Annotated in this window: 59 protein-coding genes and 2 pseudogenes (1 of these 61 cut by a window edge); 35 read left to right on the top strand and 26 right to left on the bottom strand. The window is 64.9% G+C overall.

All coding sequences use genetic code 11. The features are described 5' to 3' along the window. The 4 genes in view from M1248_RS12595 to M1248_RS12580 are tightly spaced (at most 12 nt apart) and all read left to right on the top strand, a layout consistent with a single transcriptional unit that may run on beyond the window. Positions 1–570, top strand: the final stretch of a protein-coding gene (locus M1248_RS12595) for a thiolase C-terminal domain-containing protein (protein ID WP_317148662.1). 594 nt of this gene lie to the left of the window's left edge; the window shows 570 of its 1,164 coding nt (coding positions 595–1,164); its start codon lies beyond the left edge, outside the window; it ends in the stop codon at positions 568–570. Further along, positions 567–1,010, top strand: a complete 444-nt coding sequence (locus M1248_RS12590; RefSeq protein ID WP_317148535.1) for a Zn-ribbon domain-containing OB-fold protein — start codon at positions 567–569, stop codon at positions 1,008–1,010. The genes M1248_RS12595 and M1248_RS12590 overlap by 4 nt, the downstream gene beginning before the upstream one ends. 12 nt (positions 1,011–1,022) lie before the next feature. Further along, positions 1,023–1,232, top strand: a complete 210-nt coding sequence (locus M1248_RS12585; RefSeq protein ID WP_317148534.1) for a hypothetical protein — start codon at positions 1,023–1,025, stop codon at positions 1,230–1,232. An 8-nt stretch (positions 1,233–1,240) separates the two neighbouring features. Further along, on the top strand, positions 1,241–2,059 hold the full coding sequence (locus M1248_RS12580) for an NAD(P)-dependent oxidoreductase (RefSeq protein WP_317148533.1): 819 nt from the start codon (positions 1,241–1,243) through the stop codon (positions 2,057–2,059). Between the two features lie 98 nt (positions 2,060–2,157). On the opposite strand, the gene M1248_RS12575 is transcribed toward M1248_RS12580, so the two are convergent. After that, on the bottom strand, positions 2,158–3,243 hold the full coding sequence (locus tag M1248_RS12575; protein WP_317148532.1) for a phosphotransferase family protein: 1,086 nt from the start codon (positions 3,241–3,243) through the stop codon (positions 2,158–2,160). Between the two features lie 48 nt (positions 3,244–3,291). Between M1248_RS12575 and M1248_RS12570 the strand changes: the two genes are divergently transcribed. Beyond that, the gene (locus M1248_RS12570; protein ID WP_317148531.1) at positions 3,292–4,326 is read left to right on the top strand and encodes a TIGR03857 family LLM class F420-dependent oxidoreductase; all 1,035 of its coding nucleotides are present in this window, start codon (positions 3,292–3,294) and stop codon (positions 4,324–4,326) included. 3 nt (positions 4,327–4,329) lie between these two features. Here M1248_RS12570 and M1248_RS12565 read toward each other — a convergent pair whose 3' ends face one another. Genes M1248_RS12565 through M1248_RS12545 form a run of 5 tightly spaced genes read right to left on the bottom strand, consistent with a single transcriptional unit; the run spans position 4,330 to position 8,342 of the window. Next, the gene (locus M1248_RS12565; RefSeq protein ID WP_317148530.1) at positions 4,330–4,911 is read right to left on the bottom strand and encodes a nuclear transport factor 2 family protein; all 582 of its coding nucleotides are present in this window, start codon (positions 4,909–4,911) and stop codon (positions 4,330–4,332) included. 5 nt (positions 4,912–4,916) lie between these two features. Beyond that, entirely contained in the window at positions 4,917–5,840 is a 924-nt protein-coding gene (locus M1248_RS12560; RefSeq protein WP_317148529.1) for an SDR family NAD(P)-dependent oxidoreductase, read from the bottom strand. Beyond that, complete coding sequence (locus M1248_RS12555) at positions 5,837–6,262, bottom strand: Zn-ribbon domain-containing OB-fold protein (protein WP_317148528.1); 426 nt, start codon at positions 6,260–6,262, stop codon at positions 5,837–5,839. Before M1248_RS12555 ends, M1248_RS12560 begins: the two co-directional genes overlap by 4 nt. 5 nt (positions 6,263–6,267) lie before the next feature. After that, positions 6,268–7,053: an enoyl-CoA hydratase/isomerase family protein gene (locus tag M1248_RS12550; RefSeq protein ID WP_410506655.1), complete on the bottom strand. Its 786-nt coding sequence runs from the start codon at positions 7,051–7,053 to the stop codon at positions 6,268–6,270. Between the two features lie 14 nt (positions 7,054–7,067). After that, positions 7,068–8,342, bottom strand: coding sequence for a cytochrome P450 (locus M1248_RS12545; RefSeq protein ID WP_317148526.1), 1,275 nt, complete (start codon positions 8,340–8,342; stop codon positions 7,068–7,070). 155 nt (positions 8,343–8,497) lie between these two features. Between M1248_RS12545 and M1248_RS12540 the strand changes: the two genes are divergently transcribed. Together M1248_RS12540 and M1248_RS12535 are read left to right on the top strand one after the other, a co-directional pair. Further along, complete coding sequence (locus M1248_RS12540) at positions 8,498–9,580, top strand: Gfo/Idh/MocA family oxidoreductase (RefSeq protein ID WP_317148525.1); 1,083 nt, start codon at positions 8,498–8,500, stop codon at positions 9,578–9,580. After that, on the top strand, positions 9,577–10,092 hold the full coding sequence (locus tag M1248_RS12535; RefSeq protein ID WP_317148524.1) for a hypothetical protein: 516 nt from the start codon (positions 9,577–9,579) through the stop codon (positions 10,090–10,092). Before M1248_RS12540 ends, M1248_RS12535 begins: the two co-directional genes overlap by 4 nt. Here M1248_RS12535 and M1248_RS12530 read toward each other — a convergent pair. After that, positions 10,059–11,195 (bottom strand): Zn-dependent alcohol dehydrogenase, encoded by a 1,137-nt coding sequence (locus M1248_RS12530; protein WP_317148523.1) that lies wholly within the window; start codon positions 11,193–11,195, stop codon positions 10,059–10,061. The two genes, M1248_RS12535 and M1248_RS12530, sit on opposite strands and share 34 nt — an antisense overlap. Positions 11,196–11,212: 17 nt before the next feature. Continuing rightward, on the bottom strand, positions 11,213–12,676 hold the full coding sequence (locus M1248_RS12525; RefSeq protein WP_317148522.1) for an aldehyde dehydrogenase: 1,464 nt from the start codon (positions 12,674–12,676) through the stop codon (positions 11,213–11,215). A gap of 79 nt (positions 12,677–12,755) precedes the next feature. On the opposite strand from M1248_RS12525, the gene M1248_RS12520 reads away from it, so the two are divergent. From M1248_RS12520 to M1248_RS12510, 3 genes are read left to right on the top strand one after another with little or no spacing between them, the layout of a single operon-like run. Then, positions 12,756–13,193, top strand: a complete 438-nt coding sequence (locus M1248_RS12520) for a MaoC family dehydratase N-terminal domain-containing protein (protein WP_317148521.1) — start codon at positions 12,756–12,758, stop codon at positions 13,191–13,193. Between the two features lie 5 nt (positions 13,194–13,198). After that, positions 13,199–13,645, top strand: coding sequence for a MaoC/PaaZ C-terminal domain-containing protein (locus tag M1248_RS12515; protein ID WP_317148520.1), 447 nt, complete (start codon positions 13,199–13,201; stop codon positions 13,643–13,645). A gap of 12 nt (positions 13,646–13,657) precedes the next feature. Beyond that, positions 13,658–14,998 carry a TetR/AcrR family transcriptional regulator gene (locus tag M1248_RS12510; protein WP_317148519.1) on the top strand — a complete coding sequence of 447 codons (1,341 nt, stop codon included), beginning with the start codon at positions 13,658–13,660 and terminating at the stop codon, positions 14,996–14,998. Here M1248_RS12510 and M1248_RS12505 read toward each other — a convergent pair. The 3 genes from M1248_RS12505 to M1248_RS12495 all read right to left on the bottom strand — a co-directional run bounded on the left by M1248_RS12505 (position 14,995) and on the right by M1248_RS12495 (position 17,420). Further along, on the bottom strand, positions 14,995–15,861 hold the full coding sequence (locus M1248_RS12505) for a 3-carboxyethylcatechol 2,3-dioxygenase (protein ID WP_317148518.1): 867 nt from the start codon (positions 15,859–15,861) through the stop codon (positions 14,995–14,997). The genes M1248_RS12510 and M1248_RS12505 overlap by 4 nt on opposite strands. Before the next feature lie 174 nt (positions 15,862–16,035). Further along, entirely contained in the window at positions 16,036–16,230 is a 195-nt protein-coding gene (locus M1248_RS12500; RefSeq protein WP_317148517.1) for a ferredoxin, read from the bottom strand. After that, positions 16,227–17,420, bottom strand: coding sequence for a cytochrome P450 (locus M1248_RS12495; protein WP_317148516.1), 1,194 nt, complete (start codon positions 17,418–17,420; stop codon positions 16,227–16,229). Before M1248_RS12495 ends, M1248_RS12500 begins: the two co-directional genes overlap by 4 nt. 273 nt (positions 17,421–17,693) lie before the next feature. Between M1248_RS12495 and M1248_RS12490 the strand changes: the two genes are divergently transcribed. Further along, positions 17,694–18,743, top strand: coding sequence for a spirocyclase AveC family protein (locus M1248_RS12490; protein WP_317148515.1), 1,050 nt, complete (start codon positions 17,694–17,696; stop codon positions 18,741–18,743). A 150-nt stretch (positions 18,744–18,893) separates the two neighbouring features. Here the strand turns inward: M1248_RS12490 and M1248_RS12485 are convergent, their stop codons facing one another. After that, a complete protein-coding gene (locus M1248_RS12485; RefSeq protein WP_317148514.1) occupies positions 18,894–19,484 on the bottom strand; it encodes a TetR family transcriptional regulator in 591 nt (196 codons plus the stop codon). A gap of 137 nt (positions 19,485–19,621) precedes the next feature. On the opposite strand from M1248_RS12485, the gene M1248_RS12480 reads away from it, so the two are divergent. After that, positions 19,622–20,800: a cytochrome P450 gene (locus tag M1248_RS12480; protein WP_317148513.1), complete on the top strand. Its 1,179-nt coding sequence runs from the start codon at positions 19,622–19,624 to the stop codon at positions 20,798–20,800. 91 nt (positions 20,801–20,891) lie between these two features. Here the strand turns inward: M1248_RS12480 and M1248_RS12475 are convergent, their stop codons facing one another. Beyond that, entirely contained in the window at positions 20,892–21,812 is a 921-nt protein-coding gene (locus M1248_RS12475) for a TIGR03619 family F420-dependent LLM class oxidoreductase (protein WP_317148512.1), read from the bottom strand. 182 nt (positions 21,813–21,994) lie between these two features. Between M1248_RS12475 and M1248_RS12470 the strand changes: the two genes are divergently transcribed. Continuing rightward, complete coding sequence (locus M1248_RS12470) at positions 21,995–22,807, top strand: SDR family oxidoreductase (RefSeq protein WP_317148511.1); 813 nt, start codon at positions 21,995–21,997, stop codon at positions 22,805–22,807. Here the strand turns inward: M1248_RS12470 and M1248_RS12465 are convergent. Next, positions 22,804–23,925: a phosphotransferase gene (locus M1248_RS12465; protein ID WP_317148510.1), complete on the bottom strand. Its 1,122-nt coding sequence runs from the start codon at positions 23,923–23,925 to the stop codon at positions 22,804–22,806. The two genes, M1248_RS12470 and M1248_RS12465, sit on opposite strands and share 4 nt — an antisense overlap. 367 nt (positions 23,926–24,292) lie before the next feature. Continuing rightward, positions 24,293–24,976 (bottom strand): annotated as a pseudogene (locus M1248_RS12460) (Crp/Fnr family transcriptional regulator); the annotation flags it as partial. Positions 24,977–25,143: 167 nt separating this feature from the next. On the opposite strand from M1248_RS12460, the gene M1248_RS12455 reads away from it, so the two are divergent. Genes M1248_RS12455 through M1248_RS12435 form a run of 5 tightly spaced genes read left to right on the top strand, consistent with a single transcriptional unit; the run spans position 25,144 to position 29,865 of the window. After that, positions 25,144–25,509: a DUF4286 family protein gene (locus tag M1248_RS12455; protein ID WP_317148509.1), complete on the top strand. Its 366-nt coding sequence runs from the start codon at positions 25,144–25,146 to the stop codon at positions 25,507–25,509. Beyond that, on the top strand, positions 25,509–26,117 hold the full coding sequence (locus M1248_RS12450; RefSeq protein WP_317148508.1) for a nitroreductase family protein: 609 nt from the start codon (positions 25,509–25,511) through the stop codon (positions 26,115–26,117). The genes M1248_RS12455 and M1248_RS12450 overlap by 1 nt, the downstream gene beginning before the upstream one ends. A gap of 28 nt (positions 26,118–26,145) precedes the next feature. Next, entirely contained in the window at positions 26,146–28,296 is a 2,151-nt protein-coding gene (locus M1248_RS12445; protein ID WP_317148507.1) for an acyl-CoA dehydrogenase, read from the top strand. A gap of 16 nt (positions 28,297–28,312) precedes the next feature. Beyond that, positions 28,313–29,449 carry a thiolase C-terminal domain-containing protein gene (locus M1248_RS12440; protein ID WP_317148506.1) on the top strand — a complete coding sequence of 379 codons (1,137 nt, stop codon included), beginning with the start codon at positions 28,313–28,315 and terminating at the stop codon, positions 29,447–29,449. Next, complete coding sequence (locus M1248_RS12435; RefSeq protein WP_317148505.1) at positions 29,446–29,865, top strand: Zn-ribbon domain-containing OB-fold protein; 420 nt, start codon at positions 29,446–29,448, stop codon at positions 29,863–29,865. Before M1248_RS12440 ends, M1248_RS12435 begins: the two co-directional genes overlap by 4 nt. On the opposite strand, the gene M1248_RS12430 is transcribed toward M1248_RS12435, so the two are convergent. The 3 genes from M1248_RS12430 to M1248_RS12420 are packed head-to-tail and all read right to left on the bottom strand — an operon-like array spanning position 29,862 to position 32,313. Continuing rightward, positions 29,862–30,983, bottom strand: coding sequence for a phosphotransferase (locus M1248_RS12430; RefSeq protein ID WP_317148504.1), 1,122 nt, complete (start codon positions 30,981–30,983; stop codon positions 29,862–29,864). The genes M1248_RS12435 and M1248_RS12430 overlap by 4 nt on opposite strands. 56 nt (positions 30,984–31,039) lie before the next feature. Continuing rightward, complete coding sequence (locus tag M1248_RS12425) at positions 31,040–31,495, bottom strand: Zn-ribbon domain-containing OB-fold protein (RefSeq protein WP_317148503.1); 456 nt, start codon at positions 31,493–31,495, stop codon at positions 31,040–31,042. Then, positions 31,492–32,313, bottom strand: coding sequence for an SDR family NAD(P)-dependent oxidoreductase (locus M1248_RS12420; protein ID WP_317148502.1), 822 nt, complete (start codon positions 32,311–32,313; stop codon positions 31,492–31,494). The genes M1248_RS12425 and M1248_RS12420 overlap by 4 nt, the downstream gene beginning before the upstream one ends. Before the next feature lie 206 nt (positions 32,314–32,519). Here M1248_RS12420 and M1248_RS12415 point away from each other — a divergent pair, with 206 nt between their 5' ends. From M1248_RS12415 to M1248_RS12370, 10 genes and pseudogenes are all read left to right on the top strand, one after another. Beyond that, positions 32,520–33,266, top strand: a complete 747-nt coding sequence (locus M1248_RS12415) for an Mce protein (RefSeq protein WP_317148501.1) — start codon at positions 32,520–32,522, stop codon at positions 33,264–33,266. Then, complete coding sequence (locus tag M1248_RS12410; RefSeq protein ID WP_317148500.1) at positions 33,263–34,057, top strand: hypothetical protein; 795 nt, start codon at positions 33,263–33,265, stop codon at positions 34,055–34,057. Before M1248_RS12415 ends, M1248_RS12410 begins: the two co-directional genes overlap by 4 nt. Continuing rightward, positions 34,057–34,965: an alpha/beta fold hydrolase gene (locus M1248_RS12405; RefSeq protein WP_317148661.1), complete on the top strand. Its 909-nt coding sequence runs from the start codon at positions 34,057–34,059 to the stop codon at positions 34,963–34,965. The genes M1248_RS12410 and M1248_RS12405 overlap by 1 nt, the downstream gene beginning before the upstream one ends. 10 nt (positions 34,966–34,975) lie before the next feature. Further along, positions 34,976–36,235 carry a WS/DGAT domain-containing protein gene (locus M1248_RS12400; protein ID WP_317148499.1) on the top strand — a complete coding sequence of 420 codons (1,260 nt, stop codon included), beginning with the start codon at positions 34,976–34,978 and terminating at the stop codon, positions 36,233–36,235. Beyond that, a pseudogene (locus tag M1248_RS12395) lies at positions 36,205–36,429 on the top strand (short-chain dehydrogenase); the annotation flags it as partial. The gene M1248_RS12400 and the pseudogene M1248_RS12395, both read left to right, overlap by 31 nt. Positions 36,430–36,452: 23 nt before the next feature. Then, entirely contained in the window at positions 36,453–36,989 is a 537-nt protein-coding gene (locus tag M1248_RS12390) for a DoxX family protein (RefSeq protein WP_317148498.1), read from the top strand. A gap of 59 nt (positions 36,990–37,048) precedes the next feature. Continuing rightward, on the top strand, positions 37,049–38,797 hold the full coding sequence (locus tag M1248_RS12385) for a DUF3556 domain-containing protein (RefSeq protein WP_317148497.1): 1,749 nt from the start codon (positions 37,049–37,051) through the stop codon (positions 38,795–38,797). A 241-nt stretch (positions 38,798–39,038) separates the two neighbouring features. After that, positions 39,039–40,193 carry a thiolase family protein gene (locus tag M1248_RS12380; RefSeq protein WP_317148496.1) on the top strand — a complete coding sequence of 385 codons (1,155 nt, stop codon included), beginning with the start codon at positions 39,039–39,041 and terminating at the stop codon, positions 40,191–40,193. Next, positions 40,190–40,987 carry a crotonase/enoyl-CoA hydratase family protein gene (locus tag M1248_RS12375; RefSeq protein ID WP_317148495.1) on the top strand — a complete coding sequence of 266 codons (798 nt, stop codon included), beginning with the start codon at positions 40,190–40,192 and terminating at the stop codon, positions 40,985–40,987. The genes M1248_RS12380 and M1248_RS12375 overlap by 4 nt, the downstream gene beginning before the upstream one ends. Positions 40,988–41,006: 19 nt before the next feature. After that, complete coding sequence (locus M1248_RS12370) at positions 41,007–42,149, top strand: acyl-CoA dehydrogenase family protein (protein WP_163730252.1); 1,143 nt, start codon at positions 41,007–41,009, stop codon at positions 42,147–42,149. A 53-nt stretch (positions 42,150–42,202) separates the two neighbouring features. Here the strand turns inward: M1248_RS12370 and M1248_RS12365 are convergent, their stop codons facing one another. Both M1248_RS12365 and M1248_RS12360 read right to left on the bottom strand, forming a co-directional pair. After that, the gene (locus tag M1248_RS12365) at positions 42,203–42,955 is read right to left on the bottom strand and encodes a fasciclin domain-containing protein (RefSeq protein WP_317148494.1); all 753 of its coding nucleotides are present in this window, start codon (positions 42,953–42,955) and stop codon (positions 42,203–42,205) included. Positions 42,956–43,035: 80 nt separating this feature from the next. Further along, the gene (locus M1248_RS12360) at positions 43,036–44,310 is read right to left on the bottom strand and encodes an MFS transporter (protein ID WP_163730250.1); all 1,275 of its coding nucleotides are present in this window, start codon (positions 44,308–44,310) and stop codon (positions 43,036–43,038) included. An 82-nt stretch (positions 44,311–44,392) separates the two neighbouring features. Here M1248_RS12360 and M1248_RS12355 point away from each other — a divergent pair, with 82 nt between their 5' ends. After that, on the top strand, positions 44,393–45,349 hold the full coding sequence (locus tag M1248_RS12355) for a GlxA family transcriptional regulator (RefSeq protein ID WP_163730249.1): 957 nt from the start codon (positions 44,393–44,395) through the stop codon (positions 45,347–45,349). On the opposite strand, the gene M1248_RS12350 is transcribed toward M1248_RS12355, so the two are convergent. Both M1248_RS12350 and M1248_RS12345 read right to left on the bottom strand, forming a co-directional pair. Further along, positions 45,346–45,921, bottom strand: coding sequence for a TetR/AcrR family transcriptional regulator (locus M1248_RS12350; RefSeq protein ID WP_317148493.1), 576 nt, complete (start codon positions 45,919–45,921; stop codon positions 45,346–45,348). The genes M1248_RS12355 and M1248_RS12350 overlap by 4 nt on opposite strands. A 3-nt stretch (positions 45,922–45,924) precedes the next feature. Continuing rightward, the gene (locus M1248_RS12345; protein ID WP_317148492.1) at positions 45,925–46,866 is read right to left on the bottom strand and encodes an SDR family NAD(P)-dependent oxidoreductase; all 942 of its coding nucleotides are present in this window, start codon (positions 46,864–46,866) and stop codon (positions 45,925–45,927) included. 31 nt (positions 46,867–46,897) lie between these two features. On the opposite strand from M1248_RS12345, the gene M1248_RS12340 reads away from it, so the two are divergent. From M1248_RS12340 to M1248_RS12330, 3 genes are read left to right on the top strand one after another with little or no spacing between them, the layout of a single operon-like run. Then, positions 46,898–47,434, top strand: coding sequence for a gamma carbonic anhydrase family protein (locus tag M1248_RS12340; protein WP_174262081.1), 537 nt, complete (start codon positions 46,898–46,900; stop codon positions 47,432–47,434). A gap of 45 nt (positions 47,435–47,479) precedes the next feature. Next, positions 47,480–48,625, top strand: coding sequence for an NAD(P)H-binding protein (locus tag M1248_RS12335; protein ID WP_317148491.1), 1,146 nt, complete (start codon positions 47,480–47,482; stop codon positions 48,623–48,625). Beyond that, the gene (locus tag M1248_RS12330; protein ID WP_410506654.1) at positions 48,622–49,344 is read left to right on the top strand and encodes a CPBP family intramembrane glutamic endopeptidase; all 723 of its coding nucleotides are present in this window, start codon (positions 48,622–48,624) and stop codon (positions 49,342–49,344) included. The genes M1248_RS12335 and M1248_RS12330 overlap by 4 nt, the downstream gene beginning before the upstream one ends. Here M1248_RS12330 and tet(V) read toward each other — a convergent pair. After that, positions 49,341–50,627: a tetracycline efflux MFS transporter Tet(V) gene (tet(V), locus tag M1248_RS12325; protein WP_317148490.1), complete on the bottom strand. Its 1,287-nt coding sequence runs from the start codon at positions 50,625–50,627 to the stop codon at positions 49,341–49,343. The two genes, M1248_RS12330 and tet(V), sit on opposite strands and share 4 nt — an antisense overlap. 50 nt (positions 50,628–50,677) lie before the next feature. Further along, entirely contained in the window at positions 50,678–51,496 is an 819-nt protein-coding gene (locus M1248_RS12320; RefSeq protein ID WP_163730242.1) for an enoyl-CoA hydratase, read from the bottom strand. 89 nt (positions 51,497–51,585) lie between these two features. On the opposite strand from M1248_RS12320, the gene M1248_RS12315 reads away from it, so the two are divergent. From M1248_RS12315 to M1248_RS12305, 3 genes are read left to right on the top strand one after another with little or no spacing between them, the layout of a single operon-like run. After that, positions 51,586–52,689 (top strand): CaiB/BaiF CoA transferase family protein, encoded by a 1,104-nt coding sequence (locus M1248_RS12315; RefSeq protein ID WP_163730241.1) that lies wholly within the window; start codon positions 51,586–51,588, stop codon positions 52,687–52,689. A 35-nt stretch (positions 52,690–52,724) separates the two neighbouring features. Further along, positions 52,725–53,477 carry a 3-hydroxyacyl-CoA dehydrogenase gene (locus M1248_RS12310; protein WP_163730240.1) on the top strand — a complete coding sequence of 251 codons (753 nt, stop codon included), beginning with the start codon at positions 52,725–52,727 and terminating at the stop codon, positions 53,475–53,477. Between the two features lie 28 nt (positions 53,478–53,505). Next, on the top strand, positions 53,506–54,504 hold the full coding sequence (locus M1248_RS12305) for an NAD(P)H-dependent flavin oxidoreductase (RefSeq protein ID WP_163730239.1): 999 nt from the start codon (positions 53,506–53,508) through the stop codon (positions 54,502–54,504). Between the two features lie 95 nt (positions 54,505–54,599). Here the strand turns inward: M1248_RS12305 and M1248_RS12300 are convergent, their stop codons facing one another. Together M1248_RS12300 and M1248_RS12295 are read right to left on the bottom strand one after the other, a co-directional pair. Further along, the gene (locus tag M1248_RS12300) at positions 54,600–54,749 is read right to left on the bottom strand and encodes a hypothetical protein (RefSeq protein WP_163724406.1); all 150 of its coding nucleotides are present in this window, start codon (positions 54,747–54,749) and stop codon (positions 54,600–54,602) included. A gap of 88 nt (positions 54,750–54,837) precedes the next feature. After that, positions 54,838–55,380: a DoxX family protein gene (locus M1248_RS12295; RefSeq protein WP_163730238.1), complete on the bottom strand. Its 543-nt coding sequence runs from the start codon at positions 55,378–55,380 to the stop codon at positions 54,838–54,840. Positions 55,381–55,455 lie beyond the last annotated feature (75 nt).

Raw genomic sequence — 55,455 nt, 5'->3', positions numbered from 1 at the left:
GAACCGTTGTGTCTGTACGACTTCTGTCAGGAGACCGACGGCGCCGTCGCGGTGATCACCACCAGCATGGATCGCGCCAAGGACCTCAGGCAACCACCGGTACCGGTGGTCGCGGCCGCGCACGGCGGCGTCCGCGACTGGGGCCGGGCCTTCGCCTGGATGGGCATGCCCGACGAATATTTCGCCTCCTCGGGCAACGCGCCCATCGCCAAGCGGCTCTACGAGCAGGCTGGCATCGGCGCCGCCGACATCGACGTGGCGCTGCTCTACGACCACTTTTCGCCGATGGTACTGATGCAACTCGAGGACTACGGGTTCTGCAGCAAGGGTGAGGGCGGCGCGTTCGTCGAGAGCGGCGCCATCCGGTTCGACGGCGGGACCATCCCGGTCAACACCCACGGCGGACAGCTGTCCGAGGCCTACATCATCGGAATGACTCACATCGTGGAGGGTGTCGAACAGATGCGCGGCACGGCCATAAATCAGGTGAAGGATGCCGAATTGGCCCTTATCACCGGCGGTCCCGCGAGTTTGCCGGTCAGCGGCCTGATCCTGGGGGCGGCCGCATGAGCACCACCGCGGTAGCGCTGGCCACCACCATCCCGGGAGAGTACGTCCGAATCGCGGTCAACAAGGACACCGAGCCCTTCTGGCACGCCGCCAAGCAACGTCGCCTCGTCGCGCCGCAATGTGCGGACTGTAAGAAGTTCCGTCTGCCACCCACACCGTTCTGCCCCAGTTGCCGGTCAAAGGCGGTGAACTGGGTCGAACTCAGCGGTGTGGCAACGGTATACAGCTTCGCGGTGGTGCACGGGTTCCCCGGTATGCCGGACCTGCTGCTGGTGCCCGCCGTCCTCGACCTGCCCGACGCGCCCGGCGCCCGACTGGTGTCCAACGTCGTAGACGTCGCGCCCGCGGACGTCGCGATCGGGATGTCACTGCGGGTGGACTTCTCGCCCATCGCGGACGGTTGGCTGCTGCCGGTCTTCCGCGTCGATCAATCCGAATAGGAGTGAAACGCCATGTCCGACGACAGTGCGCTGCACGAGAAGCCGCTGGAATTCCTCACCAGCATCGCCAACACCGGCGGAGACTGCGACGGCCAGGCCATCCTCCCCGTCAACGGACACTTCCGGTGCACATGCTCGTGCGGTGAGTGGGACGTGAACGTCGACGATCCGCAGGAAGGCCTGAGACAGGCTCGCATTCACACCGCTCGCGCGACCGACTAGGACAGCGCATGGCCAGCATCGTCGGATTCCTCGGCGCGGGACAACTCGGTGAACCGATGGTCGAGCGGTTGCTCGGCGCCGGCCACCACGTACTGGTCTATGCCCGGCGCGAGGACGTTCGTCGTCGATTCGAAATGAAGGGCGCGAAGCTGGCCGCTTCGGTTGGCGACCTTGCGCGAAGCAGCGACATCCTTATCTCATGTCTGTTCTCCGATGCACAGCTACGTGAAACCGGTTTGGGCCCAGATGGTTTCATCGCCAATGCGAAACCCGGCGCTGTGTTCGTCTCACACACCACGGGCAACCTGTCCACGCTCGAAGCGTTGCGGGACAGTTCCGCCACGGCGCCGGTCATCTGCGACGCGCCCGTTAGCGGCACCGCGGACGACATCGCTGCGGGCACACTGACGGTGCTGCTCGGCGGCCCGCATGACGCAGTCGCGATCGCCACACCGATCCTGGCCGCATACGCCGATCCCGTGGTGCCGACCGGCGAACTGGGCAGTGCGCTGGCCATCAAGCTTGTCAACAATCTGTTGTTTGCGGCAAACGCCCAACTGTTGGCATCGGCTACGGAGTTGGGCATGCAGCTGGGCGTCGATTCCGACGTGCTGTTGTCCACGCTGCAGGTGTGCAGCGCCAACAGTCATGCGGCGGCTCACGCTCACCGCATCGGCGGGCTGGCCCGGTTCACCGCGCTCGCGGGGCCATTCCTGCGCAAGGACATCGCGGCCTGCCGCGAGGCCGCCGCCGAGTCGGGCGTCGACCTCGGCCTGCTGGGAACCGCGGTACGTGAGGGACCACTTGCACTCTACGACGACGGGTAGTTCAAACCCTTTGCGTCAGTTCTTGATCGGAGACGCGTCCCAGAAGTCCCCATGTGCCGTGCAGCCCCTGAGCACCCTCGCGTTGGCGTGACGGGTCGTCAGATTTGGTCGAGGTATCGCTCGACCAACCCGACAGACGTCTGCGGATAGCTCCTGGCCGTCGCGACGTCCAAGCCATCGCGAACGAGCAGCCGCGCGAGCCGGTTGCTGATCAGCGACAGGACGAACGCAGCCACCAGCTGGTAGTAGGCGATGTCGCCGGTCAATGTCCCACCGAACTCGAGGTAGCGCCTGACGAATTCGTCGTCGTCGGGGACGCCGGGCAGTCTCGTGAAGCCCAACGCTTCGCACAGGAAGCGCTCGAACATCAACCACCAACCCAGGTCGATGTCGGGTGGGCCGGTGCCTGCCGTCTCCCAGTCGAACAGCGCGACGACCGACAGGTCGTCGCCGAAACACATGTTGCCGACGCGTGCGTCGCCCCACACCACGGTTTCGGCATCGGTATCCGGCGCAGAGCCAAGGATGACTCGCAGCGCTTGCGCGAGCGTGCGCTCGCCCACCACGAGGTCGGCCTGGCACCAGTCGTACCAGCCTGCGAGTTTGTCCAGATAACGCTGCAGCGCCGTACTACCGACATCGCCGTCGCCGCGGAGAAACCGGAGCGTGTCGGCGTCATCGACACGATGCACGTCGACCAGAGCGCGTAATCCGTTATCGCACAGCAGCTGCCGCTCGCGCGAGGAAAGATACACGGTCCAGCCCCGCTTGTGCCAGCTCGGAACATCCGACGGTGTTCGCCCTCGCACCCGTCGCATCAGGTAGAACTGCGATCCAAGGACCGTCGGGTTCCGTTCGATGGCGACGATGTCGGGAACCGGAACGCCATGCGCGCCAAGTCGCTGCATCACGTCCGCCTGACGCGGGGGATCCGGCGCGGTGAACAACTGATGGTCGTGGGCCTGTGTGCGCAGCACCAGGTCCTCGACATGGGCTGTGCCGGACCGGTCGGTCCAGGACGCGGTGAAGAACACTGTCTTACCGGAGTAGCCGGCCGGTGGGGCAGTGAATTCGGAGATGTCGAAGGCTGTGGCTTCAGCGGGTGCCAGGCGGGAAGGTAGCCAGGCGTGCAGTACCTCGGCCACTCGGTCGCCGACGTCCCCTCGCGCCGATGTATACGCCATCAGGATCCCCCTGCCACGATACTGAACACTACTGTCAGAATAGCGGTCATGGATGACGATCAGCTCAGCGGCGTCGCACTCGGCGCCTACGTCCTGCCCGGTCGCGTCACAGATCCCGGGGCTGTGATCGCCCAGGCAGAAGCCGCCGAGCGCCTCGGTCTGCGCACGATATGGCTCAGTGAACGGTGGGGGACCAAGGACCTTGGGGTGATCGCGGGTGCGGTAAGCCAGGTCACATCCGACATCCGAATCGCCTCGGGCATAACGCATCTGCAAGCGCGGCATCCTGCACTGCTTGCCTCACTGGCCATGACGGCCCAGGCGCTCTCGGGCGGACGCTTCGTGCTAGGCGTGGGGCGGTCGGTTGACGCGATGTGGGCTGCAGTCGGGCTGTCGCGGTCCACCAACGCCTCCATCGTCGACCACGCCGATATCTTCAGGCGCCTGTGCCGTGGTGAGAAAGTGCGCTACGACGGACCGGCTGGCACGTACCCGTCGTTGCGACTGAACGACGTTCCGGACCAACCGGTGCCGCCGCTGGTCTTCGCAGCGATTGGCGCGAAGGGGCTTGAACTCGCGGGTCGACACTTCGACGGCGTGTTGCTGCATCCGTTCCTGACTTCCGAGGCCGTAGGTCGTTCGGTGGCACTCGTGCACGACGCCGAGCGGGCGGCGGGTCGGCCGCCGGGAAGCGTGCGGGTGTACGCCACCGTCGTGGTGGCATGTGAGCTTCCGGCCGACGAGGAACTCGCCGTGGTAGGGGCGCGGGCGGTGACCTACTACCAGATTCCCGGCTTCGGAGAACGGTTGGCGGCGGTCAACGGATGGGATCTGGAACCGTTGGCGCGGTTGCGATCCCATCCGCTGCTCGCCGGCATCAGAGGCTCGGCGGACTCGGTACTCACCCGCGAAGAACTCGTCGAGGTCGCGTCGGTGTTGCCCGCGGACTGGACCGGCGAGGCGGCCGCGATCGGATCGGCGCGCGCTTGTCGTTCGATGTTCGAACGCTACCGCGACGCGGGAGCCGACGAATTGGTCTTGCACGGCAGTACTCCCGGTCGGCTGGGTGCGCTGTTCGGTTGAAGGTCAGTGTGACCGAACGCCGAAGTCGATGTCGGCAATGCTTTCAAATGGCGTGAAGTCGTCCTTGCCCAACCATGACGGCCTGGCGCTGTGTCCCGGCTCAGGACGTGCCCAGTCGACCCACGGCCCCCAATCATCGCGCCGCAGTTGCTGTGCCAACGACTGCGGGTGCTCACTGGCGGCTGCTGCGTAACGACGGGCGAACCCCTTCATCTCGGCCATCACCCAGACGTCCTCCTCGGAACGCCACTTCCCCCCGCCGGCGTACTCGATGAACTGGTACGAGGGAAAGTCGATCGGCGGTGCTCCGGGTTCCGGGTTGTCGGCACGATTGAACACCTTGTAGGCGACGCGCGACCCGTCGATGACGTAGAAGACGAGCGGGCTGTAGACCTGCGGCGCCGCACCCATCGTGCCCTCGAGGAATTTGGTGATCTCGTCCGGCCCGGTGAAGGTGCCGTAGAAGTGGTCGAGATATTTCGCGTCGTCGGTGAACAGGTGGGCCAAGGCCGCCCAGTCCTCGAGCACCGGACCGGTCATGAAGTAGCGCCGGAACTCGCGTTCGACTTCTTCGCGTTCGGGCATCAGAATTAACCCCCGAGTCGTAGGCCGGTGTTGCGGGTGCCGAATATGTCGGTAGCCATGATCGCGCCGAGTTTGTCTGCATCCCAACGCTTCTGTCCGTTGGAGACTGCCGCCACCGGATGCCAACCTTTGAGCAGCTGGAGGTGTTCGCCCATGGCCCGGATCACCTGTCCGCTGATGTGTCCGGCCTCTGGGCTGGCCAGCCAGGCCACCACCGGAGAGCCGAGCGACGGGTCCTTGGGGTCGAATTCGTCCTCGCCGCGCTCGTCGGGCTCGATGGGCGCCTCCGCCCCCGGCATCGACGCGGACATCCGGGTACGCCCACCCGGGCTGATGGCGTTCACGGTGGCACCGACCGACGCGAGTTCCAGGCTCAATGTCTGGGTCAGCCCGACGATCGCGGACTTCGCGGTGCTGTAGTTAGTCTGCCCGAAATGGCCGTGCAAGCCCGCTCCGGAGGTGGTGTTGATGATGCGGCCGTACACCTTCCCGCCGGATTCCTTTGATTCCGCGCGCCATTTGCGAGCGACGGCGCGGCTGGTCAGCCAGCTGCCGCGAACGTGCACTCGCATCACGAGATCGAAGTCGTCGACGGTCATGTTCCAGATCGCCTTATCGCGCACTATGCCCGCGTTGTTGACGACTATGTCCAGCCGGCCCAGCTGCGAGTAGGCGCGCTCGACCGCGAGGTCGACCTGCTCCTCGTCGCCCACGTCACCGAAGTCGGAAACCGCTTTGCCGCCGCGGCTTTCAATGATCGACACCACCTCGTCGGCAACCTTGCCGGTGCCCTCGCCGGACAGGCTGGTGCCCAGATCGTTGACGATCACGGTGGCGCCGTGCTTGGCCAGTTCGAGCGCATGGCCCCGGCCGATGCCGTGGCCGGCACCGGTCACCAGGGCGACCTTGCCGTCGAGTAGTCCTGTCATCGGTTCTCCTCGCTCGGTGTGAACACCGTCAGGTAGGGGCCTTCGGAGTCGTTCTCGTCGACGGGACGGAACAGCGCCGTGACTGCCATGCCTACTCGAAGCCGTTCGGGCTCGACGCCGTCGATCGTTGTCATGAGCCGTGGGCCTTCGTCTAATTCGACGATGGCGGCGACGTAGGGTAACCGCTCCTTGAAGGGGGCCAGATCATTCACGTACACCGTCGAATACGTATAGAGGGTGCCGGTCCCATTGGCCTGAACCGGATGCACGTCCTCGCTCCAGCAGTAAGGGCACAACGGTCGCGGGTAGTGATGCACCTCGCCGCACGCCCCGCATTCGGCGATGAGCAGTCGGCCCTCTCTAGCGGCCTCCCAGTAGGGTGCGCTGGCGGAATCGATCGTCGGAATGTCTGCGCGTGCCACCGACGTCACCACCCGGTGAACTCGGTCGGACGTTTTTCCATGAAGGCCTGCACGCCTTCCTTGGAGTCGTGCGAATAGGACTGGAGTTCCTGCGCCATCGCCTCAGCCACAAACGCCCCCGCCCTGTCGGTGTCGGGGGAGTCGTTGAGGAGGCGCTTGGTGAACGCGATCGCGCTCGTGGGCGCGTTGGCCAGTCGCCCGGCGAAATCCGCTACCGTGGTGTCGAACTCATCGGCGCCGACCACCCGGTTCACCAGTCCCAGCGTCAACGCCTCGGCGGCCGAGAGCCGTTCCCCGAAGAACGCCAACTCTTTTGCCTTCTGCATACCGATGCGGCGTGGCAGCAGATAGCAGCCACCGCCGTCAACCACGAGCCCGCGCTTGACGAAAGACTCTGCAAAGTAAGCATTTTCAGTCGCGATAACCAGGTCGGCGGCGAACACAACATGCGCGCCCAAACCGGTGGCGGCGCCATGGACAGCCGCGACCACAGGCTTGTTGCAGTCCAGCACGCTGGCCACCAACTTCTGGGCGCCGTTCATGATGCGGCGCATAGGCTCCAGGAGGCGCTTTTCGCCTTGCGCGCGTCGCTCGGCCAGCGAGCCCACGTCGGCGCCGGAGCAGAAGTGCTTGCCGTTGGCGCGTAACACCACCACGCGCACCTTCTCGTCCGCGTCGGCGGTGGCCAGCAGCGCGATGAGGGCGTCGCGGTCGTCGGGCCGTAACGCGTTGGCGGCTTCGGGCCGGTTCAGCGTGATGGTCATGACACCGCCCGTCAGATCGGACAGCATCGTTTCCTGTGTGTTCACGGTGTGTAAGTCGCCTTCAAGTGTTTGATGCCGTTGACGAAGTTCGACCTCAGCATGACCGGCTCGCCTGCCGCGGTGATGTCGGGGTACCGGGCATAGAGCATCTCGAAGGCCACGTTCAACTCGAGGCGAGCCAGGTGGGCACCCAGGCAGAAGTGCGGGCCCGGACCGCCGAAGGCTATGTGGTTGTTGGGTTTCCGCCCGATGTCGAACCTCTCGGGATCCTCGAAAACGGCAGGGTCGCGGTTTGCGGCGGGATACCAGACGACGACCTTGTCTCCCGCGTTGAAGGTGTGGATGACTTGCCCGTCGTCGTCCGTCAGCGTGATTCCGTCGCGGGTCACTGTTCGGCGCATATGGATCACGGGGCTTGCATACCGGAGGATCTCTTCAATGGCGGTCGGCGCCAATTCCTCATAGTTCGCCAACAGCCGGTCGCGCTGCTCGGGATGCGCACTGAGGATCAGTAGACCGTGTGTGAGCGCGTTGCGGGTGGTCTCATTGCCCGCGCCGATGAGCAGGATGAAGAACTTAGCCAGTTCCTGGGGGGTCAGATTCTCTTCGTCCGAGGTGACGAGTTTGCTGATGACGTCGTCGCGCGGATGTGCGATGCGCTCTTCGGCGATGCCCCTGAGCAGTTCGATTAGTCGTTCGCTCATCTCGGTCACCGCCCTCTCGATGCCGGTCACCGTCTGGTCGGGTACGTACTCGGGGTCCGATGCGCCGAGCACGACATTGGTCGCCCGCAGAATGAACTGCTCGTGCTCGCGTGGCACGCCGAGCATGTTGTCGATGATCCGCAGCGGCAACAGCGTCGCGAACGCCGAGACGAAGTCACACTCGCCCGAGCGCGGCATCTCCTCGAGGATCTCCGCGGCGGTCTCCTGTACCTGGCCGCGAAGTTCGGACAGGATGCGCGGACTGAAGCCCCTCGAAACGATCTTGCGGAGCCGCTGGTGTTCGGGATCGTCCATATCGATGATCGATCCGCGGTATTCACGCATCTCGGCGGTCTGGTCGAAGATCTGGGTGCCCTGGCCGGAGGCAAAGTCGGCGGGGCGACGGCTGATGGCCGTGACGTCGCGGTGCGATCCGACCGCCCAGAATCCACGGACTCGGGGAGAGTCGGGCCGATTGGTGCGGACGAACACCGGCCCCCCGGCCTCGCGCAGGCGTTGATAAAGCTCTGTCCGGTCGCCTGTGCGCTCCTGCCACCATTGCAGGTCGATCAACGGGGCGAAGTGCTGCTCGTCGAGGTCCGTCGCGCTCACAACATCCGATTCTGGCACTCACGTCACTTTAAGGCAATGCCGGGGTAGTGGCCCTGACGGCCCGATGTATCCACAACACCCTCTTGAACTCGGCAGATATCTAACATTAGTGTCACTAGTGGCGAACGGGCGGACCGACTAATCGAGGAGAGCGTATGACCCTACGGGTGGGCATTATCGGGGTGGGCTGGGGTGCCCACGTGCAGGTGCCCGGTTTCCGGGCGGCCAAGGGCTTTGAGCCGGTGGCGCTGTGCGCGCGCACCCCCGATCGGCTCGAACGGGTGGCCGCGAAGCTGGGCATCGAAGAAACCTCCACCGACTGGAAGTCGTTCGTCACCCGCGACGACCTCGACGTCATCTCGGTTGCGACGCCCACGACGCTGCATCACGATATGACGCTCGCCGCCCTGGCCGCCGGCAAGCCGGTGCTCTGCGAGAAACCACTCGCCGGGGACTTGGACGCGGCGCGCGACATGGTGCGCGCCGCCGTCGCGGCCAACGTGCCCACCGCCTGTTGCTTCGAGAACCGTTGGAACCCGGACTGGTTGGCTGTCGCGGATCGGGTGCGCTCCGGTTTTCTGGGCACCCAGTACCTGGCCCGCGTGAGTCGCAGCGCGTCGTACTGGCACCCGAGTCATCCCTTGCAGGCGCACTGGATGTATGACCGTGAGCAGGGTGGCGGATACCTCGCGGGCATGTTGGTGCACGATCTCGACTTCCTGTGCAGCCTGCTCGGCCGCCCGGTGTCGGTGTGCGCGGAGGTTCGCACCAGCGATCCAGTGCGTGAGTTGCCCGATGGTGGGACGCTGCAGGTCACCGCCGATGACACCGCCGCGCTGCTGATGCGGATGGAGTCCGGGTTGACCGCTGTCATGAGCGTGTCGGTGATGGGCGCGCACGCCGATCACTACCGCCTGGAACTATTCGGCTCCGACGGCACCATCATCGGCGACGGCGACTTGCGTTCCGCGACCTACAGTCTCGGCGCGGCCACCGACGACGGCCTGAGTCCGCTGACGGTCGACGAACGAGAACCCGCGCACCCCGAGCGGCTCCCCGGTGGGCTGGCGGGCCACGCCAGCCGGGCCATGGCCCTGATGCTGCAGGACTGGCTCCCTGCATTCGACGGCGCACCCAGTGCAGCGCCCACCTTTGAGGACGGGCTGTTGTCGCTGGCGGTGATCGACGCCGCGCACCGATCCGCCGAAGGTGGCGGCTGGGAACCGGTGCAAGCATGAAAGGCGGACCATCGATCAAGCATCTCGACGACGTCCCGGCTGAGGAGATGCTGCGCTATGAGTTCGCCGACGGCCACACGGCATCCATTTGGGAGAAGTGGATTGAACTGTCTCCGCGCTACTTTGCGTTTTGGAACAAGTGGGACCCGGGCGCCATCTCAGCCCAACACGGGCACACCGGCGATCACAGCAACTTCATCTTGGCCGGCGAGATTCGGTGTGGTGACGTGGTCGCCCGAGCGGGCACGCACATCATGCTCGAGTGGGGCGATGTATTCGGACCGTGGGAGGCCGGCCCACAAGGGTGCGAACTCTATGGCTTCATCGCCGGTGAAGGACAACCATTCAGTGGCGACCCCGCGCCCTACGAAGCGCTGTTGGCTGCGCGCGGCGCCCGGGCCGTACCGTTACCGATGCCAAAACGCCTGCCGCCGTGGATCCTCGCCAGAATGGGCGGCGCGTTCGACTCCTCGGTGACTCAGTGGGAGCCGCCGTCCGCCAAAGGCGGATAGGTCAGCACGCCACGAATGTTCGCCCCCGCGTGCATGTCGGCGTAGCCGTCGTTGACCTTCTCCAGGGAGTACGTGCGGGAGACCATGGACTCGAGGTCCACCTGACCGGCGCTGTACAGCTCGAGAATTTTCGGAATGTCGGCGCGCGGGTTGCCCGAGCCGTAGAGGGTTCCGATGATCTGCTTCTCGGTGAGCGTCAGGTCCATTAGGTTGGCCCGGATCTCGCGCTCCAGCATCGGGTGGATATTGGTGACTACCAGCTTGCCGCGCTTGGCTGTCATCGCAAGGGCCTGGCCGACCAACTGACCGTCACCGACGCCCATCGCGCAGATGAACTTGTCCACCCCGCGGTCCCAGGTAGCCTCGGCTACAACAGATTTCGCTTCCTTCCAGTCCGCCGCCGTGTGAGTGGCCCCCATCTTGACGGCTTCTTCCCGCTTGTACTCCGACGGGTCGATGACGGTGATCGTGCGGGCGCCCGCGAGCCGAGCACCCTGAACCGCCGCGGCGCCGATGCCTCCGACACCTGCGATGGCCACGGTGTCGCCCGGCCGCACCTCGGCGGCGTACACCGCCGACCCCCATCCGGTGATGAAGCCGCACCCGAGAAGGCAGGCGAGGTCGAGTCGGTAGTGCTCCGGAATCTTGACGCAGCTCGCCTCGTGGACCACCGTGTGATGTGAGAAAGAGCCGACACCACAGGCCAAGGCCAAGTCCCTATCGCCGATATGGTGGCGGGCGGTTCCATCGTGAATCTGCATGCCGGAGTAGATCTTTGCGCCGAGGTCACAGAGGCTCTGATGGCCGGTCGAACACGACGGGCACCGGCCGCAGGACGGAATGAAGCTGAACACGACGTGGTCGCCAGGGGTCAGCCACGACACGTGGTCGCCGACGGCCTTGACCACGCCGGCACCCTCGTGTCCGCCGATGCAGGGCAGCGCGATGGGCATGTCGCCGGTGACGAGGTGGTCGTCGGAATGGCACATCCCCGAGGCGTGCAGCTCGACCAGGACTTCGGTCGCCTTCGGCGCGTCCAGCTCGATGGTCTCGATCGTCCACGGCGTGTTGCGTTCGTACAGGACCGCTGCCTGCGTTTGCATGAAAATCCCTTCGGGGCTTATCGAATGATGGCTTGATGTTCGACGAAGCTGGCGATTCCCTCGGGTCCGCCTTCGCGGCCGATGCCGGATTGTTTGAACCCGCCGAACGGGCTGGCGAAGTCGAGCACCGCGGTCGAATTGACCGCCACCGATCCCACCTCCAGCCGCGTTGCCACTGTCGCCGCTCGCTTCTCGTCGGACGACCACACCGCGCCGACAAGTCCGTAGCGAGAGTCGTTGGCGATAGCCACCGCATCGGCCACATCATCGTCGGCCCCGTCGTCATAGGCGATGACGACTGCGACCGGACCGAAGACCTCCTCGCGGGCGATCTCCATATCATTGGTGGCCGCGACGAGTGCGGGGGAGACGAACCATCCTGGGCCATCGCGGCGTTCGCCGCCCACGAGGACCTTGGCGCCTTCGTCTCGCGCGCGCGAAAGAAATCCTTCGACCTTGTCCCGCGCAGCCTCGTTGATCAGCGGCCCGACATCAGTGGCCCGGTCGGCGGGATCTCCCACGGTGAGTGCGGCGACTGCCTTGGTCAGTGCCGCGACGTATTCGTCATAGCGGCTGCGCGGCAACAGGATTCGCGTCAAGGCGGCGCAGAGCTGGCCGTTGTTGCCCATCACGCCGCTCACAAGTCCCGGCACCGTGTTGTCCAGCTCGGCGTCGGGCAGGACGATCGCTGCGGACTTACCACCCAGTTCGAGGCTGTATCGGCGAATGCGGGACCCGCACGACGCGGCGATCCGCGCGCCAACAGCTGTCGATCCGGTGAAGCTGATCTTGTCGACTCCCGGATGCTCGGTGAGCAGCTCACCGGTGGCGGCACTGCCGTTGACGATGTTGACCACGCCGTCGGGGATCCCGGCCTCTTCGATCGCCTCGGTCAGCACGGCGAATTCGAGCGGTGCGGCGGGAGCCGGTTTCAACACCACTGTGCATCCTGCGGCCAACGCAGGGCCGAGCTTCAAGGCCGCGATGAACAGCGGCGTGTTCCATGGCACGATCGCGCCAACCACCCCGACGGGGACTTGGCGCACCTCGACGGTCCCACCCGTCACCGAGGGACGGGTCGCAACGAACGGATAGTCGGGAGTCAGTGCCGCGTACGCCTTCAACACCCCGACTGCTGTGATCACCTGACCGAAGGTGCTCCACGACCGAGGTGACCCGATCTCAGCGGTGGTCAGGTCGGCCAAATCGCCCTTGCGTGCCCCGAGCGCATCGGCCAGCCGGCCGAGTGCGGCGCCGCGTTCGGCGGCGGAGGTAGCTGCCCATGCGGGTAAGGCTGCGCGGGCGGCTGCGACGGCGGCATCGACGTCGTCTCGGTCGGCGACACCCACCGCGCCCAGCACCTCGCCGGTGGCCGGAGACGTCACATCGACCGTCTCGACGGTGGTTCCGGTGATCCACTTACCGGCGACGTAGCTTGGCGCCAACTCGACCATGGCAACCGATTCTGGCATCAATGTCATCTTTCGACAAGCGGCTTATTTGTGCTCTAGGTGCCACATCGGTTTCCATCCTGGGGTTTTTCTGACACTATTGGTCACTATGACTTCATCGTCTGAAGGCGACGTCAACCTGGCGGTCGGACAGCCCTGGGAGGTCGTGGTCGAGCGCGGCAAGATCGCCGAGTTCGCCGAGGCGATGCTGAGCGACGAGCCTGCCTACCGCGGTCTCGACGCGATCATCCCTCCGACCTTTCTCACCAGCGCCGCAAGGTGGGCACCGCCTGGAGTGCGGGTCGATGTGGGCTTCGACCGCAAGCGTCTGCTGCACGGCGAGCAGGAGTACACCTTCCATGGCGACCTTCCCGCCGCAGGCGACGTGCTCACTGCTGTGGAGCGGGTCATCGATCGCTACGAAAAGCCGGGTAAGCGCGGCGGCACGATGCGGTTCGCCACGGTCGTGACCGAATACCTCGACGCAAAAGGCACATTGGTCGCCGAGGCGAAGGCGACGTTCATCGAAACGGCGGCCAAGAAGTGACGACCATGAGTGCCGTACATGTCGGCGCGCAGGCACCTTCGCGCGAGTTCGGGCCGCTGACCCGCCAGATGTTCGTCCGCTACGCCGGGGCGTCCGGGGATCTCAACCCCATGCACTACGACGACGAACTCGCCCGGTCCGCCGGCTACCCATCGGTCTTCGCCCAGGGCATGTTCTCGGCAGCGCTGCTCGCGGGATTCGCGACCGACTGGCTGGGCGCGTCCAACGTGCGCCGATTCGGGGTCAGATTCCGCGAACAGGTCTGGCCGGGCGATGTGTTGACCTGCTCGGGGACCGTCACGGAGATATCCGAAGAGGCAGACGGCGACCGGCTGACCGTCGCGTTGACCGCCACCCGCCAGACGGGTGGGGTGGCAATCACCGGCACCGCGGAGTTCCTCGTCCCGCGAAACGCACCACCGAGCGCCGCATCCAGCGGGGATCGGCCATAGGCTTAACCGATCATGTCCGAAGCCTCGATCGTTCGCCGGGCCAGTTACGGTCCGTCCAGCCCCGCCATCGGCGCCCGCGGCGCCAGCACGCGGAGCAAGATCACCGAGGTGTCGCTGGAGCTGTTCGGCCGACTCGGATACTTCGACACCTCTGTCGACGCGATCGCCAAGGGTGCCGGGGTGTCCCGGGCCACGCTGTACCAGTACTTCAAGGGCAAGGACGAGATCTTCCTCGAGCTCCTCAACGAATGCGGGAGCGCGCTGTTCCGGGTGGCACGACGCATCGGACCGCTCGGGCCGGACGACGTGGGCTTCGACAACCTGAACTGGTGGCTCGGTGAGTGGAGTTGGGTCTTCGAGAAGTACTCCACGATGTTCGTGCAGTGGACCGCGATTGCCTCGTCGGACACCAAGGTGCGTCCAGAGATCACCAGGTTCGTGCGCAGCTACAACCACCGTGTCGCCGAGCGGCTCGTCGCCTCGGGCGTCAAGGGCCTCGACCCGGAAGTCGCGGCCATGACGATGACCGCCCTGGTGCACCGCATCAACCTCTTCGTGCACACCAACCGCGCCTATGACCGGACGGCGAAAGACGCGGTCGACACGCTGTCGGTCTTTCTCCAGCTGACGTTGTTCCCCGATACGCCGCCTTCGGTGTTGAGCTCGCTGCGGTTACACGGCAGCGCCAATCCGGCGGCCGATGTGGACGCCGTCGAGGTGCCGCATGAACCCAGCATCGAGGGACTATCCATCAGCGAACGCACCGCCGGTCTGAGCAAGCGGGCCGTCGCCACGGTCACAGCGCTGGCCGACGCCGGCGCAGCTCAGTTCCGCGCCCGCGGATACCGCAGTACCAGCGTGGACGACATCGTCGAGGCAGCCGCCGTCGCACGAGGCACGTTCTATAAGTACTTCAGCGACAAGCAAGACCTACTCGCTGCCGTAGCGGCTGAGATCTACGGCGCCGGAATGTCTTTCGCAGAACGAATTTCGCACGTCGACCCCATCGCTGAAGAGTCGACTCTGCGGCACTGGCTGGCGACCTACGTCGAGTTCTACGACAGGTATTCCGGCTGCATCGAGGCGTGGGTGGAGGGCACCACCGACGACCCCACGATCACCGGCATCGGTGAGCACGGTCAGGTACTGATGGACCTAGGTGCGGCCAGAATGCTGATTCGGCGACCGGGTCCATATCCGTTCGACCCACTGGTCTCGGCGCTGATCCTGCGCGCGCTTGTCACGAGGGTGCCGCAGGCCGCCGTGGATCTGCCCGACCCGATGGACGACGACGGCGTGGTCGATCTCCTGATCAGCTGTATCAAACGCGGGTTCTTCGGGCGGGCAAGCTAAATCGCGAGAGCGGACGTGGCGACGGCCATCCCCGTGATCCACTCCGGAACCGGCTCGTAGGCCAATGCCGTGACAGGCCTGCCGCCTCCAGCCGCTCCGGCTGCGACCCAGGTCCTCACCTCGTTGGCACCAGCACCTGCCCGCGTGTGCGCGGAGTCCACGAGTCGAATCAGCGTCGTGGTGTCCCAGGTCGACATCGCCTGCAGCACCTCGGCATCCCAGTCCGGCTTGATCTTGTTGCGCGCGTCCGCCATGCCCTCGGCGATTATTCGGGCCCGCTCGTCGTCGCTGAGTTGATAGCTGTCTACTTCCAGACTTGGTGGCGAATGCGAAAGCCCGCCGGTGCCGATCAGAAGCACACGCCGATCCTGCGTATCGAGGAATCGCGCGACGGCGGCGCCGAAGTCGGCGACTCGCTCACCGGTCGGCAGCGGTGCCGTCGCACAGTTCACCGCTATCGGAATGACAGCTTTGGCATCCAAAGTGCCAAGGAGATCCCGAATCGGCTGTGCGAATGCATGATCCAGTTCGATGTCGCGGCATACCGCGATGTCGAAACCTTCGACGAGCAGGTGCTCGGAGAGCTCGCGTGCCAACGCCGACGGGACGGCCAACTCGCCGGCGGGATGGCCGCCTTCGGCCATGATCGAAGCCGACAGTGCGACCGCGAACGTGGGTACCACAGTGGTGAATGCGCGGCGGTGATCGCCACCGAACACGATGACGATCTCGGGGTCGAAATTGCGCACCGTAACCGCGGCCGTTGCCAGAGCTGACCGGAATTCGGGCCCGAACGCATTCTCGACGTCGCGTTCCTTGCCCGGACTATGGCTCGCGCACACCACCAAGCGTCCAGATGTCAACGCGACCACCGCCTCTCCGTAAGTGACACTAATGTTAGGTGTGTGGCGGAAGATGGGCCAATCCATGTCGGGTGTTGCAGTGCGACGGTCGTCTATGCAAGACGCACCATCCGACGTCGAGTTCTGCGTCGGTTGCGGTCAGGCGGATGCATGGCCCTGATGCAGAAAATGTTGCTAGTCCACGACGGATATCGCGCCCTCAGGGCAGTTGGCGGCGCCGTTGCGCGCCTGCTCGACGTACTCTTGCGGCACCTCGCCGTTCCCGATCACGTGGCCGTAGCCCTCGTCGTCATCGGTGAATACGTTGGGCGCCAATGCATAACACATGCCGTGGCCCATGCACTTGTCGCCGTCGACCGTGGCTCTCAACCGGCACCGCCTCCCTCGATCGTCAGGTGGAGGGAGTCCAGTCCGACGGTGCCCCGCGGCCAATGCACCCGCGGTGTCGTTCCCGGCGTGATGTGGTAATTCGGGATCCGCTTGTGCCATTCCTCGTAGAGCACCTGCATTTCCAGCCGCGCGAGGTGTGAGCCCAGGCAACGATGTACACCCATGCCGAAGGAGACGTGCCGGTTCTCCGTGCGGTGGAAGTCGATCTCAAAGGGGTGGGGAAACTGTTGCTCGTCCCGATTGGCGACGGCCAGGTAGCTGGTGATCCGGCTGCCCTCTGGCAGGGTGTGACCGGCGACCGTCACCTCCTTGGTGCTCACCCTGGGAATAAAGGGCGCCGGGGGGTCCAGCCGCAGTAGCTCTTCCATCGCGGCCGGCACCAACGATGGGTCTTCTACGATTTCCCGGCGCCTGTCTGGATTCTCGACCAGGCGCTGCATTCCGAATCCCAGCGAATCCATCACCGTGTCGAGACCGGCGAGCACGAACAGGAAGCACAACCCGATCGCCTCTTCATCGGAAAGAGCATCTGGTGGTTCGATGCTCAGCACCTGACTGAGCACGTCGTCTCCTGGGGTGCCGCGCCGCTTCTGAATCGTCTCGCTGAGGTACATGAAAAGTTCGAGCGCCTTCTGCATACCCTCTTGAGCCGCTTCATCGTCCGACGTCTGGCCCTCGGCCGCACTGAGGTTCAGCACGGCGTCCTTCCACTCGATGAATTGGTCACGCATCTCGAGTGGCAGTCCGAATAGTGTGAGGAAGACCTGGATTGGGAACTTGGCAGCGACTTCGGCGATGAATTCGCATTCTCCGCGCTGCACGATCGGGTCGATCAACTCGACGACCTGCGTACGCAGGCCGGGCTCGAGCGGCTTGATCACCCGCGGGCTGAAGAACGGCTGCAGTATTCGACGGTAACGAGTCTGCTCGGGAGGATCGAACGCGATGGGCACCAACGGGACTGGGCTGGCAAGGATGTCGAACGCGCGCTTCGATGAGAACGCCGCCGGATCTTTGAGGATCAGTTCCACCACGTCTCGATGCGTAGCCGCGTAGCCACCCTCGACTTCGACGACGGGGTGCTCGTTCATCTGTCGCCAGGCGTCGTCGCGGGCCTCCGGCATCGGGAGGTCGTCAGTGGAAACCTTGGGCAGTGCGTCGGTGGTCAATCCCGTCCTCGATTTCTACTCGGCGCGCGGGCGTTCTCACTGTGACCGCGGATACAGCTAGAAGTTTGCCATTAGCGTCAGATATAGACAACACCCCCTCACGTGCGCTCCTGGTATCTCGTCGCCATAAATAACCTTTCAGCTGCTATTTAACAGGCTCGACACCGTTCTGAAATTAGTAGACAGTCACGTCAGACATCCGCGGACCGTTGACAACTATGACAGTGAACTGCCATCTTTGTGGGCACCCGAACGCCGAAGGAGACGTCACAAATGACCGACCTCAGAAATCCCGATCGGGTCGCCGGAGCCGGACCGGGGTCGCCCGCGCCGACAGAGATCAAAACGCTTCGGCCGGTGCTGTTTTGGTCGACTGTCGGGGCGGTCTGCATCGCCTTCGCCGCGTTTGTCTATCTTTCCTGGATCTTGTCGGGGAACGCCACGCCGGTGGGTCCCGGCCCCGACCCGATCCCCGGCGGCACTCAGGTCGCGATGATCGTATTCCAGATCGCCTGCCCCATCCTGGCGCTGATCGCGATTGTTTACGTCATACGGAAGAGCCTGCGCGAACGTACGCTTTGCGTGGAGGCCGCCGTGGTGATCGGATCCGCGATCGCATGGTGGCACGACCCCCTGATCAACTGGTTCCAGCCGGTTCTGTTCTACAACGCCGGCCTGGTCAACTTCGCCAACTGGATGGAGAACGTTCCCGGATCGCTCAGCCCGGGAAGCCGGTTCATGGTCGAGCCGGTGCTGATGATCGGGATGATCTACATCTGGATGCCGCTGGCCATGGGCAAGGTCGCGAAGTGGGGGATGGGGCGTGCGCGGCACCGCTGGCCGACGCTCGGGCCCGTCCGCACTTTCTGCGCCGGTTGGCTTTCGGTGTACGCCATCGAGTTCCCGCTCGAGATATTCGCCGTGCACCACGGTCTGGTCGCCTATCCAGCGTCGATTCCCAGCGTCACGTTGTGGGCGGGGCAGACGGTGCAAATACCGCTCTACGGCCCCATCCTGTGGTCGCTCGTGCTGACATCGAGTGGCGCCCTGATGTTCTTTCGCAACCGGAACGGCCAGATCCGCGTCGAGGGCGGCATAGAAACGCTGCACTGGGCGGGAACGAAGACCAAGGCGCTGCTGCGGGTGCTGGCGGTGACGGGCTTCTATCACGTCGTAGCCATCGGGGTGTACGACCTGCCGGTGAACATCGCGGGCTTCTACGCCGGGCCCACCGACACCTATCCGAGCTACCTGCGCACGCAGTACTGCGGGCCGGACACGCCTCGGCCGTGCCCCGACGGAACGCTGTTCGACGATCACTAGTGTCGTGAGTCGCCATCTCTGCGGCAGTACCTTTCTCGCGCCGCGACTGAGCGCGGGCAAAGTGCGAGAAACCCTATGCGCAACTTCAGTTTCGCGGTTCTCGTGGCTGAACCATCAGCGCTGATCCAACAACTGACGGCCCGTCGCGCGCTACTTCAACACCGACGGCAGCGCCGCGAACTCCTGCCGAATAAGGTCGTCCAGCCCGCGATTTGGGGTCGACAACCACTGATTGAGGGCTCGCTCGACGAGAAGCATTCCCACCGACGCCAGCAGCTGGCATTCGCTGTCGGGAGAGGGAAGCCGACGGCGTGCGGCAATAACCTTGGCGACCGTCTCCGCGTTGGCCTCGTGGTTCTTGCGCTCGCGGCCAATCAGCACCAGCGACGAGGCGACGGCCTCGTGATACTGCGCGATCCTGCGGCGGATGCGTTTCAGGCCGGGCGCGAGCAGTGCGAACGAGTTGACCATGGCTTCGTAGTCGGATAGTTCGTCGGGCTGGGCCAGGTAGACCCCGCTGACGGCGTCGATGAAGTCGTATTCGCCAAAGAACAGCACCGACTCCTTGGTCGGAAAGTAGCGGAAGAAGGTCCGCGGCGACACGCCCGCGCTCTCAGCGATCTGGTCGGTGGTCGTCTCGTCATAGCCGTTGGCGCTGAACAGATTCAGCGCGGCCTCCAACAGTGCGATGCGCATCTTGTCGGCATGCTCGCCCCGCGGTGAGCGGTCGCCCCGTGCCATCACGTCACCTCCTCGACCGGATCGGGTGTCCCGACAGTACAGCCGTGGTGAGTCGCGCCACATCGTTGACACCCACGAAATACACGACAATACTTTCGCACATATGACAGTCTACTGTCATAGGAGGGATTCAATTCATGACAGAGCTCGATATCGCTGGCACTGTGAACATCAACGATCTACCCTTTGCGACGGACCGCTCCCGCGCATGGCGGGAGCTGCGCGCCGAGGGTGAGGCGGTGGCCTCAGGCGAGGAGATCGTCCTGACCAGCGCCGAGGCGGTTGAGTTCGCGGCGAAGAAGCCCGAGGTCTTCTCCTCGGCACGGGCCTTCGACCGCCTCGGCAGTCCGGTTCCGCTCGTTCCGATCGCCATCGATCCGCCGGACCACACCAGGTTCCGCCGCCTGCTGGATCCGTTCTTCAGCCCCAAGAAGATGGCGGAGCGCGAGCCCGAGTTGCGCAGGCAGGCGGGCGAACTGATCGACGCGATCGTGTCCAGAGGCGAGTGCGACGTGGTTCCGGATCTGGCTACGCCATTTCCCTCGCAGGTCTTCTTGACGCTGTTCGGGCTGCCGATGGCCGATCGGGACAGGCTTGTGCAGTGGAAGGACTCGATCCTCGAGTTCACCGACCCGAGCAGCGCGGAGGCGACGCCAGAGGTGCTCGCCCACGCGATGGAACTCTTCACCTACCTGACCGAACACATCGCAGAGCGGCGCGCCGACACCACGGGCAGCGACATGCTCACGCAGCTGATGCAGAACACCGATGACGGTGGGATGTCTGACAACGAGATCCTCGGGCTGTGTTTCATGTTCGTGCTCGCCGGCCTCGACACCGTGACCTCAGCCGTGGGATTCTCGCTGGCGAAACTGGCGGGTGATGTCGACCTGCGTCATCGAATCAGCAACGACTTCACGCTCATTCCGGCGTACATCGAGGAAATATTGCGTGTCGACGGACCCGTTCCGTTCGCTCCTCGCGTTACTACCGAGGAGATCGAAGTCGCGGGCAGGGTGGTGCCCAAGGACACGACGGTCATGCTCAGCTACGGCAGCGCCGACCGCGATCCGCGTCGTTACTCCGACGCAGACAACGTCCATCTGGACAGCAAGGCAGTACATTTCGCATTCGGGCGTGGACCGCATAGGTGCCTGGGCTCTCATCTGGCGCGCTTGGAGCTGCGACTCATTCTCGAGGAGTGGCACACTCGCATCCCGGAGTACAGTTTGGCCGACGGCAAGGAACCGCAGATGCCCTGGCCTACCGGCACGATGGGACTCAAATCGGTCCCGCTGACATTCAAGCCTCAGTAGAACTGTCTGCCGACTGTGCCGTTCCGTACGCAACACGCCGCTCTTGGCGTACGAAACGGCACAGTCGATTCACGACCTTCTCGCGCAAGCGCTAGTCCACCTTGGGAATGACCTCTTCCGCGACCCAGGCCATGTGGTCGAGGTAGGCGTTGAAGTCGTCCAGCGGCGGCGGATTGACCCACGTGTCGGTGACGCCGTACTCGGCCAACATGTTGCAATTGTCGATCACCTGCTGAGCGCTCTGGCCGAACTGAGCATTGGGATCGTCGACGATTGCGTGCTCCTGGCCAATGGACAGCATGGCGAGGCTGTAGAAGACTGAGAAGGGCCGGTCCTCGAACCCGGGTTGCGACCGCAGGTAATCCAGCTTCGCCGGCAGCTCGTCGGGTTTGGTCAGCCACGGTGCCCAGCCATCGCCGAAGCGCGCGGCGCGTCGCAGCACGGCGTCGGCGTCGCCCCCCATCCAGATGACGGGATGCGGTTGGCGAATCGGCTTGGGGCCGAACGCGATGTCATCGAACTTCACGAATTCGCCGTCGAAACTCGGTGTGTCGCTGTGCCACAGCTCGAACATCGCGGCCAGCGACTCATCGACCACACGGCCGCGCTTGTTGAAGGGCACACCGATGGCGTCGAACTCGTCTTTGAGCCAGCCGACGCCCACGGTGACCTGCGCGCGACCACCGCTGAGCCAGTCCAACGTGGCGATCTGTTTGGCGGCGACGATCGGGTTGTGCAGCGGAAGAATCGTCACCATCGACCCGATGGTGATCGTCGACGTCGCTCCCGCGATGAAGGCTTGGGCGGTGGTCGCGTCGAAGTAGTGATTGCCGGACAACTCCACGTGGGACGTCGGGGTGAAGAAGTGCTCGGGCAGGAAGACCATCGAGTAGCCCAGCTCCTCGGCGCGGTTCGCGACGTTGGCGATGTCCCGTCCGCCCAGGTCGTGTTCCCACGGTTGGGTGATCGCCGCGACGTGCATGCAGTTGGGCAGATAAACAGCGAATCTCATTGCCAGCCTCTCCCTATTCGGAGTCGTAGATGTTCCAGGGGCGCGTGTGGTCGGCGACCGTAGCGGCTATGTGACTTCAGAAGGTATGACAGTCGACTGTCAGAGTCAACGGTGGCGCCGGTAGAATCGGTCATCGCGCGATCCGAATTCGCCCAATGACCGCACCGCAACCAAGGAGCACCTTGAAAATCCGCGACAAGGTCTTCGTCGTCACCGGCGGGGCAAATGGGATGGGCCGACACGTAGCGCTATCGCTCGTCGACAAGGGGGCGCGGGTGGCCGCGGTCGACGTCGACGAAGCGGGCTTGAAAGAGACTGTGGCTCTTGGCGGTCCGCGATCCGACAAGATCTCCACGCATGTGCTCGATGTCGTCGATCGATCGGCCACCCGGGCACTCCCCGACGCTGTCGTGGCGGCCCACGGCGCCGTCGACGGACTGGTCAACGTGGCCGGCATCATCCATCGTTTCGCAAGGCTCAACGAGCTGGAGTTCGACGAGATCGAACGGGTGCTGAACATCAACCTCTACGGCGTGCTGAACGTGACAAAAGCGTTCCTGCCGCATCTACTGAAGCGTCCGACGGCGCACATCACCATCGTGTCGAGCATGGCGTCGTATGCCCCGGTGCCTGGTCAGGTGATCTACGGCGCGTCCAAGGGGGCGGTCAAAATGCTTGCGGAGGGCCTGAATTCCGAACTACGCGGCACCGATATACGCGTGAGCGTTGTGTTCCCCGGAGCCGTCAGAACGGACATCGCGGTCAATTCGGGCGCGATGACCCCGCAGGAAAACGAAGCCACGGCGAACACCATGCGGATGTTGCCGCCGCCGGTGGCCGCTGCCAAGATCGTCCGCGGCATCGAGAAGAATTCCTACCGGGTCTTCGCGGGGTTCGACGCGTTTGTGCTTGACAAGCTGAGCCGGGTGGCGCCGCTGCTGGCCGCGAGGCTGATCTGGAGGCAGATGCGGGACGTGCTGCCGCCGGCGCGCTAAGAGGCGAGGAGCTTGCCCGTGCCCAGATCCGAGTAGGCCTCGGCGAAACGGCCGAGCACCGCGGTGACGATATCCACCGAGTACATCTGATCCGGCGTGATGGCCCACATACAGAAACCCCACGCCGGGCTCTCGCGGTAGGCGGTCCACATCTGCTCGCGATCGGGCGCCGACGTCACGCCCGCGTCCAGCAGCCGTCCGCGGTAGTTGTCAAGCAGTTCCCGCTCGTGTGCGCGACGGAGGTCCGGTGGCAGAGCGCCAATGAGTGAATAGCCGACATCGTGCGACCACGACCCGCGCCGAACCAGTTGCCAGTCGAGGACGCCCATTCGGCCGTCGGGAAGCGCGTATGTGTTGCGCGGATGTGGATCACCGTGCAACAGCGTGAGCGGGTCACGGGAGACCTGCTCCTGCAGCTTCCAGAATGCCGCTTCCATGGTGTCCGCATCCGTACCTGCGGCGTCGAGCTGCGCTTTCTTGTGCGGATGATCGAGGAAGGCGCGGATGATCGCGAACCCACTGGCGCGCAGGAACTCGGCGAACCCCCCGGTGAGGGGGTGCTGCAGCCAGGACAGGTCGCCCCCTCTGGTCAGTCGCCGGCTGCCCCAAAAGGGGGCGTGCACCTGGCTCAGGGTGCACAACAGCTCGTCGACCTGCTCTACCGAAAGTCCGGCGACGGCATCGGGAACCTGAGCTCCGCGCAACGAAATGTCTTCGCCGACAATGATGAACTGCGACGGGCCGTCCAGATGATCGGCGAAGTACGTCGTCATCGTCTCGACGGTCAGATCGGCGCGAAGGTCGCGGTAGAAACGGGTCTCGTCATCGAGGAGGACGGTCCCGCCGCCGCCCTCCGACAGCTCCACATCGACAGCGTCGGGCAGGTCGTGCACCGTGCTCAACTGGGTCTTGAGGAAGAGGTTGCGCGGCAGTCGAGTGGCGGGGTCGGCGTACTCCACGTCGAGATGTACGTGAGATGTGGTGCCCTGCCAGGTGTGTCGCACCGCGACGCCGGTGACCTCCACCCCGGGGTCACTGCGGCGCAACAACGACGTCAGCACTTCGGGAGTGACGTCATTTGCAGAGCGCAGTGTGATGCACAGGTCCTGGCTGGCCATCGTAATCCTCGTCGTTGAGCGGGCTTGACCGTGTCACACCAACGACACGCTCGTTTACTATGACAGCTGACTGTCATAGTGACGCACGGTAGCACCGACCGACGTCAAGAGTGTGGGACTTCTCGGACCAATCCGAGGGAATGGCGGCGTGGGTGGATGTGGATCCAGTTATCCGCCTGATCGACTGGGACAGCGGAGCCGCAGAGGAATGGCCACGGCAGCACCATCACGGACCGATCGGCTGACGGCGTGGTCGTGTGCGCGGTGACAAGCGTCCGATGTTGTGCATCAATTGAACCGGCGGCTGCGCCGTGGGCCGCCCAGCTTTCTCCTCTCCGACGCGCGAAGTGGCTGGTCCATCCCCAGTACGCCGGGTCAGTTTCGCGAAGTCGTGGATCACCACACTCTTGCCCGCGACGACGATCCACCCACGTTGGACGAAGTCGGCGAGCACCTTGTTCACCGTCTCACGTGAGGCACCGACCAGCTGCGCGAGTTCCTCCTGGGTCAGGCCGTGCGCCACGCGTACCGCCGCGCCCTCCGGTTCGCCGAACCGGTGTGCCAGCAGCAGGAGTTGCTTGGCAACTCGACCGGGTACATCGGTGAAAATCATGTCCGACAATGCGTCCTGGGTGCGGCGCAGTCGACGGGCGAGCACCTGCAGCAACTGCTCACCGATCTGTGGCCAGTCCGCGATCCACGACCGCAACGCCGTGCGGTCCATCGACATCGTTTGCACCGCTGACACTGCGGTCGCGGTCGATGTTCGCGGGCCGGGATCGAAAATCGACAGCTCACCGAACATGTCAGAGGGGCCCATGATGGCCAGCAGGCTCTCGCGGCCATCGTCCATCCGTCGGCCGATCTTCACTTTGCCGTCGATAACGATGAACAACCGATCACCCGGGTCCCCCTGGGTGAAAACCTTGTGCCCCCGCGGAAAATGCACAGGCCGTAGGTTGGCGATCAGCGACGACACGGCCTCCGGTTCGACCCCTTGGAAGATCCCGGCCCTGGTCAAGATGGCGTGGGCATTCGGAGACAGGGGCATCGCAGTCCTTCAGTTCCGTCCAGGGCCACCCCCGGAGTATTATAGCTATAACTATTTAGCTATATGGATCTGATGATGGCAAGCGAGCACTGACGACGCTCGTTGACTATGACAGTCGACTGTCATACTGTCGCGGTAGCACCAGCCGACGTGAAAGGCGTGTCACCATGGCCCAAAACCTCTTCATTGCGTTGACCAACCCGATCGAGGGCGAGGACGACGCCTTCAACAAGTGGTACGACACCCAGCATGTGCCCGAGGTTCTCGACGTCCCCGGTGTCGTCTCGGCCCAGCGATACGACATCGTGGACCTGCCGGTCCCCGACGATCCGGATCTGCCTGCCCAGCTCCCGCCGCCGACGCACCGTTACATGGTGATCTACGAGCTGGAACAGGAGCCCGAAGTCGTCATGGGTGAGTTCCTCAAGCGGGTCATGGCGGGCACGCTGACACTGGGCGAATGGCTGGACCTGACCACCGTGGCGCTCAATGGCTGGACACCCCGCGGCGAACGCGTGGTGGCAGGGTCATAATGGGCGAACTGTTGACCGTCATGCGCGCGCAGCGCGCGTGCCGGCGATTCGATCCTGACGGCAAGGTTCTCGACGCCGACGTGGAGCGCATTCTCGAGTCCGCCGTGCACGCGCCGAGCGCCGAGAACACCCAGCCGTGGTCGTTCGTCGTTGTCCGAAACGAGGACACCAGAGCCCAACTGGCCGGCTGGTGGACCGAGACGTGGAACGCAGGGGGCGGCGACTTCATCCGCCAGAGCGTCGACGACAAGGCGCTGGTGGCCGACCTCGAATATGGCTTCAACCGAGGCGGATTCGCTGCGGCACCGGTGGTCGTCGTGGTCTGCGCCGACACCGAACGAGTGCCGGAGATCTACGCGCCCTCCTCGATATATCCCGCGGTGCAGAATCTCCTTCTTGCCGCGGCCGACCTGGGTTATGCGTCCTGCTTGACGACTGGGCTCACCACCTTCGGCATCGACCGGGTCCGCGAGAAGCTTCAGCTGCCTGACACGTTGCTGCCCATGGCCGCGGTCTACCTCGGCAAGTCGGCCAGAAAGCTGTCGCCGCCACGTCGTCGTCCTGCCGTCTCGGTGACGTACCGCGAGCAGTTCGGCAAATCCTGGTGACAACCGTGACGAGAACGGAGCGCCGCCAATGGCGTTGGCAATAACCGAGGACCACGGCGCGCTTGCCGACGTCGCTAACGCGATGGTCGCAGGACGCTCCGGCACGGCGGGTGCCCGCCGCATTCTGCTCGAGCCGAAGTCGGAGGACCGGTGGTGGCTTGACGACGGCCTGTGGAAGGAGATCGTCTCCACTGGTTGGCTCGGCCTGCATGTCGACGGTCGGTTCGGTGGCGAGGGGTACGGATTGCCGGAGTTGGCGATCGTACTGGAGCAACTCGGCCGCGCCGCTATCGGAGGGCCGTTTCTGCCGACGGTTGCGGCTTCGGCGGTCATCGCCGAAATTGGGACCGACGAACAGCGCCAGCGATGGCTGCCGGGGTTGACGTCTGGTGACATTGTGGCCGGCATCGGCGCGACCAGCGATGTGACACAGTCGGATTCGGTTGTCAATGTGGGTTCGGTCGCCGCGCTGGCGGAACCGGCCGCGGACATCTTCCTGATACCGGTCGGCGAGGATCTGGTGCTGGTCGAGGCGGGGAACGGCCTCACGACACGACGTATCGACTCCGTGGACCAGGTCATGCAACCGATTACTGTGCTGGAGTTGTCGTCGGCCCCGGTTGCCGATCTCTTTGCCGGCGGCGCAGCGTCCGCCGCACGGATCGTCCGGCTACTGGCCGCTGCGGAGGCGGCCGGCGGCCTTGCCGCCTGCACCGAGATGGCGACGGCGTATGCGTCGACACGCGAACAGTTCGGGCGCCCCATCGGCTCGTTTCAGGCCGTCAAGCACCATTGCGCGAACATGTTGGTCGACACGGAACTGGCGGTGGCCGTCACGTGGGATGCCGCGCGCGCCAACCCTTCCGAGGCCGAGCTGGCCGCGACGATGGCGGCGGCATACGCGCTGCCGGCCTATCAGCGCGTAGCGTTGCAGAACGTGCAGGTGCATGGCGGCATCGGCTATACCTGGGAGCACGACGCCCACCTTTTTGTCCGGCGTGCCACGGTGCTGCTGGCGTTCGCGGGTGGACAGGAGGCGTTGCGCGACAAAGTGACTGAACTTCAGATGGGCGGTCAACGACGTCACCACTCGGTCGAACTGCCGCCCGAGGCCGAGCAGTATCGCAGGGCCGCAGAGGAATTCCGGGCCGAGCTGCGGCGCACCGACGCCTCCGAACAGCAGAAGCTGTGGGCACGTAGCGGATACCTCCAGCCGCATTGGCCGAAGCCTTACGGCAGGGGCGCCGACTCCGTCGAACAGTTGATCATCGAGGAAGTGCTCGCCGGACTCGAGAAGCCCAGTCTCGGACTGGGCGAGTGGGTGGTGCCTACTCTGCTGCAGCACGGCAGCGACGAGCAAATCGAGCGCCTGATGTGGCCCAGTCTCGAGGGCGAGTTGCGCTGGTGTCAGCTATTCAGTGAGCCGGGTGCGGGCTCGGATGCGGCGGCGGTCGCCACCAAGGCCAAGAAGGTCGACGGTGGTTGGTCGGTGACGGGGCAGAAGGTGTGGACCAGCGACGCGATGAACTGTCAGCGTGGCCTGGCCACGGTACGTACGGATCCGAATGCGCCCAAACACAAAGGCATCACCGCAATGGTCATCGACCTTGCCGACCCGAGAGTTCGGGTCCAGCCGCTCACCGAGATCACCGGCGAGACGTTGTTCAATGAGGTGTTCTTCGACGATGCCTTCGTGCCGGACCACGACGTTATCGGGGCGGTGAACGCCGGCTGGACCGTCGCGATGGCGACGCTCGGCAACGAGCGGGTATCGATCGGCGGCGGATCGGTGACGATGACCGCCGATGCGTTGCTCGAGTTGCTGGCGCGTCACCGGGCGGACGACGGTGGTCTGACTCGCGATGTCGGTGCTCTGCTCACCGAAGCGTATGCCGCTGGGGCACTCAACGTTCGGCAGGCAGCCCGCGCTGTGTTCGATACCGGGCCCGGTATCGAGGGCAACGTCGCAAAATTGTTCGGTGCCGAGCATGCCCAACGCGTCGCAGAGCTGGCGCTGCGCATCGCGGGGCCGGCCGTGCTCACCGGAGGCGAAGGACAAGTATTGCACGACTATCTGTTCAGCCGCTGCCTCACCATCGCTGGCGGGACGTCAGAGGTCGTCAGGAATCTCATCGCCGAGCGCATTCTCGGGCTGCCCCGAGAACCGATTGTCAAGTAGATCAGAGAGGCACCAAATGACCTGTGCCGTAGTAGGAATCGGTCGCACAACGTACTCGCGAAGTTCCGGTCGTACCACCCGCGCCATGGCGGTGGCCGCGTGCCGGGATGCGCTCGATGACGCCGGACTGACGCCGGCCGACGTCGACGGCATCTGCACCTACATGGCCAACGACTCCGAGCAGCCGATCTACGTGGGATGGGCGCTCGGTATCGACGAACTGTCCTGGGCGAACTCGATGTACGGCGGCGGCAACCTGGTAGCCGACCAGATCGCCACCGCGGCCGCCGTCATCGAGGCCGGCATGTGCAAGGCCGTCCTGGTGTATCGGTCGCTCAACGGCCGATCAGGGTACCGGTTCGGCCACATCGAAGGCCCGATGCACGTGCAGCATCACGACCAGTTCGACACCGCGTCGGGTTTCATGGTTCCGCCGCAGTGGTTCGCCATGTGGGCTCGTCGCCACCAGCACGAGTACGGCTCCACCTGTGAGGATCTCGGCCAGATCGCCATCACCCAACGCGCCCACGCGGGACCCAACGAGCACGCCCTGCGGCGCGAACCGCTGACGTTGGACGACTATCTGGCGGCCCGTTGGATCAACGAACCGTTCCGGGTCCTGGACTGTACCTCGGAGGTTGACGGCGCCGTGGCGATCCTGATCACCGGGGAGGACATCGCGCGCAACTGTAAGCAGCCGCCCATGTGGCTGGTCGGATCGTCGAACTCTCAAGGCGGTGCCGGATGGACCGAATGGGATGATCCAACCGAAATGTATTCGCGCACTGCGGGTCCGAAGATCTGGGAGCGCACGGGGCTCACGCCGGCCGATATGGACGTCGCCTGCATGTACGACTGCTTCACCTACACCGTGATGGCGACGATGGAGGGCTTCGGCTTCTGCGAAAAGGGTGAAGTGGGAAAGTTCTTTGCGACGGGCCGGGCCACTTACGGTGGAGACGTCGTCGTCAATCCGCACGGTGGGCTGTTGTCCGAGGGCTACATTCACGGACTCAACCACCATTACGAGGCGGCGCTGCAACTGCGCCACTCTGCGGGCGTCCGTCAGGTCGACGACGCGCAGCTGGCACTGGTCACCGCCGGCGGTGGCCCGTTCGGCGGCGCGAATGTATACAGCCGGGAGAAGCCATGACCAATCCTGCTCTGCTGCCACCAGTTCCGGTTCCCGACCCTGACACCGCGCCGTACTGGGAGGGGCTTCAGAACGGCAAGCTGCTGCTGTGCCGCTGTGACGACACCGGCAAGTGGATTCACCCGCCGCTGGAGCGCAGCCGATACACCGGCGGTCCCGTGCATTTCGAGGCAGTCAGCGGAAAGGGCACCGTCTTCAGTTACATCGTGGTTCGCCAGGCGTTGGTGCCGGGCCGAATGCCGCCCTACGTCGTCGGGCTGATCGAACTGGACGAGCAGCCGGGGTTGCGGATCAACGCGGTCATCGATTGCGACCCTGCGGATGTCCGCGTCGGCCAGGAGGTCACTCTACGGATAGCCGACCTCGGAGACAGCGGCTACCGCATCCCCGAATTCGTCATCAAGGATTCTGCCTAGGAGCGCAAAAGCGCGTGAGTGCCGAGATCTGAATAGGCTTCGGCGAACCGACCCATGATGGCGCCCACGAGCTCTTCCGAGTACATCTGCTCGGGGGCGATGGCCCACAGGCAGAATCCCCAGGCGGGGCTCTCGCGGTAGCCAATCCACATCTGCTCGCGGTCGGGCACCGATGTCAGTCCGGTGTCGAGCAGCCGGCCGCGGTAATTGTCCAGAAGTTCGCGTTCATGCTCACGGCGAAGATCTGGCGGCAGCGCCGAGATCAGCGCATAGCCGACGTCGTGCGACCACGCACCGCGGCGAATCAGTTGCCAGTCAAGGACGCCCACGCGGCCATCGGGCAGCGCATAGGTATTGCGCGGGTGAGGATCACCGTGCAGGAGGGTCAGCGGTCCACGTGCTACCCGCTCTTGCAAGGACCAGAACGACGCTTCGATTCCGTCGATGTCGGTGCCGGTGGCCTTCAAAATCGGTTGCTTGTATGGCGCCTGGACAAGCGTGCGGATGATCGCGAAGCCGTTGGTGCGCAGGAACTCTGCGAACCCTCCGGTGAGCGGACCTTGAAGCCAGGACAGGTCACCCCCGTCGTTCAGACGCGGGCTGGCCCAGTGCGCGGCATGCACCCGACTCAAGGTTGTCAGCAGCTGATCGACCTGCTCGACCGAAAGTCCCACCACCGCATCGGGAACCTGCGCACCACGAAGCGTGATGTCCTCACCGAGGATCATGAACTGCGCGGGACCGTCCACATGTTCGGCGAAATAGGTCGTCATGGTCTCGACGTCGAGGTCTGCACGTAGGTCCCGGTAGAACCTCGTCTCGTCGTCGTAGAGCGCCGCCCCGGTGCCGCCTTCGGACAACTCCGCGTCGAAGTCCTCCGGTAGGTCGTGCACGGTGTTCAGCTGAGTCTTCACGAACAGCCGCCGCGGCAGTCGGGTGTCAGGATCGGCATATTCCACATCGAGGTGCAGGTGCGAGGTGGTGCCCTGCCAGGTGCGGCGCACGACCACATCGGTGACCGTGACGTCGGCATCGTGTAGACGGAGAAGCGCTGTCAATACGTCCGGGGTGATGTCGTCCGCGGAGCGCAAAGGAACGGGCAGTGCTGGGCTGGCCATGAGCAATCCTCGTCGACGAACTCACATTTGACAGTCAACTGTCATACTATCAGCGCTCAAGGCACGGCAGGACGGAACAGCGGAAGCCACACCCGGCTATCGTCTTCACCCGCTAGCGCCGGCCAGTCTTCGAAGAACACCTCGACCGGCAAGCCGACGTGGATGTCATCCGCGGATACGTCGACAACGTTGGTGATGAGCCGGACGTCGGGCTCGTCTGCGAGTTCGACCATCGCGACGATGTACGGCGGATCGAGCCCGGGTATCCATGGCTGCCGGTTGATGGTGTAGGCCGCAACGGTGGCCTGGCCGGACACGGGTTCTGGTGCCACGTCATTGCTTCGACAGCGCCAACACGCCGGTCCGGGCGGATGGAAGAAGCGCCCGCAGCCGTGACAGCGGTTGATCAACAGCTGCCCGTTGCGTCCGCCTGTCCAGAAGGCCTTCGATTCGGGTGTCGGGCTGGGAGCAAGCCGGGTTTGGGGTCTGACGTATATAGAGTCGGTCGTCATGAGGAGCTCTCCTGCCAATCGCAGCCGGTCAGTTCCGCGGACAGTTCCCACAGCCTGCGCGCGGTCTCTGGATCACGTGCATGTGCCGCGAGCTTTGTCGGTTTCGGCCTACCCCATTGATGGAAAAGCCCACGGGGTGCGATGTACGTCCCGCTCGGCAGATCGGTGCTGACTGCCTGGATGGTGGAGCGGGCACCGTCGGCGGGGCTTTGGGCGATGCGCGGGGATAGAGTGCGGCCGGCCCACCGCAGCAGTTTGGAGCCGTCGCGGGTGATTTCGGTGGCGGTCATGCCGGGATCGGACGCGTAAGCGGTCCGGCCCCGCCGCGCCAGCTCCTGCACGAAAAGAATGTTCGCCAGCTTGGATTCTCCGTACGCCGACCAAGGGTTGTAGCGGCGGGTGTGCCAATTGAGATCGTCGAAGTGCATCCGGGCCAGGGCGTGGTTGCTGCTGGCGACCGTAACGACACGATTGCGTATCCGGTCACCGAGCAGGCACGTCAGCGCGAAGTGGCCGAGGTGGTTAGTCCCCATGTGTGCCTCAAAGCCGTCGGCGGTACGACCGAGGGGCAGGCCAAGGACACCGGCGTTGTTGACCAGGACATCGACATGGTCGATCGTGTCGGCGAACTTGCGGACGCTTCCGAGGTCGGCAAGGTCCAGTTCGGCCACGTCGACATTTCCGTTGATGGAGGCTGCCGCCTCGTGCCCCTTGCTCAGGGTTCGGCACGCGATCACCACGTCGTGGCCTGCCGCGGCCAGTGCTGTTGCTGTCGCCTTACCCACGCCGCTATTGCCGCCGGTGACGATGATGCGCACCTGTTTGGGCTCCCTCCGGACTACGCGATTTTCCTAAACCGTAAACTATTTATCGCTTTAAGGAAATGAGGCGCCCAAACAGCGCTCACGTCACGGGAGATGAGGCGAGCCGCGCCCGCCGACCACGCCCGCGCAGCTTGCACGTATTTTGGAGCCGACGTGTATACCGAAGTCGACCTGGCCTGAAGTGCCGCAGAGGAATGAACATGGCAGACGATGTTGCGCCCGGCGACGGGGACGTGAGCAAGTCGACCCCGGAAACCGAACCGGCCGAGGTCAGCAGAAAAGACCGCGAGACGGAGGCTATCGCCGCCGAACTCGACAGCGTCGCCGCTGAGCCCGAATCGACCGCGGTCGAGGAGGACAAGCGCGAAGAGCGAGTCGCAGTCGGAGCTGACGCGGACGAGCCCGACCCGGCTGACGGGGACGCCGAGGACTACGACGAGGAGGCTGCGCCTGCAAAGTCGCGGATGTCGCACGTTCGGCTCGCGACGATTGCCGGGCTCGTAGCGGTGGTGGCTCTAGCCGGGCTGACCGGCTGGTTGGGGTTCAATGCGTATAAGTCGTACAAGGCCGAAGAGCAGCGCAAGCTGTTCCTGCAGGTCGGCCGCCAGGGCGCGCTCAACCTCACGACCATCGACTGGCAGCACGCCGAAACCGATGTGCAGCGTGTTCTGGACTCTTCGACGGGCACCTTCTACGACGACTTCCAGAACCGCGCAGCGCCGTTCGTCGAGGTCGTCAAACAGGCGCAGTCGAAATCGGTGGGCTCCATCTCAGAGGCCGGACTGGAGTCAGAATCGGAGAACGGAGCCCAGGTACTCGTCGCGGTCACCGTGAACACCACGAATGCGGGCGCACCTGAACAGCAGCCGCGCTCCTGGCGAATGCGTATCTCGGTCGAGAAGGTCGGTGGTGACGCCAAGGTGTCAAACGTCGAGTTCGTGCCGTGAGTAGCAGACACCGGATGCCCCCGGGCGGCCCCAAGAGCGAGAAGGAACCGACTGACGTGCCGGACGACACAAAAACCCCCGAACAGGGGCCTGCCGAGGACACCGTGCAAACGGCGGATGAAGCGACTGAGCCCGCTGACGCGACCACGGCGTCCGGTGAGGTGTCGCTCGAGTCCGCTGAGTCCGAAGAGTCGGACAAGTCCACCGACGATTCCGCGGAGCCTGACGACAATTCACAACCCACCGACGAATCAGAACCCGTCGGAGTCAAGCGTCGAATCGCGTGGCCACGCGTTCTCGCGTATGGCGTGCTGCCGGGCCTTGCGCTGTTGCTCGCGCTTGCGGCCGGATTCTTGCGCTGGGAGTACATTTCAAACGACTACGGGGCGTTACCGCCCGTAGCATCAGAGCAACATCCCTCTCCGGCGTTCGAATCGATGAACGCGGCCAAGGACAGCACGATCAAGATGCTGTCGTATAAGCCGGACACCGTCGAACAGCAGCTGAACTCGGCCCGCGACCTGCTGACCGGTGAGTTCCGAGATTCGTACACCTCGTTGATCAACGATGTGGTGATTCCGGGAGCCAGGGAGAAGCAGATCTCCGCGGTGGCATCCGTTCCGGCCGTGGCATCGGTGTCGGCAGACCCGAAGCATGCCGTGGTGTTGGTCTTCGTGAACCAAACCGTGGTCGTTGGCAAGGATGCGCCGTCCGATACCGCGTCGAGCGTTCGCGTGACGATGGACAAGGTGGATGGCCGTTGGCTGATTTCGGAGTTCGAACCCGTCTGATGCTCGAACCCGACACGATCGACGTCGCGACCCCGGCGGTACAGCTACGCGTTCAGTCGTGGGGTCCGGAAGATGCTCCGATCGCGTTGTGCCTACACGGTTTTCCCGACACCGCGCATGGATGGCGCAAGATTGCGCCGTTACTCGTCGACGCGGGCTGGCGGGTGGTCGCGCCGTTCAATCGGGGCTATGCGCCGTCGTCGTTACCGTCGGATGGTAGCTATCACATCGGTGCGCTGATGGACGATGCGCTGCGCGTGCTGGACGCGGTCGGGCCCACCGGTCGCGATGTGATGATCGGTCACGACTGGGGTGCCATCGCGGGTGCGGGACTGGCGGCGATGCCCGACAGCCCGTTCAAGAAGGCCGTGATCATGTCCGTTCCGCCGAGCGCATCGTTCAATCCGCCAGGCGGTCGGGTGCCCGATGCCGGGCGACTGGTCGCGACGTTGCCGGCGCAGCTGCTGAAGAGTTGGTACATCCTGTTCTTCCAGTTGCCTTGGCTGCCGGAACGTTCCGCCGAATGGATCGTGCCGCGGCTGTGGCGGAAGTGGTCGCCCGGGTATCAGGCCGACGAGGATGTGCGTCATGTCCAGGCTGCCATCGGCGCCCCGGATCGTTGGCGAGCCGCGCTCGGTTACTACCGCGCCGTTGCGCGCAGTCCCAAGGCGCCGGCACCGTATGCCGCGCTACATGAGCACTGGCTGTCGGCGCCCACAGTTCCCACCCTTTATCTGCACGGTCACGATGACGGCTGTGCCACCGCCGATTACGCGCACTGGGTTGAGAAAATTCTGCCCGACGGCAGCAAGGTGGAGGTCGTCGAACGCGCCGGGCACTTCCTGCAACTCGAACAACCTGGCGTCATCGGCCGCCACATCGCCGACTTCCTGGGGCACCCGGGCTAGCCTGGGCTCCATGCCGGTCCGCCGACTGTCTGCTGTGGATGCGCAGACATATTGGATGTCGGCGAAGATCCCGAACGACACCGTCCTGCTCTACGGTTTCGCCGGTGTGCCCGCCGACCCAGAAGCGGCCATCGAGCAGATCGCCGAGGAGGCCCGTCGATGTCCTGACCTGACGGTGCGTATCGACGACGGCGGACCCCTCACCTATCCCGCCTGGGTCCATCGCGACGTCGACCGGTCGCTGTTCGTTGTGCACGACATCGAAGACCGCACCTTCCAGGCGTGCTTGGCCCGGGTGCTTGATCTGACTGCAGAACGGCTGGATGCGCGGGTGGCGGCGTGGCGGCTGCATGTTTTCATCGGCGTCGACGGTGTACCCGGAGTGGCAGGCCCGGGCACGGTCGCGGTACTGCAGATCTCGCACGCGCTTGGCGGTGGCGGGCGAACCTCGGCGCCGGCCGCGATCATGTTCGGACGACGTGATGGTGTCGTACCGGGAATCGATGCCCCGCACTCCGGGATCTTTAATCTGCCGATCACAGGGTTTCGTGCTGCGCGAGCGCATCGCCAGATGCTGGAAGACACTGATGCGGGAAGGGTTCCGCCACCGGCCGATCTGCGTCAGGCGCTGCGGACCAATGCGCGACCGGCGGGGCCGCGACACGTGCGGACCGTGGTGCGGCAACGTTCAGATCTGTCTGGCCCCACCGTGACGGTCGCAGCGATGTCGGCGGTCTCCGGCGCTCTCGCTGCTCAGCTGCAGAGTCTCGGCGATGACCCCTCGAGCCTGGGTGCCGAGGTGCCGATGGCAAAGCCGCCACCGCGCTTGGCGTACAACCACTTCGGAAACGTCGGTGTCGGCTTATACCCGGAGCTCCCCGAGGCAGAACGCCTTGCGCGTATCGCTGCCGACCTCGGTGCGCGGCGCCGCCGAGCCGCGCACCCCGCGATACGTAAGGCGGACCTGGCCTTCGCTGCGACACCCGCGCCGTTGTTGCGGTGGGGCATGGACCGATTCGATCCCGATGTCCGCGTGTCGCGCGTGACGGGCAACACCGTGGTGTCCAGCGTGAACTTCGGTGCCGCAGACTTCACCTTCGGTGGTGCACCCGTGAAGGTGGCGACTGCCGTTGCTGGACTATCGCCGATGATGGGACTGACGCACGTGGTCGGAGGCATCGGTGACATCATCGCGATCGGCGTGCACGCGGCCGAGTCGGCAATCGGCGATATCGATGAGTACATCGAACGATTGGAAGCTGGGCTCTGACTGTGCCGTCGCCGACCTCGAGAAGAGCATCGCCGGGTCCGGTCGCCACCGAGCGCCAGCTCGAATTCGCAGACCACGTCGAACCCGTGCTGGCCCGGCTTCCGTCGCGTCGGATGAGCACCCCAGCCGAGGTCGCCGCCGCGAACGTCCACGGGGCCATCCTCGGCGTGGATGGGGGCTGGGCAGCGACTTAACACATGGCCTAGATTTTGTACCCATGACTGCATACGACTCCGCTGCTGACATAGGCCTGCTGATCCTGCGAGTCGTGCTCGGTCTCACGATGGCTGCGCACGGCTATAACAAGTTCTTTGGGAAGGGTGGCTTGAAGGGCACCGCCGGCTGGTTCGACAGCATGGGCATGAAGCCAGGCATGTTCCACGCCCGGATCGCCGCCACCACCGAGATGTCGGCGGGCATCGGGCTGGCGCTCGGGCTATTGACCCCGATCCCCGCCGCTGGCTTCGTCGCGCTGATGCTCGTAGCCGCCTGGACCGTTCACCGGCCCAACGGCTTCTTCATCGTCAAGGAAGGCTGGGAGTACAACCTGGTGCTGGCGGCATCGGCGGTCGGCATCGCAACCATCGGGGCCGGGAAGTACAGCCTCGACTACGCATTGTTCCGCTCCTCGGCTCTCTACGACTTCCTGCATGGCTGGTGGGGGCTGGCTATCTCGCTGGGCCTCGGGCTGGCTGGTGGCATCGGCCAGCTGGCGATCTTCTACCGACCGCCGGCCAAGGCTGAGGCCGCGTAGCTGGCCCGAGTCCGGCGAACTGATTCCACCGGCCTAGAACACGTTCTAGTCTTTCCGCCATGGGATTCCTCAAGCCCGACATGCCCGTCGTCGACTTCGCCGAGTGGAGCAAGGGTTCACGCTCCGAGAAGATCCGGCCGATGGCCGAACACTGGGCCGAGGTGGGCTTCGGCACGCCTGTCGTGATGCATCTGTTCTACGTCGTCAAGATCCTGCTCTACATCCTCGGCGGCTGGCTGTTCGCGCTCGCCACGACAGGCGTGGACGGGTTCACCAACGTCGCGCAGTGGTGGACCGAACCGATCGTGTTCCAGAAGGTTGTGCTGTACACCATGCTGTTCGAGGTCATCGGCCTCGGCTGCGGTTTCGGCCCGCTGAACAATCGGTTCTTCCCGCCGCTGGGGTCGATCCTGTACTGGTTGCGGCCCAGTACCATCCGGCTGCCACCGTGGCCGAACCGCATACCGCTGACCAAGGGCGACACCCGCACGCCGGTCGACGTCGTGCTTTACGGCGCGCTGCTGGTGGTGCTGCTCATCGGGCTGTTCTCCGACGGCACCGGACCGGTTCCTGCGCTCGGCACGGAGATCGGCGTGCTGCCGATGTGGCAGATCTGGACCATTCTCGGTCTGCTGGCACTGGCGGGTCTGCGCGACAAGGTGATCTTCCTGGCCGCCCGCGGTGAGGTGTACGGCTCGTTCGTCGTGGCGTTCCTGTTCGTGGGGTACGGGGTCGACATGATCATCGCCGCCAAGCTGGTCTGTGTGGCGATCTGGATGGGTGCGGCCACGTCGAAACTCAACAAGCACTTCCCATTCGTGATCTCGACGATGATGTCGAACAATCCGCTGATCCGGACGAAGTGGCTCAAGCGCCGGTTCTTCGAGCGGTTCCCCGACGATCTGCGTCCTGGCCCGGTTTCGCGGTTCATCGCTCACTTCAGCACCGTGATCGAGATGCTGGTCCCGTTGGCACTGCTGTTCTCTCACGGCGGCTGGCCGACGTACATCGCGGCGTTCGTCATGCTGTGCTTTCACTTCGGCATCCTGTCGGCGATCCCAATGGGCGTGCCGCTGGAGTGGAACGTCTTCATGATGTTCTGCGTCATCACGCTTTTCGTCCGCCACGCCGAGGTCGGGCTGTCCGACATGACCACGCCGCTGCCCGTTGCGCTCTTCCTGCTGCTGGCCATCATCGTGGTGCTCGGCAACCTGTTCCCGCGGAAGATCTCGTTCTTGCCCGGCATGCGGTACTACGCCGGAAACTGGGACACCTCGTGGTGGTGCATCAAGCCGTCCGCCAACGAGAAAATCGAGCGCGGACTCGTCGCCATCGCCAGCATGCCTGCCTCGCAACTCGAAAAGGTTTATGGCAGTCCCGAACAGGCGATGATCTACCTCTACAAGGGATACGCGTTCCGCGGTTTCAATTCTCACGGCAAGGCGCTGCTGACGCTCGTGCACAATGCGCTCGCCGGCCGCAACGAGGATGACTACGTGATCACCGAAGGCGAGCGGCTCTGCAGCACCGCGGTCGGCTGGAATTTCGGCGACGGCCATATGCACAACGAGCAGCTGATCGCCGCGATGCAGAAGCGGTGCAACTTCGACCCCGGCGAGGTGCGCGTCATCATCCTCGATGCGCAACCGTTTCACCGGCAGCGTCAGGAGTACCGGTTGGTCGACGCGGCGACGGGGGAGTTCGAGCGGGGCTACGTCAACGTGTCCGACATGGTCACGGGGCAGCCGTGGAGCGATGACATCCCCGTGCACGTGACGTGGCAGAAGGACCGCGCTGACGCTCCGTGATTGGTCTTCCGTCGTGGTGCTGCGTACGCGACGGCCAGACCGCCTAACGAGCCATACAGTTCTTTGATTGCGGGTCGGACGCGTTTGACCGTAACGAATTCACAGCGGTAAGTCGTCTGCCTACCGGATGTCAGGCGGTTTGAAGTGTGACCTACCAACCAGTAGGTTGACCTAGTAAACTTTGTTCTCTACTTTCGGGATTACCCTTCGGGACTTACACGACTTTCAAAGGAGATGGGTCATGGCTGAAGCCGTCATCGTCGAGGCTGTACGATCGCCAGTCGGCAAGCGCAACGGCGGCTTGTCGGGTGTTCACCCCGGCGAGCTGTCGGCGCAGGTGCTCAACGGTCTCGCCGAGCGCGCGGGCATCGATCCCGGCATCGTCGACGACGTCATCTGGGGTTGCGTCATGCAGGCCGGCGAGCAGGCCCTCGACATCGCGCGTACCGCCGTGCTGGCGGCGGGCTGGCCCGAGAGCGTGCCCGGTGTGACCGTCGACCGCCAGTGCGGGTCGAGCCAGCAGTCCATCCACTTCGCCGCAGCCGGTGTGGTCGCCGGACACTACGACGTCGTCGTCGCCGGCGGTGTGGAGTCGATGTCGCGTACCCCGATGGGCGCCTCGCTGGCCAACGGCGGGCATCCCTACCCGGAGGCCTTCCGCAACCGCTACAGCCAGACTCCGAATCAGGGCATCGGCGCCGAGATGATCGCCGAGCAGTGGGGCTTCGACCGCACCGCAGTCGACCAGTACTCGCTGGACTCCCATGAGAAGGCCGCCGCCGCACAGGATGCCGGCGCCTTCGACGACCAGATCGTCGGCATCAAGGTAACGGACGGCTCGGAAAGCTCAGCGGTGCTCAAGGACGAGGGCATCCGCCGTGGCACCACCATCGAGAAGATGGCGGGCCTGAAGCCGGCGTTCAAAGAGGACGGCGTGATTCACGCGGGTAACTCCAGCCAGATCTCCGACGGCTCGGCCGCCATCCTCTTCATGTCCGCCGAGAAGGCGAAGTCCTTGGGGCTCAAGCCACTTGCGAAGGTGCACACCGCCACGCTGGCCGGCGCCGACCCGGTGATCATGCTGACCGCGCCGATTCCGGCCACGCAGAAGGCGCTGAAGCGCTCGGGCCTGCGGCTCGAGGACATCGGCGTGTTCGAGGTCAACGAGGCGTTCGCCCCGGTGCCGTTGGCATGGCTCAAGGACATCGGCGCCGACGAGAAGAAGCTCAACCCCAACGGCGGTGCCATCGCGCTGGGCCACCCCCTCGGCGGCTCGGGCGCACGCATCATGACCACGATGCTCTATCACATGCGGGACAAGGGAATTCAGTACGGCCTGCAGACCATGTGTGAGGGTGGCGGCCAGGCCAACGCCACCATCATCGAGCTACTGTGACCGCTGAGGTGACCGCTCCCGCCGCTCTCACCGAGCGGCGGGGCAACGTCCTTGTCATCACGATCAACCGGCCGGAGGCGCGCAACGCCGTCAACGGCGCGGTGAGCATCGCGGTCGGCGATGCCCTACAAGCAGCGCAGGACGATCCCGAGGTTCGCGCCGTCGTCATCACCGGTGCAGGCGAATCATTCTGCGCCGGAGCGGATCTCAAGGCCATCTCGCGCCGCGAGAACTTGTTCCATCCCGACCACAGCGAGTGGGGCTTCGCGGGATACGTCCACCACTACATCGACAAGCCGACCATCGCGGCCGTCAACGGCACCGCGCTCGGCGGCGGAACCGAGCTCGCACTCGCCAGCGACCTCGTCGTCGCGGAAGAGCGCGCAAAGTTCGGCTTGCCCGAAGTCAAGCGAGGGCTGATCGCCGCCGCCGGTGGTGTGTTCCGCATCGTCGATCATCTGCCGCGCAAAGTGGCGATGGAGCTGCTCTTCACCGGCGAGCCGATCAGTTCCGCCGATGCGCTCAAGTGGGGGCTCGTCAACCAGGTCGTCCCCGACGGCACCGCCGTCGACGCGGCAATCGCTCTGGCCGAACGGATTACGTGCAACGCACCGCTGGCGGTGTGGGCAAGTAAGCGGGTCGCGATGGGTGTCGACGACGGCGTCATCACCGGCGACGAGGCCGGCTGGATGAGGACCACGCGTGAAATCGGAACGCTCATCCGTTCCGAGGACGCAAAGGAAGGGCCGTTGGCCTTCGCAGAGAAGCGTCAGCCGGTCTGGAAAGCCAAGTGAGCCAAGTAGGAGAAACCAAGTGAAGCGCACGATCTACGACGCCGAGCACGAAGCGTTCCGCGACACCGTCCGGGGTTACATCGAAAGCGAACTGGTCCCCAACACTGAGAAGTGGGAAGAGGACCGCATCGTCGACCGGTCGGCCTACGTGGCCGCGGGCAAGCACGGACTCATCGGATTCAACATGCCCGAAGAGTTCGGCGGCGGCGGCACCGACGATTTCAGGTTCAACGCGATCATCGACGAGGAGATCGCCAAGGCCGGCGTCCCCGCGCCCGCGCTGAGCCTGCACAACGACGTCGTCGGGCCGTATTTCAAGGACCTGACCAACGACGAGCAGAAGCAGCGTTGGCTGCCCGGAATCACGAGCGGCGAGACCATCATCGCCGTCGCGATGACCGAACCCGGTGCGGGCAGCGACCTGGCGGGCATCCGCACGTCGGCGGTGCGCGACGGTGACGACTGGATCGTCAACGGCTCCAAGACCTTCATCTCGTCGGGCATCAACAGCGACCTCGTCGTCGTCGTCGCCCGAACCGACCCCGAGGCCGGACACAAGGGCTTCTCGCTCCTCGTCGTCGAGCGCGGGATGGAGGGTTTCACGCGCGGCCGCAAGCTGGAGAAGATGGGCCTGCACGCGCAGGACACGTCCGAACTGCACTTCGAGAACGTCCGCGTTCCCGGCGCCAACCTGCTCGGCAAGGAAGGTCGTGGCTTCTACCACCTGATGACCAACCTGCCCTCGGAGCGGCTCTCGATCGCGATCACCGCCGTCGCGGGCGCCCGCGAAACCTGGCGGCAGACACTGCAATACGCCAAGGACCGCAAGGCGTTCGGCCAGCCGATCGGCAGTTTCCAGCACAACCGGTTCCTGCTCGCCGAGATGGACACCGAACTCGAGGTCACCGAAAACTACATCGACCGGTGTCTGCAGGGTGTCGTCGACGGAGAGCTGACCGCCGTCGAGGCGGCCAAGGCAAAGTGGTGGGCCACCGAGGTCGCCAAGAAGATCGTCGACCAGTGCGTGCAGTTGCACGGCGGCTACGGCTACATGCTGGAGTACCGCGTTGCGCGCGACTACGTCGACGGACGCATCCAGACGATCTTCGGTGGCACGACCGAGATCATGAAGGAGATCATCGGCCGCGACCTCGGCTTGTAGCCGGCTCGGCCGGCGTGGCCTATAGCCGGCTCGGCCGGCGTGGCCTGTAAGCCCTAGCCGATCGGAGCGTCCGCGGCAGGCATCGGCTCGGTCGGCGCCTCCGCGGCTCCCGCAGTGGGGGGTGCCGTCGGCGTCGTGGTCGTCGTCGTGGTGGTCGTGGACGTGCTCGACGTGCTCGTCGGCGTGAGCGCGTCCGGCGGCGTCTTGGGATCCAGCACCGTGTCGATCAGATAGATCCGCGCGTTCTTGGCGAAGATCGCACCGCAGAGAACCTTGGCGGTGTCGTTGACCTTGATGTCGCCGCCGTCGCCCTCGACCTTGATCTCCGCGCCCTGCTGGGTCGGCCGCTGGCCCTTGACGTCCTCGTTGCCGAGGAGGCCGAGGAAGTCGTGGTAATAAACCAGATCGCTGAGCGCGGCCGGATCGGCCTTGAGCGCATCGAGCTGAGCCGGAGCCAGCTTGGCGAACGCCTCGTTGGTCGGCGCGAAGACGACGTACGGGCCGTTCTCCAGAACCGGGACGATGTTGACCGCAGGGTTCAAACCGCCCGAGATCGCCGAGTAGAAGGTGCTGACGTCCGGGATGCTCTGCAGCGCGGTGCCCACCGGAACGTTCGCCAGATCCTTGTAGCTCGGCACCGACGTCTTGAAGGCATCGCAGCCCGAACCCTGGGGATCGGGGATCTCGAGCGTCGGTGCCGGCTCGGTGGACGGTTGCGCGTAAGCGGTCACAGCCATCGGCACCGATACGGCGATCGCGGCGATTCCGGCGACGGCGCCAATGGCCTTGCTGGTGCGGGTCTTCACGTAAGTGCTCCTCAGGTCTTTAGTGCATCGCATGTTAAAACGCCGAATGCGGCATCACCAAAGCGAAGACCCCGTCAAACCTACGTCGCAGGTGCTCTGACCTGCGAGTTGCGGATCTTGCCACACAACGCCGCCGCGACGAAGCACAGGCCCCCGGCGAGGTAGAACGCGGTGTCGTAGCCGCCCTGCAGATCGCGTAGCCATCCGGCGCCGGCGGCGGCCATCGCCGCGCCCAGCTGGTGGGAGGCGAAAACCCAGCCGAACACGATGGGGGAGCGGCTGCCGAAGTAATTCCGACACAGCACGATCGTCGGCGGGACGGTGGCCACCCAGTCCAGGCCGTAGAAGATGACGAACACCCACGTGCTGGGTTCGGCGTGCGGCGAAAGCAGCGAAGGCAACGCCAGCAGCGAGACGCCGCGGCCGGTGTAATAGGCGACGAGCAACAGGCGCGGATCGACCCGGTCGGTGAGCCAGCCCGAGAACACCGTGCCCGCGACGTCGAGAATGCCGATGGTGGCCAGCAGGCCGGCCGCGACGGTCGTCGGCATGCCGTGGTCATTGGCCGCCGGAATGAAGTGCGTGCCGATCAATCCGTTCGTCGTCATGCCGCAGATCGCGAAGCTGGCCGCCAGCAGCCAGAACGCCGGAACACGCGCGCCGATCAGCAGTCCGTCGAATGCGGCGCGGAAACTCGACGCGGGCACCGTCGCCGGTTCAGTGACAGCCGTCGCACCGTATGCCGTTAAACCCTTGTCCTGCGGATGATTTCGCATGAACACCAATACCAATGGAACCACGCACAGCGCTGCCGCCGCGACGATCAGCGATGCCCAGCGCCAGCCGTGCCGGGTGGTGACCTCGGCGACGATCGGCAAGAAGATCAGTTGCCCCGTCGCACTAGCGGCGGTCAGCACGCCCGTCACCAGGCCGCGCCGCGCCTCGAACCAGCGCGTCGCGATCGTGGCGACGAAGCCCATCGAGATCGCACCGGTGCCCGCGCCGACGAGCACACCCCACAACAGGACCAGCTGCCAGCTCGCCGTCATCGTCACCGACAGGGCCGAACCGCTCGCGATCATGAGCAGCGCCCCCGACAGCACCGGCCGCACGCCGAAGCGGTCCATCAGAGCCGCGGCGAACGGCGCGGTGAGACCGAACAGCGTCATGTTGACCGACATCGCCAGCCCGACCACGCCGTGCGACCACCCGAACTCGTGGTGCAGCGGGTTCATCATCACGCCTGGGACCGAGCGGAAGCCCGCCGCGCCGAGGATCGCGACAAAGCTCACGGCCGCCACGACCCAGGCCCAGTGGACTCTGGGCACGGTCCGGCGCGCGGCGGTCGACGTCACCGCATCACTGTGGTTCACCACGGCCTGCGGCGACTAGTGGCATGAATGACAGCATTCGTCAAAAACATGCCAAACTGGGGGCGTGCACCGTGTCGCCGTCCTGCTGTTGCCGCCCGTGGTGGGGTTCGACGCCACCATCGCGCCGATGATGTTCTCGAATGCGAGCGACGCCGACGGCAACCGTCTCTACGAGGTGGTGACGTGTGCGCTGTCGCGCGACCCGGTGGCCGCGACGACGGGATTCGCCGTGGTCGCCGAGGCCGGACCGGAAGCGCTGGCCACCGCCGACACCGTTGTCATCCCCGGCACGCGGTACCCGGCCGCGCGAGTCGACGGCAGGCTGACACCGGACGTCGCCGCCGCCTTGGCGCTGATTCGTCCCGGCACCCGACTGGTGTCGATCTGCACCGGCGCATTTGTGCTCGCGGCGGCAGGACTGCTCGACGGGCGGCCTGCCACCACCCACTGGCGATTCGCCGACGATCTACGCCGGTTGCACCCGCTTGTGCGCGTCGACGAGAACGTGCTCTTCGTCGACGACGGCGATGTGCTCTCGTCCGCGGGTTTGGCGGCGGGAATCGACCTGTGCCTGCACATCATTCGATCCGATCACGGCTCGCAGGTGGCCAACACCGTCGCGAGATATTGCGTCGTACCACCGTGGCGTGAAGGCGGACAGGCCCAGTTCATCGACCGACAGGTGCCCGCTCCCGATCACTACTCGACCGCCGCGACTCGCGAATGGGCGCTGCAGCATCTCGACGAAGAGCTCACGGTGCCGCGGCTGGCCCGGCATGCCAAGATGAGCGCGCGCACCTTCAATCGGCGGTTTCGCGAGGAGACCGGTCAGGCGCCCGGCGCGTGGATTCGAAGCCGCCGCATCGATTTTGCGCGTCAACTGCTCGAGTCGCGCGACCACTCCGTCGACGAGGTGGCCAGATTGTCGGGCCTGGGCTCAGGTGGCAACCTTCGGCATCATCTGCGCCGCGGAGTGGGGATGTCCCCGTCGAGTTACCGCAAGGTCTATCAGGGGGCCTAGCTGCCGTCGGGCAATACCGTCGCGACCATGCAGGCGAGGTCGTCGGCGGTCTGCTGGAAATCGCTGACACCGCAGCTCGCATGGACCAGCGCCCCGACGAGACCGAATTCGAGCGTCTGCGTCACCTCCGGCCACGCGCCCGAGCGGAGCATGGTGCGTACCCGCCGGTGATACTCGGCGTTGATGCGCTCCAGCACGGACCGCACGGACGGGTCGCTGCACACCAGTGCGCTCGAGCAGGCGGCCGCCAGGCCGGGCTCGTCGGCCAACAACATCACCAGATGGGAGAACTGCGCGACGATGCGTTCCTTGGCATCACGTTCGATGTCGACATCCAACGGAACGGCCCGCAGTCGGGCGAGGTAGATCTCGGCGACGATCGCGTCTGTCGACCAGAAGCGCTCCCGCAGCGAGCCGATGGAGATGCCTGCGCGCTTACTGATCGCCTGCATGGTGATGTCGGAATACGGCACCTCGCGGAGCAGTTCGACGGTCGCGCTGATCACCTTGCCGGTTTCCTCGTCGTCGCGGTCGCGATCGTCGTATGACCGCAGGTGCACGACGCCGGCCATGAGTCAGTGTCCCGCGCTCGTACAGAGGCGCTCCGAGACTTCCCACAGACGCTGTGCCTGCGCGGCGTCCGTCGCGTAGGGCGCTGGGCCTCCTTGGTCGTCCTGAATCCGGCAGTCCGCCAGGTACACCGATCCGACGTCGGCGAGATCGCTGCTCACCGCAGCCCACACCTGGGTGGCCGCGCCCTGCTCGGGCATGGTGAAGTCGCGGCGTACGTCGACCTTCTGCTGGCCGGGATCCGACGAGACGAACTCCGTCAGGGCGGTGAAGTCGTCGCGCGACATGTGGCGCGCGAGTGACGTCGCCACCACGCCCGGATGCACCGCGTACGCCCTGATGGCCCGGTCGCGCAGGCGCCGGTCCAGTTCGACCGCGTGCAGGATGTTGGCTGTCTTCGAAGCGCCGTACGCCGCGAACTTGTCGTACTCGCGGTGCTGCCAATTCGGGTCGTCGAGGTCGACGTCGGCCAGCCGGTGCCCGTCCGACGACAGGTTCACGATGCGCGCACCCCCGGCCGCGCCGAGCTGCGGCTCGAGTAGGTGCGTGAGTTCAAAATGGCCGAGATGGTTGGTGCCGAACTGCATTTCGAAACCATCGGTCGTTCGGCCGAACGGTGTGAACATGACTCCCGCGTTGTTCATCAGCACGTGAATCGCGGACGCCATGGCACCGATGGCTTCGGCAGCCGACCGGACCGCGGCCAGGGAGGTGAGGTCCAGTTCCACCGTCGACGTCTTGGCATCGGGAACCTCGGTGCGAACCCACGCCTCGGTGTCGGCGAGGGCGGCCCGATTGCGCGCGGCGAGGATGACGTGCGCACCGGTCGTGGCGAGTGCGCGCGCCGACTCCCTGCCCAGGCCGGCCGATGCGCCGGTGATGACGCAGACCTTGCCGTTCAGGTCGACGCCATCGACGACCTCGAGTGCTGTCGGCGCTGATGTCACCTCGTCAATATGACACGGCTCGTGACTTACGATGTCGCGCATGCCTGAGCCGCTCATCGTGCCCATCCGTGGGCGTGCGCCGTCGCTGCACGCCGAGAGCTGGGTCGCGCCCAACGCGAGCCTGATCGGTCAGGTGACGCTCGGCGCCCGCACCAGTGTCTGGTACGGGGCGACACTTCGGGCTGAGGCCGAACCGATCGAGATCGGCGCGGGCACCAACATCCAGGACGGCGTCACGATCCACGTCGACCCCGGCTTTCCAGTCCGCATCGGCGCCAACGTCAGCGTCGGGCACAACGCCGTGCTGCACGGCTGCGAGGTCGAAGACGGCTGCCTCATCGGGATGGGTGCGGTCATACTCAACGGCGCCAAGATCGGCGCGGGCTCGCTGATCGCTGCGAGCGCATTGGTGCCGCAGGGCTTCGTCGTACCGCCGCGGTCGTTGGTGGCCGGCGTGCCCGGCAAGACGCGGCGCGATCTCAGCGACGCCGAAGTGGCGCACAACCGGCACAACGCGCAGGTGTATCAGGCACTCATCGAGCTGCACCGTGACGCGAACAACAGCTGAGCGCCTTAAGGTTGCGATCCCGCGCAGTCCGGGTACAGCCGTACGGTGAGCAAACTGCGAATCCTGGTCACCGGCGCCACCGGCTATGTCGGATCGCGGCTCGTCACCGCCCTGCTGGACGCGGGCCACGACGTTGTCGCCGCCACCCGAAGCCCCGCGCGGCTCGCCAAGTTCGGCTGGCAGGACCGCGTCACCGGGGTGGCGCTGGACGCCCACAACCAGGAGTCGGTGCGGCATGCGTTCGCAGCCGCCGGACCCGTGGACGTCGTTTACTACCTCGTCCACGGCATCGGGCAGCCGGGCTTTCGCGAGGCGGACAACCGGGCGGCGGCCAACGTGGCGAACGAGGCCAAGAATGCCGGCGTTCGCCGGATCGTGTACCTGGGCGGGTTCGTTCCCGACGACGACGACCTCTCCGAGCACCTGAGCAGCCGGGCCGAAGTCGCCGAAGCGCTCCGCGTCGATGGCGGACCGGAGGTGGTCTGGCTGGGCGCGGCGATGATCATCGGGTCGGGTTCGACGTCGTTCGAGATGTTGCGCTATGTCACCGACCGGTTCCTATTGATGCCGATGCCGGGGTGGTCGGTCAATCCGATCGACCCCATCTCCATACAGGATGTCCTTTACTACTTGGTCGCCGCCGCGGACGAGAAGGTTCCTGCCGGTGCGTACGACATCCACGGTCCGGAGAGGTCCTCCTATGCTGACCTGCTCCGCGCGTGCGCACGCATTTCCGGCAAATGGCGGGCCGAACTGCCGGTCAACGGAGTGGATATCGGGCTGGTGTCGTTGGTGACATCGGCGGTGCTGCCGGTGCCAGGCGGCCTGGCCGCCGATCTTGTGGAGTCGCTCGATCACCCGATGATGGCCTCCGGCAACGGCCTTCGTGACTTGGTGCCCGACCCGCCCGATGGCCTCGTCGGGATTGACGAGGCCATCACCAGGGCTCTCGAGAGTCGCAAACCGCAACCCGTCGACGCACTCGCCGATCCGCACCATCTCGCCGACACGGACCCGGTGTGGGCGGGCGGTGACACCTTCCGCATTCGGCAGTTGGCCAGCCACATCACGCCTTCGTTTGCGCGACCGGCGCTGGGCCTGCTCGGCGTCGTGCCAGGACCCCTCGCCGCGGCTGTGCGCACCGGACTGGACACCGCCATCGGCCTCGTACCGAAGGCGAAGTCGGCGTGACCGAACCACCCGTAACTCGGCCGCGATGGTTGGCCGAGGTCAGGGACATCGTCGGTACCTGCCCGGTACCGCACCACGAGCCGCCTATCCTGATCCGCCGCCGACGCATCATCGTTGCCATCGTGTTGGTCATCGGCGCTGTGCTGCTTGGCTATTCGCTGGCCCTGCCGCCTGGAGACGCCTCGTTCTACTGGTTGACGTTGGCGCTGGCCGCGGTGTGGGCGGCCGGCGCGTTGTTGTCGGGCCCGCTGCACCTCGGCTGCATTCGGTTCCGTGGCCGCAACCAGCGCCCGTGGATCACTGGGACCGCGGTGGGCCTTTTGCTCGGAGCCGTCTTCATCGTGGGCGGATTAATCGCCCGCGAAATTCCTCCTGTGCGCGAATACATCACTCAGGTACTGGAATTTGCCAACTATGGGCCACTGCTATTGGTCACGTTCATCACCGTCGTCAACGGCGTGGCCGAAGAGATGTTCTTCCGCGGCGCTCTCTACACCGCGCTCGGACGGTTTCATGCGGTGCTGGTGTCGACGGTGTTGTATGTGATCGCGACGGGCGTCGCTACCGGTAACCCGATGCTGGGTTTCGCGGCGGTGGTCCTCGGCACCGTTTGTGCGATCGAGCGCCGCATCACCGGGGGGGTGCTCGCACCGATGCTGACCCACTTTTTCTGGGGACTGGTCATGGTGCTGGCACTTCCACCCCTTTTCGGCGTTTAGCGCAATGGATGCGCCAACTCGTCCTGACGCATCTTCGCCGCAACCAGCGCAATGGCCGCCAGTATCGCCGGAGCGATGCCGGCCACCAGGAAGATCGTCTGCATCGGAACGACTTTCGACAGCGGGCCGACGATCGCGAACGACAGCGGCATGAACGCCAGCGAGACGAAGAAGTCCAAGCTCGATACCCGGCCCAGCATCTCGGTGGGTACCCGCCGCTGCAGCAGCGTGCCCCAGATGACCATGCCCGCACCGTCCGTGACGCCGACGACGAACGTCGCGACTGCCATCCAGGTGAACGATGACGTGAAGCCGACGACCACCAATGGGATGGAGCCAAGACCCCACATCGCCATCATCACCGTCAGGTAGCGACGGGGTAGCCGGCCTGACGAGACCGCAAGCGCGCCAAGGGCGCTGCCCATTCCGAAGAACGCCAGGATGAAGCCGTACGTGCGCGCTCCGTCGTCGAACCGGTCGTTGGCGATGAACGGCAGCAGTACCTCGATGGGTCCGAGCACGACGAGCACGAACATGCTCGCGAACAGCAGCGTCCACAGCAGCCACGGCGTGCGGAGCATGAACACGAAGCCGTCCCGCAGATCGCGCAACACGTGCGCGCGTTCGACTTCGGGCTTTTGCGGCGGCGTCGACGCCGCCGGTCTCGTCGCGATCAGCAGGACGAGGCCGGTGGCGAAGAGTGCGGCGACCACAACAGAACCCACCGCCGGGAAGGTCGCACCGATCAACATGCCTGCGACGGCCGGACCGACCGCGCGCTGGAACACCGGGCGCACCACGCCTTCGACACCGTTGGCGGCCAACAGTTGTTCGGCGGGCAGGATCCTCGGCAGGATCGCGCTGTATGCCGGGAAGAAGAACGCGGCGGCGGTTCCCATTGCGGTGGCCGCGAGAGCCAGATGCCAGACCTGCAGCGCGCCAAGGAGTCCCAGGCTTGCGACCGCTGATGCCGCCACGACGTTCACCGTCTCGACGCCGATGATGATCTTGCGCTGGTTCATCCGGTCAGCGGTGATCCCACCGACCAGAACGAACGCGACGAAGGCGGCGCCGAAGCACGTCATCACGATCGACAACGACACCGGGTTGTTGTCGAGCTCGATGACCTGTAGGGCAAGCACGACGGCGAACATGCCGTCAGCGAAGATCGATAGCGTCACCGCCGCGATCAGCAGGCGGTACTCGCGGATCTGAAACGGTGCGAGCACGCGCCAACCGCCGGCGTCGCGCACCGGCTGTGGTGTCTCGAAGTGCGTACTCACCAACCGATGGTCGCCGATCGAAGGTGACCGAGTCCACCGATTTTCTGTGGTTAGGAGTCGGTGAAGTTCGGCTTCCTGCGCTCCTGGAAAGCGCGTGCGCCTTCACGGAAGTCGTGCGAGACGAGCAGCACCATTTGGCCCTCCGTCTCGCGGGCGATCGCGGGCTCCAGCTCGGTGAGCGTTGCGGCGTTGATGGCGTGTTTGGTCTTCCGAAGGGACACGGCGGGGCCGTCCATGAGTGCCGAGATCACCTTGTCCGCTTCGGCGTCGAGTTCCTCGGCGGGATGCACGGCGGTGACGAGACCCCAGTCGAAAGCATCGCCGGCGCTGATTCGTTCACCCATCAAGGCCATCCGCATGGCGCGGATACGACCGACCGCCGCGGCGATCAACGCCGAGGCTCCACCGTCGGGCATCAGCCCGATCTTGGTGAAGGCCAGCATGAAGAACGCCTTCTCCGAGGCCATTACGACGTCGGACGCCAACGCCAACGAGGCACCGACACCGGCGCATGGCCCCTGCACGACCGCGACCACCGGCTGTGGCAGGTCGACGATCGACCGCACGGCGTCGTTGGCGGCATTGAGAACCGATTCGGGCCCGTCGACCGACTTCTGTGCCTGGTCCTCGTCGCTGATGCCCGCGCCCGACGAGAAGCCCCGACCTGCACCGCCGAGGCGCACGACCTTGACCCGCGGATCGGTGGCGGCCTGTTCCAATGTCGAGGTGATGGTCCTGAACATCGCGGCGGTCAACGAATTGAGGCTGTCCGGCCGGTTCATGGTCAGCGACAGCACACCGTCGGCCAGATCGACGAGCAGGTCGTCGATACCGCTGTAGGTCTGCGCGCTCGAGTCGACGGTTGTCATTGCTGCACCCTAGGACCGAACCACTTGGTTATACAAGTAAGCTATGTCGGCGTCGACAGCGCTAGTCGGACGAAGGGCGGTAATTGGGTATGGCTGGACCACTTCAGGGATTGCGTGTCATCGAACTGGCCAGCATCGGCCCAGGTCCGCACGCTGCGATGATCCTCGGCGACCTCGGCGCCGACGTCGTGCGCATCGATCGGCCGGGAAAGCTGGGCGGCATTCCGAGCTCCCGGCGGGAAACCGCACTGCGCAATCGCCGGTCGGTGACCGCTGATCTGAAGTCCGACGAGGGTCGCGAGCTGGTGCTGAAGTTGGTCGCCAAGGCCGACGTGCTGATCGAGGGACTGCGCCCCGGCGTCACCGAACGGTTGGGCTTGGGCCCCGAGGATTGCGCGAAGGTCAACGAGCGGTTGGTCTATGGCCGCATGACGGGGTGGGGCCAGACCGGACCGCGGCGGCTGCAGGCCGGACACGACATCAACTACATATCCCTCAACGGGGTGCTGCACTCGATCGGGCGCGCCGGTGAGCGACCCGTGCCGCCGCTGAACTTGACCGGTGATTTCGGCGGCGGGTCGATGTTCCTGCTCGTCGGGATCCTCTCCGCGTTGTGGGAGCGGCAGACGTCCGGCAAGGGTCAGGTGGTCGACGCCGCGATGGTCGACGGGTCCAGCGTTCTGGCGCAGATGATCTGGGGCTTTCGTCAGGACGGCTTGTGGTCGGACGAGCGTGGCGTGAACATGCTCGACGGCGGCGCCCCCTACTACGACACCTACACATGCGCGGATGGCAAGCACATCGCGATCGGTGCGATCGAGCCGCAGTTCTACGCCGAGATGATCAAGGGCCTGGGCCTCGAAGGTGCCGATCTGCCCGACCAGAACGACATGGGCCGTTGGCCCGAACTGCGTGCGGCGATCGCCGATGCCGTCGCCGCCAAAGATCGCGACCATTGGGCCAAGGTCTTCGCCGACAGCGATGCGTGCGTGACGCCGGTGCTGTCCTTCGGCGAGGTCGAGTCCGAACCGCACATCACCGAGCGCGACACCTTCTACCGCGATGATTCGGCCCCCGGCGGCTACCTGCAGCCGATGCCCGCGCCGCGGTTCTCGCGCAGCGTGCCGCCCACCCCGACCCCGCCCGGTCCGGCGGGCGCCGACACCGAAGCCGTACTCCGAGACTGGGTTTGACGCCGGGTCTTTCCAACAGAGAGGGAACACACCAAGTGGAGATCAAAGACGCCGTAGCCGTCGTCACCGGGGGAGCTTCCGGGCTGGGCCTGGCGACCACCAAACGGCTGCTCGACAGGGGCGCATCTGTTGTGGTGATCGATCTGCGGGGCGAAGACGCCGTCGCAGCGCTCGGTGACCGTGCCAAGTTCGTCGAGACCAACGTCACCGACGAGGCCGCGGTCAGCAAGGCGCTCGATGTCGCCGAGTCGATGGGCCCGGTCCGCATCAACGTTAACTGCGCCGGCATCGGCAACGCGGCCAAGACGCTGAGCAAGGACGGCCCGTTTCCGCTGGATGCCTTCAAGAAGGTCGTCGAGGTCAACCTGATCGGCACCTTCAATGTGCTGCGGCTGTCGGCAGAGCGCATCGCCAAGAACGAGCCGCTCGGGGAGGAGCGCGGTGTCATCATCAACACCGCGTCCGTCGCGGCCTTCGAGGGCCAGATCGGCCAGGCGGCGTACTCCGCGTCCAAGGGTGGCGTCGTCGGAATGACCCTGCCGATCGCCCGCGATCTGTCCCGCGAGCTGATCCGCGTGTGCACCATCGCGCCCGGACTGTTCAAGACCCCGCTGCTGGGCTCGCTGCCCGAGGAGGCGCAGCAGTCGCTGGGCAAGCAGGTGCCGCATCCGGCCCGCCTCGGCGATCCGGACGAGTACGGTGCGCTGGCGGTGCACATCGTCGAGAACCCGATGCTGAACGGCGAAGTGATTCGTCTGGACGGTGCGATCAGGATGGCTCCCCGATGAGCGCTTGCGCGAAGAGAGAAGAGCACCGATGACGATCAACACCAAGTTCACCGAAACCTTTGGTATCGAGCATCCCGTCGTACAGGGTGGTATGCAGTGGGTCGGCCGCGCCGAACTCGTTGCGGCAGTGGCGAATGCGGGTGCGCTCGGGTTCATCACCGCGCTGACGCAGCCGACGCCCGCCGATTTGGCGAAGGAGATCGCGAAGTGCCGCGATCTGACGGACAAGCCCTTCGGGGTGAACCTGACGATCCTGCCGACCATCAACCCGCCGCCGTATGACGAGTACCGGCAGGTGATCGTCGACTCCGGCATCAAGATCGTCGAAACCGCGGGCTCCAACCCCGCACCGCACCTGCCGATGTTTCACGACAACGGGATCAAGGTGCTGCACAAGTGCACCTCGGTGCGGCACGCAGTCAAGGCACAGAGCCTCGGTGTGGACGGCATCAGCATCGACGGTTTCGAATGCGCGGGTCATCCAGGTGAGGACGACATACCAGGACTCGTGCTTATTCCTGCCGCTGCGGTCAAGATCGACATCCCGATGATCGCCTCGGGCGGGTTTGCCGACGGTCGCGGGCTGGTGGCTGCGCTCGCGCTGGGGGCCGACGGCATCAACATGGGCAGCCGCTTCATGTGCACCGTCGAGTCGGCGATTCACCAGAACGTCAAGGAAGCGATCGTGGCGGGCAGCGAGCTCGACACCGAGATGATCTTCCGGCCGCTGCGCAACACCGCCCGCGTCGCGAGCAACGCGGTCTCGCGCGAGGTCGTCGAGATCCTGAACCGCGGCGGTCAGTTCGAAGACGTCAAGGACTTGGTCGCCGGATCACGCGGCGTCAAGGTCTACGAGGTCGGTGATCTGGACGCAGGCATCTGGTCGGTCGGCACCGCGATGGGTCTGATCAACGACATCCCGACGTGCGGCGAGCTGGTGGCGCGGATCGTCGACGAAGCCGAAGAGATCATCACCGGCAGACTGGCCGGCATGGTCGAGGCCGACCAAGAAGAGAACGTCGCGTAGGACGGGATTTTTCAGAACACAGGAATCAGCGAAATGGGCCCCGCACTGGGGCAAACCGTTGCGGAAGAACGCGCGCCCTCAGGGCGCGCGTTTTTTCATACCGCGGTGGGCAGGGTGTGCTCGTCGTCGAGCTGCTCCGAGGTATCCCCCTCTACCAGGAAATCCCCGTGGTAGAGCGCCTCGAAGTCAACCTTGATGACATCAGCACTGGTGTCGTCGATCCACATGTACTGAACAGTAACCATCGCTATTAAGGAATCTTTGAGTCACGATTCGGAAAACGGTGGCAATTCTTACCGCCGGGTAGGGTCCGTCACTACCCGTCAGTAAGTTTCAGCTGGTCGGGGCGTCGAAGTGGATCGGGTTCGTCCCGTTGAGCAAAACCCAGGTGAAAAGTGCCGCTGCGATCGCCACGATCAGTAGGCCGATCGCAATCCTGGCCGACCACACCGTCCTGCCGAACAGTCGCGCGTCGACCGAGTACGCGCCCGCGCCGGCGAAAAGGAGTGCTGTGCCGCCGACCGCGATCAGAAACGGTGCGTTGAACGGGTCGGCCCACACCTCCGCGGCCGAGACGTTCACCGCCCACGCGTCGATCATCGCCGCGATGACAGCGCATGCCGCCAGCGGTGTCAGCACGCCGAGGAGCAGTCCGATCCCGCCCAGCAATTCAGTCGCCGTCACCATCAGCGCGGCGAAGGTCGACGGCGTCCACCCGCCCGCCTCCATGAAGCCGGCGGTGGCCTCGAAGCTGAACACCTTCAGTAGGCCGGCATGCAGCATTGCCCCGCCGATCCCGATACGCAGGATCAACAGGCCGACATCGATCAAGGGCGTGGTGCTCGAGGTGGTCGGTTCAGCGGTCGAGGTTGTCATACAGCGATAGACCGGCGATGGCCTCGGATCTCATCGCGGCGGTCATTGAACGCGGCATCGGTCCCCGTCGTGCTT

The organism is Mycobacterium sp. 29Ha (genome assembly GCF_032883055.1).
Lineage (GTDB): Bacteria > Actinomycetota > Actinomycetes > Mycobacteriales > Mycobacteriaceae > Mycobacterium > Mycobacterium gallinarum.
The sequence above is the reverse complement of the archived record's forward strand: the minus strand, read 5'-3'. Positions and strand labels throughout refer to the sequence as shown.

Coding starts and splice junctions, on each gene's coding strand:
- M1248_RS12590 (WP_317148535.1), top strand. CDS start 567: ATGAGCACCACCGCGGTAGCGCTGGCCACCACCATCCCGGGAGAGTAC.
- M1248_RS12585 (WP_317148534.1), top strand. CDS start 1,023: ATGTCCGACGACAGTGCGCTGCACGAGAAGCCGCTGGAATTCCTCACC.
- M1248_RS12580 (WP_317148533.1), top strand. CDS start 1,241: ATGGCCAGCATCGTCGGATTCCTCGGCGCGGGACAACTCGGTGAACCG.
- M1248_RS12575 (WP_317148532.1), bottom strand. CDS start 3,243: ATGGCGTATACATCGGCGCGAGGGGACGTCGGCGACCGAGTGGCCGAG.
- M1248_RS12570 (WP_317148531.1), top strand. CDS start 3,292: ATGGATGACGATCAGCTCAGCGGCGTCGCACTCGGCGCCTACGTCCTG.
- M1248_RS12565 (WP_317148530.1), bottom strand. CDS start 4,911: ATGCCCGAACGCGAAGAAGTCGAACGCGAGTTCCGGCGCTACTTCATG.
- M1248_RS12560 (WP_317148529.1), bottom strand. CDS start 5,840: ATGACAGGACTACTCGACGGCAAGGTCGCCCTGGTGACCGGTGCCGGC.
- M1248_RS12550 (WP_410506655.1), bottom strand. CDS start 7,053: ATGCTGTCCGATCTGACGGGCGGTGTCATGACCATCACGCTGAACCGG.
- M1248_RS12540 (WP_317148525.1), top strand. CDS start 8,498: ATGACCCTACGGGTGGGCATTATCGGGGTGGGCTGGGGTGCCCACGTG.
- M1248_RS12535 (WP_317148524.1), top strand. CDS start 9,577: ATGAAAGGCGGACCATCGATCAAGCATCTCGACGACGTCCCGGCTGAG.
- M1248_RS12530 (WP_317148523.1), bottom strand. CDS start 11,195: ATGCAAACGCAGGCAGCGGTCCTGTACGAACGCAACACGCCGTGGACG.
- M1248_RS12525 (WP_317148522.1), bottom strand. CDS start 12,676: ATGACATTGATGCCAGAATCGGTTGCCATGGTCGAGTTGGCGCCAAGC.
- M1248_RS12520 (WP_317148521.1), top strand. CDS start 12,756: ATGACTTCATCGTCTGAAGGCGACGTCAACCTGGCGGTCGGACAGCCC.
- M1248_RS12515 (WP_317148520.1), top strand. CDS start 13,199: ATGAGTGCCGTACATGTCGGCGCGCAGGCACCTTCGCGCGAGTTCGGG.
- M1248_RS12510 (WP_317148519.1), top strand. CDS start 13,658: ATGTCCGAAGCCTCGATCGTTCGCCGGGCCAGTTACGGTCCGTCCAGC.
- M1248_RS12490 (WP_317148515.1), top strand. CDS start 17,694: ATGACCGACCTCAGAAATCCCGATCGGGTCGCCGGAGCCGGACCGGGG.
- M1248_RS12485 (WP_317148514.1), bottom strand. CDS start 19,484: ATGGCACGGGGCGACCGCTCACCGCGGGGCGAGCATGCCGACAAGATG.
- M1248_RS12480 (WP_317148513.1), top strand. CDS start 19,622: ATGACAGAGCTCGATATCGCTGGCACTGTGAACATCAACGATCTACCC.
- M1248_RS12475 (WP_317148512.1), bottom strand. CDS start 21,812: ATGAGATTCGCTGTTTATCTGCCCAACTGCATGCACGTCGCGGCGATC.
- M1248_RS12465 (WP_317148510.1), bottom strand. CDS start 23,925: ATGGCCAGCCAGGACCTGTGCATCACACTGCGCTCTGCAAATGACGTC.
- M1248_RS12455 (WP_317148509.1), top strand. CDS start 25,144: ATGGCCCAAAACCTCTTCATTGCGTTGACCAACCCGATCGAGGGCGAG.
- M1248_RS12450 (WP_317148508.1), top strand. CDS start 25,509: ATGGGCGAACTGTTGACCGTCATGCGCGCGCAGCGCGCGTGCCGGCGA.
- M1248_RS12445 (WP_317148507.1), top strand. CDS start 26,146: ATGGCGTTGGCAATAACCGAGGACCACGGCGCGCTTGCCGACGTCGCT.
- M1248_RS12440 (WP_317148506.1), top strand. CDS start 28,313: ATGACCTGTGCCGTAGTAGGAATCGGTCGCACAACGTACTCGCGAAGT.
- M1248_RS12435 (WP_317148505.1), top strand. CDS start 29,446: ATGACCAATCCTGCTCTGCTGCCACCAGTTCCGGTTCCCGACCCTGAC.
- M1248_RS12430 (WP_317148504.1), bottom strand. CDS start 30,983: ATGGCCAGCCCAGCACTGCCCGTTCCTTTGCGCTCCGCGGACGACATC.
- M1248_RS12425 (WP_317148503.1), bottom strand. CDS start 31,495: ATGACGACCGACTCTATATACGTCAGACCCCAAACCCGGCTTGCTCCC.
- M1248_RS12415 (WP_317148501.1), top strand. CDS start 32,520: ATGGCAGACGATGTTGCGCCCGGCGACGGGGACGTGAGCAAGTCGACC.
- M1248_RS12405 (WP_317148661.1), top strand. CDS start 34,057: ATGCTCGAACCCGACACGATCGACGTCGCGACCCCGGCGGTACAGCTA.
- M1248_RS12400 (WP_317148499.1), top strand. CDS start 34,976: ATGCCGGTCCGCCGACTGTCTGCTGTGGATGCGCAGACATATTGGATG.
- M1248_RS12390 (WP_317148498.1), top strand. CDS start 36,453: ATGACTGCATACGACTCCGCTGCTGACATAGGCCTGCTGATCCTGCGA.
- M1248_RS12385 (WP_317148497.1), top strand. CDS start 37,049: ATGGGATTCCTCAAGCCCGACATGCCCGTCGTCGACTTCGCCGAGTGG.
- M1248_RS12380 (WP_317148496.1), top strand. CDS start 39,039: ATGGCTGAAGCCGTCATCGTCGAGGCTGTACGATCGCCAGTCGGCAAG.
- M1248_RS12350 (WP_317148493.1), bottom strand. CDS start 45,921: ATGGCCGGCGTCGTGCACCTGCGGTCATACGACGATCGCGACCGCGAC.
- M1248_RS12340 (WP_174262081.1), top strand. CDS start 46,898: ATGTCGCGCATGCCTGAGCCGCTCATCGTGCCCATCCGTGGGCGTGCG.
- M1248_RS12320 (WP_163730242.1), bottom strand. CDS start 51,496: ATGACAACCGTCGACTCGAGCGCGCAGACCTACAGCGGTATCGACGAC.
- M1248_RS12315 (WP_163730241.1), top strand. CDS start 51,586: ATGGCTGGACCACTTCAGGGATTGCGTGTCATCGAACTGGCCAGCATC.
- M1248_RS12305 (WP_163730239.1), top strand. CDS start 53,506: ATGACGATCAACACCAAGTTCACCGAAACCTTTGGTATCGAGCATCCC.
- M1248_RS12300 (WP_163724406.1), bottom strand. CDS start 54,749: ATGGTTACTGTTCAGTACATGTGGATCGACGACACCAGTGCTGATGTC.
- M1248_RS12295 (WP_163730238.1), bottom strand. CDS start 55,380: ATGACAACCTCGACCGCTGAACCGACCACCTCGAGCACCACGCCCTTG.